The 52,500-nt window shown below is 42.5% G+C and carries 55 protein-coding genes, 2 tRNA genes and 1 pseudogene (2 of these 58 cut by a window edge); 34 read left to right on the top strand and 24 right to left on the bottom strand.

Annotated features, from left to right (window positions below; all coding sequences use genetic code 11):
* Positions 1-703 carry the 5' portion of a HesA/MoeB/ThiF family protein gene (locus tag CIT02_RS06370; RefSeq protein WP_292610719.1) on the bottom strand. 50 nt of this gene lie to the left of the window's left edge, so 703 of the gene's 753 nt are visible here — the first part of the coding sequence; its start codon is at positions 701-703; the stop codon falls past the left edge of the window.
* A gap of 259 nt (positions 704-962) precedes the next feature.
* Here CIT02_RS06370 and CIT02_RS06365 point away from each other — a divergent pair, with 259 nt between their 5' ends.
* Both CIT02_RS06365 and CIT02_RS06360 read left to right on the top strand, forming a co-directional pair.
* The gene (locus tag CIT02_RS06365; protein WP_292610717.1) at positions 963-1,163 is read left to right on the top strand and encodes a hypothetical protein; all 201 of its coding nucleotides are present in this window, start codon (positions 963-965) and stop codon (positions 1,161-1,163) included.
* Between the two features lie 53 nt (positions 1,164-1,216).
* Positions 1,217-1,510, top strand: a complete 294-nt coding sequence (locus CIT02_RS06360) for a DUF2769 domain-containing protein (RefSeq protein ID WP_292610715.1) — start codon at positions 1,217-1,219, stop codon at positions 1,508-1,510.
* 125 nt (positions 1,511-1,635) lie between these two features.
* On the opposite strand, the gene CIT02_RS06355 is transcribed toward CIT02_RS06360, so the two are convergent.
* Positions 1,636-1,745: transfer RNA gene (locus tag CIT02_RS06355), tRNA-Met, on the bottom strand.
* Between the two features lie 248 nt (positions 1,746-1,993).
* Here CIT02_RS06355 and CIT02_RS06350 point away from each other — a divergent pair.
* Positions 1,994-2,824: a methanogenesis marker 8 protein gene (locus CIT02_RS06350; protein WP_292610713.1), complete on the top strand. Its 831-nt coding sequence runs from the start codon at positions 1,994-1,996 to the stop codon at positions 2,822-2,824.
* A gap of 53 nt (positions 2,825-2,877) precedes the next feature.
* Here the strand turns inward: CIT02_RS06350 and CIT02_RS06345 are convergent, their stop codons facing one another.
* Positions 2,878-3,261, bottom strand: coding sequence for an HPP family protein (locus CIT02_RS06345; protein WP_292610711.1), 384 nt, complete (start codon positions 3,259-3,261; stop codon positions 2,878-2,880).
* A 50-nt stretch (positions 3,262-3,311) separates the two neighbouring features.
* Here CIT02_RS06345 and thiC point away from each other — a divergent pair, with 50 nt between their 5' ends.
* The 8 genes from thiC to CIT02_RS06305 all read left to right on the top strand — a co-directional run bounded on the left by thiC (position 3,312) and on the right by CIT02_RS06305 (position 10,953).
* A complete protein-coding gene (gene thiC, locus CIT02_RS06340; protein ID WP_292610709.1) occupies positions 3,312-4,586 on the top strand; it encodes a phosphomethylpyrimidine synthase in 1,275 nt (424 codons plus the stop codon).
* 154 nt (positions 4,587-4,740) lie between these two features.
* Entirely contained in the window at positions 4,741-5,019 is a 279-nt protein-coding gene (locus tag CIT02_RS06335) for a glutaredoxin family protein (protein WP_292610707.1), read from the top strand.
* A complete protein-coding gene (locus CIT02_RS06330) occupies positions 5,016-5,525 on the top strand; it encodes a ferredoxin-thioredoxin reductase catalytic domain-containing protein (protein WP_292610705.1) in 510 nt (169 codons plus the stop codon). The genes CIT02_RS06335 and CIT02_RS06330 overlap by 4 nt, the downstream gene beginning before the upstream one ends.
* 270 nt (positions 5,526-5,795) lie before the next feature.
* A complete protein-coding gene (locus CIT02_RS06325; protein ID WP_292610703.1) occupies positions 5,796-6,647 on the top strand; it encodes a winged helix-turn-helix domain-containing protein in 852 nt (283 codons plus the stop codon).
* A gap of 281 nt (positions 6,648-6,928) precedes the next feature.
* Positions 6,929-8,347, top strand: coding sequence for a PAS domain S-box protein (locus CIT02_RS06320; RefSeq protein ID WP_292610701.1), 1,419 nt, complete (start codon positions 6,929-6,931; stop codon positions 8,345-8,347).
* Positions 8,348-8,592: 245 nt separating this feature from the next.
* Positions 8,593-10,266 (top strand): ATP-dependent DNA ligase, encoded by a 1,674-nt coding sequence (locus CIT02_RS06315; protein ID WP_292610699.1) that lies wholly within the window; start codon positions 8,593-8,595, stop codon positions 10,264-10,266.
* Between the two features lie 86 nt (positions 10,267-10,352).
* Complete coding sequence (locus CIT02_RS06310; protein ID WP_292610697.1) at positions 10,353-10,754, top strand: OB-fold nucleic acid binding domain-containing protein; 402 nt, start codon at positions 10,353-10,355, stop codon at positions 10,752-10,754.
* Positions 10,755-10,879: 125 nt separating this feature from the next.
* Positions 10,880-10,953: transfer RNA gene (locus CIT02_RS06305), tRNA-Gly, on the top strand.
* A gap of 1 nt (position 10,954) precedes the next feature.
* On the opposite strand, the gene CIT02_RS06300 is transcribed toward CIT02_RS06305, so the two are convergent.
* Positions 10,955-11,959 (bottom strand): UPF0104 family protein, encoded by a 1,005-nt coding sequence (locus CIT02_RS06300; RefSeq protein ID WP_292610694.1) that lies wholly within the window; start codon positions 11,957-11,959, stop codon positions 10,955-10,957.
* Positions 11,960-11,961: 2 nt separating this feature from the next.
* Positions 11,962-12,639 carry a glycosyltransferase family 2 protein gene (locus tag CIT02_RS06295; protein ID WP_292610692.1) on the bottom strand — a complete coding sequence of 226 codons (678 nt, stop codon included), beginning with the start codon at positions 12,637-12,639 and terminating at the stop codon, positions 11,962-11,964.
* A 319-nt stretch (positions 12,640-12,958) separates the two neighbouring features.
* On the opposite strand from CIT02_RS06295, the gene CIT02_RS06290 reads away from it, so the two are divergent.
* The 3 genes from CIT02_RS06290 (at position 12,959) to afpA (ending at position 17,026) form a co-directional block, all read left to right on the top strand.
* A complete protein-coding gene (locus CIT02_RS06290; RefSeq protein WP_292610690.1) occupies positions 12,959-14,425 on the top strand; it encodes a glycosyltransferase family 39 protein in 1,467 nt (488 codons plus the stop codon).
* 97 nt (positions 14,426-14,522) lie between these two features.
* Positions 14,523-15,872, top strand: a complete 1,350-nt coding sequence (gene glmM / locus CIT02_RS06285) for a phosphoglucosamine mutase (RefSeq protein ID WP_292610688.1) — start codon at positions 14,523-14,525, stop codon at positions 15,870-15,872.
* A 584-nt stretch (positions 15,873-16,456) separates the two neighbouring features.
* Entirely contained in the window at positions 16,457-17,026 is a 570-nt protein-coding gene (gene afpA, locus CIT02_RS06280) for an archaeoflavoprotein AfpA (RefSeq protein WP_292610686.1), read from the top strand.
* A gap of 138 nt (positions 17,027-17,164) precedes the next feature.
* Here afpA and CIT02_RS06275 read toward each other — a convergent pair whose 3' ends face one another.
* Positions 17,165-17,488: a hypothetical protein gene (locus CIT02_RS06275; RefSeq protein WP_292610684.1), complete on the bottom strand. Its 324-nt coding sequence runs from the start codon at positions 17,486-17,488 to the stop codon at positions 17,165-17,167.
* Between the two features lie 209 nt (positions 17,489-17,697).
* The gene (locus CIT02_RS06270) at positions 17,698-18,186 is read right to left on the bottom strand and encodes an adenosine-specific kinase (protein ID WP_292610682.1); all 489 of its coding nucleotides are present in this window, start codon (positions 18,184-18,186) and stop codon (positions 17,698-17,700) included.
* A gap of 334 nt (positions 18,187-18,520) precedes the next feature.
* On the opposite strand from CIT02_RS06270, the gene CIT02_RS06265 reads away from it, so the two are divergent.
* From CIT02_RS06265 to CIT02_RS06200, 14 genes are all read left to right on the top strand, one after another.
* The gene (locus tag CIT02_RS06265; protein ID WP_292610680.1) at positions 18,521-19,075 is read left to right on the top strand and encodes a helix-turn-helix domain-containing protein; all 555 of its coding nucleotides are present in this window, start codon (positions 18,521-18,523) and stop codon (positions 19,073-19,075) included.
* Between the two features lie 123 nt (positions 19,076-19,198).
* On the top strand, positions 19,199-20,869 hold the full coding sequence (locus CIT02_RS06260) for an AMP-binding protein (protein WP_292610678.1): 1,671 nt from the start codon (positions 19,199-19,201) through the stop codon (positions 20,867-20,869).
* 145 nt (positions 20,870-21,014) lie between these two features.
* Positions 21,015-21,284, top strand: a complete 270-nt coding sequence (locus CIT02_RS06255) for a 4Fe-4S dicluster domain-containing protein (RefSeq protein ID WP_292610676.1) — start codon at positions 21,015-21,017, stop codon at positions 21,282-21,284.
* A 3-nt stretch (positions 21,285-21,287) separates the two neighbouring features.
* Positions 21,288-22,349: a 3-methyl-2-oxobutanoate dehydrogenase subunit VorB gene (locus CIT02_RS06250; protein ID WP_292610674.1), complete on the top strand. Its 1,062-nt coding sequence runs from the start codon at positions 21,288-21,290 to the stop codon at positions 22,347-22,349.
* Positions 22,346-23,818 (top strand): 2-oxoacid:acceptor oxidoreductase family protein, encoded by a 1,473-nt coding sequence (locus CIT02_RS06245; RefSeq protein ID WP_292610672.1) that lies wholly within the window; start codon positions 22,346-22,348, stop codon positions 23,816-23,818. The genes CIT02_RS06250 and CIT02_RS06245 overlap by 4 nt, the downstream gene beginning before the upstream one ends.
* A 322-nt stretch (positions 23,819-24,140) precedes the next feature.
* Positions 24,141-25,958: a 2-oxoacid:acceptor oxidoreductase subunit alpha gene (locus CIT02_RS06240; protein WP_292610669.1), complete on the top strand. Its 1,818-nt coding sequence runs from the start codon at positions 24,141-24,143 to the stop codon at positions 25,956-25,958.
* A complete protein-coding gene (locus CIT02_RS06235) occupies positions 25,959-26,819 on the top strand; it encodes a thiamine pyrophosphate-dependent enzyme (RefSeq protein WP_292610667.1) in 861 nt (286 codons plus the stop codon). It abuts the gene before it with no gap.
* 145 nt (positions 26,820-26,964) lie between these two features.
* Positions 26,965-27,741, top strand: a complete 777-nt coding sequence (locus CIT02_RS06230) for an exodeoxyribonuclease III (protein WP_292610665.1) — start codon at positions 26,965-26,967, stop codon at positions 27,739-27,741.
* A 52-nt stretch (positions 27,742-27,793) separates the two neighbouring features.
* Entirely contained in the window at positions 27,794-28,090 is a 297-nt protein-coding gene (locus CIT02_RS06225; RefSeq protein ID WP_292610663.1) for a DUF2769 domain-containing protein, read from the top strand.
* Between the two features lie 345 nt (positions 28,091-28,435).
* Complete coding sequence (gene gatD, locus CIT02_RS06220; protein ID WP_292610661.1) at positions 28,436-29,761, top strand: Glu-tRNA(Gln) amidotransferase subunit GatD; 1,326 nt, start codon at positions 28,436-28,438, stop codon at positions 29,759-29,761.
* A gap of 33 nt (positions 29,762-29,794) precedes the next feature.
* Complete coding sequence (gatE, locus tag CIT02_RS06215) at positions 29,795-31,669, top strand: Glu-tRNA(Gln) amidotransferase subunit GatE (protein ID WP_292614921.1); 1,875 nt, start codon at positions 29,795-29,797, stop codon at positions 31,667-31,669.
* Between the two features lie 12 nt (positions 31,670-31,681).
* On the top strand, positions 31,682-32,608 hold the full coding sequence (gene trxB, locus CIT02_RS06210; protein WP_292610659.1) for a thioredoxin-disulfide reductase: 927 nt from the start codon (positions 31,682-31,684) through the stop codon (positions 32,606-32,608).
* 45 nt (positions 32,609-32,653) lie between these two features.
* The gene (locus CIT02_RS06205) at positions 32,654-33,517 is read left to right on the top strand and encodes a TIM barrel protein (RefSeq protein ID WP_292610657.1); all 864 of its coding nucleotides are present in this window, start codon (positions 32,654-32,656) and stop codon (positions 33,515-33,517) included.
* Between the two features lie 269 nt (positions 33,518-33,786).
* A complete protein-coding gene (locus CIT02_RS06200) occupies positions 33,787-34,002 on the top strand; it encodes a hypothetical protein (RefSeq protein ID WP_292610655.1) in 216 nt (71 codons plus the stop codon).
* Positions 34,003-34,101: 99 nt separating this feature from the next.
* Here the strand turns inward: CIT02_RS06200 and CIT02_RS06195 are convergent, their stop codons facing one another.
* The 4 genes from CIT02_RS06195 to hcp all read right to left on the bottom strand — a co-directional run bounded on the left by CIT02_RS06195 (position 34,102) and on the right by hcp (position 37,102).
* Complete coding sequence (locus tag CIT02_RS06195) at positions 34,102-34,875, bottom strand: V4R domain-containing protein (protein WP_292610653.1); 774 nt, start codon at positions 34,873-34,875, stop codon at positions 34,102-34,104.
* 182 nt (positions 34,876-35,057) lie between these two features.
* Positions 35,058-35,255: a hypothetical protein gene (locus CIT02_RS06190; protein WP_048073036.1), complete on the bottom strand. Its 198-nt coding sequence runs from the start codon at positions 35,253-35,255 to the stop codon at positions 35,058-35,060.
* A gap of 42 nt (positions 35,256-35,297) precedes the next feature.
* Positions 35,298-35,636, bottom strand: coding sequence for a cupin domain-containing protein (locus CIT02_RS06185; protein ID WP_292610649.1), 339 nt, complete (start codon positions 35,634-35,636; stop codon positions 35,298-35,300).
* A 152-nt stretch (positions 35,637-35,788) separates the two neighbouring features.
* Positions 35,789-37,102 (bottom strand): hydroxylamine reductase, encoded by a 1,314-nt coding sequence (gene hcp, locus CIT02_RS06180; RefSeq protein WP_292610646.1) that lies wholly within the window; start codon positions 37,100-37,102, stop codon positions 35,789-35,791.
* 309 nt (positions 37,103-37,411) lie between these two features.
* On the opposite strand from hcp, the gene CIT02_RS06175 reads away from it, so the two are divergent.
* The 6 genes and pseudogenes from CIT02_RS06175 to CIT02_RS06150 all read left to right on the top strand — a co-directional run bounded on the left by CIT02_RS06175 (position 37,412) and on the right by CIT02_RS06150 (position 41,667).
* Positions 37,412-37,591: a hypothetical protein gene (locus tag CIT02_RS06175; protein ID WP_292610644.1), complete on the top strand. Its 180-nt coding sequence runs from the start codon at positions 37,412-37,414 to the stop codon at positions 37,589-37,591.
* Positions 37,592-37,789: 198 nt separating this feature from the next.
* The gene (locus CIT02_RS06170) at positions 37,790-38,362 is read left to right on the top strand and encodes a PAS domain S-box protein (RefSeq protein ID WP_292610642.1); all 573 of its coding nucleotides are present in this window, start codon (positions 37,790-37,792) and stop codon (positions 38,360-38,362) included.
* A 14-nt stretch (positions 38,363-38,376) separates the two neighbouring features.
* Positions 38,377-38,994, top strand: a pseudogene (locus CIT02_RS06165) (histidine kinase dimerization/phosphoacceptor domain -containing protein); the annotation flags it as partial.
* A gap of 48 nt (positions 38,995-39,042) precedes the next feature.
* Positions 39,043-39,375: a sensor histidine kinase gene (locus CIT02_RS06160; protein ID WP_363124162.1), complete on the top strand. Its 333-nt coding sequence runs from the start codon at positions 39,043-39,045 to the stop codon at positions 39,373-39,375.
* Between the two features lie 211 nt (positions 39,376-39,586).
* Positions 39,587-40,708: an AAA family ATPase gene (locus CIT02_RS06155; protein WP_292610640.1), complete on the top strand. Its 1,122-nt coding sequence runs from the start codon at positions 39,587-39,589 to the stop codon at positions 40,706-40,708.
* 191 nt (positions 40,709-40,899) lie between these two features.
* Complete coding sequence (locus CIT02_RS06150) at positions 40,900-41,667, top strand: DUF4013 domain-containing protein (protein WP_394340413.1); 768 nt, start codon at positions 40,900-40,902, stop codon at positions 41,665-41,667.
* A gap of 151 nt (positions 41,668-41,818) precedes the next feature.
* Here the strand turns inward: CIT02_RS06150 and hemA are convergent, their stop codons facing one another.
* From hemA to rnhB, 13 genes are all read right to left on the bottom strand, one after another.
* The gene (hemA, locus tag CIT02_RS06145) at positions 41,819-43,012 is read right to left on the bottom strand and encodes a glutamyl-tRNA reductase (RefSeq protein WP_292610636.1); all 1,194 of its coding nucleotides are present in this window, start codon (positions 43,010-43,012) and stop codon (positions 41,819-41,821) included.
* A 128-nt stretch (positions 43,013-43,140) separates the two neighbouring features.
* Positions 43,141-43,770, bottom strand: coding sequence for a bifunctional precorrin-2 dehydrogenase/sirohydrochlorin ferrochelatase (locus CIT02_RS06140; protein WP_292610634.1), 630 nt, complete (start codon positions 43,768-43,770; stop codon positions 43,141-43,143).
* Positions 43,771-43,784: 14 nt separating this feature from the next.
* Positions 43,785-44,261 carry a methanogenesis marker 9 domain-containing protein gene (locus CIT02_RS06135; RefSeq protein ID WP_292610632.1) on the bottom strand — a complete coding sequence of 159 codons (477 nt, stop codon included), beginning with the start codon at positions 44,259-44,261 and terminating at the stop codon, positions 43,785-43,787.
* A 1-nt stretch (position 44,262) separates the two neighbouring features.
* The gene (atwA, locus tag CIT02_RS06130) at positions 44,263-45,858 is read right to left on the bottom strand and encodes a methyl coenzyme M reductase system, component A2 (protein ID WP_292610630.1); all 1,596 of its coding nucleotides are present in this window, start codon (positions 45,856-45,858) and stop codon (positions 44,263-44,265) included.
* Positions 45,859-45,983: 125 nt separating this feature from the next.
* Positions 45,984-46,700 carry an MJ0144 family RNA dihydrouridine synthase-like protein gene (locus CIT02_RS06125; protein WP_292614917.1) on the bottom strand — a complete coding sequence of 239 codons (717 nt, stop codon included), beginning with the start codon at positions 46,698-46,700 and terminating at the stop codon, positions 45,984-45,986.
* A gap of 172 nt (positions 46,701-46,872) precedes the next feature.
* Entirely contained in the window at positions 46,873-47,628 is a 756-nt protein-coding gene (locus CIT02_RS06120; protein WP_048073046.1) for a GTP cyclohydrolase III, read from the bottom strand.
* A complete protein-coding gene (gene cofD, locus CIT02_RS06115) occupies positions 47,625-48,530 on the bottom strand; it encodes a 2-phospho-L-lactate transferase (protein WP_292610626.1) in 906 nt (301 codons plus the stop codon). Before cofD ends, CIT02_RS06120 begins: the two co-directional genes overlap by 4 nt.
* A gap of 166 nt (positions 48,531-48,696) precedes the next feature.
* Positions 48,697-48,843 (bottom strand): hypothetical protein, encoded by a 147-nt coding sequence (locus CIT02_RS06110; protein ID WP_171824047.1) that lies wholly within the window; start codon positions 48,841-48,843, stop codon positions 48,697-48,699.
* 136 nt (positions 48,844-48,979) lie between these two features.
* Positions 48,980-49,744: a coenzyme F420-0:L-glutamate ligase gene (locus CIT02_RS06105; RefSeq protein WP_292610620.1), complete on the bottom strand. Its 765-nt coding sequence runs from the start codon at positions 49,742-49,744 to the stop codon at positions 48,980-48,982.
* 114 nt (positions 49,745-49,858) lie between these two features.
* A complete protein-coding gene (locus tag CIT02_RS06100) occupies positions 49,859-50,461 on the bottom strand; it encodes an IMP cyclohydrolase (RefSeq protein ID WP_292610618.1) in 603 nt (200 codons plus the stop codon).
* Between the two features lie 153 nt (positions 50,462-50,614).
* Complete coding sequence (locus CIT02_RS06095; RefSeq protein ID WP_292610616.1) at positions 50,615-51,010, bottom strand: biopolymer transporter ExbD; 396 nt, start codon at positions 51,008-51,010, stop codon at positions 50,615-50,617.
* Between the two features lie 38 nt (positions 51,011-51,048).
* Entirely contained in the window at positions 51,049-51,891 is an 843-nt protein-coding gene (locus CIT02_RS06090; protein ID WP_292610614.1) for a MotA/TolQ/ExbB proton channel family protein, read from the bottom strand.
* Positions 51,892-52,043: 152 nt separating this feature from the next.
* Positions 52,044-52,500, bottom strand: partial view of a ribonuclease HII gene (gene rnhB, locus CIT02_RS06085; protein WP_292610611.1) — the 3' portion only. It continues 164 nt past the right edge of the window; the window shows 457 of its 621 coding nt (coding positions 165-621); its start codon lies off the right edge, out of view — the gene reads right to left on this strand; its stop codon occupies positions 52,044-52,046.

The following is a 52,500-nucleotide window of genomic DNA, read 5'->3' as shown; positions in this document are numbered from 1 at the left end:
ACACGCAGGGGGCCATTATAGGGGTACCTTTCCTGGTAATTAGTTTAACGGCTTCCATGGCTTGCAGGCAGCCTACGATGTTGGGAACCGGTCCCAGGACTGGTGGAACCTCTTTACTAAGATTTGAGATCTGGGAAATGATTTTTTCAGTTAATTCTTTCCCTTGTGAAGGTAATTTGAATAATTCTTCGTATGAAGGAGTTGAATTATTAAAAACAGTAATTTGGCCCATAGTTCCGTGTATAGCTCCGTGTATGAATGGTATGTTGAGCGCTTCTGCACTGCGCCCCACGATTATCCGGGTTAAAATATTGTCCAGGGCATCAATCACCACCTGGCTTCCGGTTAAAATTTCTGTGACATTTTTCTCATTTAATTCAGTGTTGAAGGTTTCAACTTCAATGTTTGGATTGATGGATTGGAGTCTTTCTTTAGTTGCCTGTGTTTTGGGTGTACCGATACTTTTCAGGTTGCTCATGAGCTGTCGATTAATGTTAGATATTTCAAAGACATCTTTGTCCACTATTTTGAGTTTTCCAACTCCCATTCGGGCTAGCATCTCGGTTGTGGCCCCTCCTATTCCTCCACAGCCGATAACGGTAACTGAGGAGTTTAAAATATCTAACTGTTCCTCTTTGCCGATGATTCCCTTTTGCCGGTCTAATATTTCCCAATAAATTTTTTCATTGTTGTTTTCAGGCATGGATACACCAAATAAGCCATTCATTAATTATCTAAAGGGTCTGCTATTGTTTGTTTTAATATTTTTGGTGCACTTACCCTTAACCATACCTATATATTCTAGAAAGATATATCAAAAATTTATATATCATAATCAGATATAAACTAGGTTTACCTTTTTAATGGTTCAATCTGCGAATTGTCTTCACACTCTTTAAGTGTGTAAATAGTAGATTTATAAGTTATAATGGTAGTTTTAATGAATTTAGGATGTGAAAAACATGAATCGTGTATTTAAAGGATTGCAATCTTATCTTACTGACTGGAAAAATCTCTTAACCCACAGTCTGGTGGGAGTGGCTATTTTATTAATTGCTCTTTTCGCCCCGGTAAGCCCTTATATTCGAATCGCCTTTGTGGTGGTAGTGATTGCTTTCAATGTTATCCGGATGAAGTACTTCTCCGGAAAGAATGACAAATAATTAAAGAAATCAAAGCCAAAGATCATATGATTTTAGGCTAACAGGTGATTTAGTTGGATAGATTTGAACTAATCATGGAAAAAATGTCAGAAATGTCAGAAGAACAGTTAAACTCATTAATTGACATGCAAAAGAAGAGGATCTGCATATGCCGTAGTTGTCCCACTTATAATCAGTGTATGACGGAAAATAGTGAATCTTTATTTTGTTTTTTAGGTAAAAGCCAATGTGAAGTTGATCCCGCAGAATGTATATGTTCCACCTGCCCGGCTCATGATAACTTCCAGCTTAAACATGAATTGTATTGTTTAAAGGGTTCGGAAGAGGAACAGCGGGGTAAATCTTAGACCATAGGGTCTATTCTTTTTTTAGGATATTTTGGTAGGATGGATTAAAAAACATTAAAAAACAGTTTACAATATGATTTAATGTAATATTCAACGCTATTTTGTTTTATAAAAGTAAAAATGAGTGCCGGGGGCGGGATTCGAACCCGCGACCTCGCGGTATCCCAGGAAAAAGTCAGAGCACTTGCTTAATACCCTATGAGCCGCGCGCTCTAACCAGCTGAGCCACCCCGGCATGGCTTATATGCTGTTCATTCTCATCTCATTTAAAGTTTTCTATAGAAACCGCCCTTTATTAACCTTTTTTACAAATCTATTAATTTATTCACCATAACAAATTGCAGTGGTCTGGCCCGGATTTTATTATTGAATTCACCTGTCCTATTAACTCCACGGGGCATTGATTACTTATTTATGTCCATCTTTTAAGACAAGAATACACTAGGAAACTGGGGTTTGGAAAAAACAAAAAAGGTGTTAAATATGGATGAGCATGTAATGGAGGCTTTGGGAAAGGCAAAAGTAATTATAAGGGATGGTAAGGTAGTGGAAGTGGAAGAACCTCAAGTTGACTACTGTCCCCTGTTCCATAAATACCGGGGAATAGAAAAAATCACTCCCCAAATAATTAAAGAAAACATGGAGTTCCGTATCAATGATTTTGGTATGTGTACCAACCAGAGAGAATTGAAAATGGCAGATTTTCTATCCTTTGGAATATCAGAGATACTGGGTACTTTACTGGATGAGGAAATCATCCAATGTGCGATAATCGTATGCGAAGGTTGTGGCACGGTGATAGTCGAAGATCCAGAACTGGCACAGGGGATAGGGGGCAGAGTTTCTGGAATTATCAGTACTAGCCCCCTAACTGCATTAATCAACAGTGTAGGTCGGGAGAAAGTATTAAATCCAGAAAATGCGGAAATTGATCAGGTAAAGGGTGTTTTAAAAGCTATTGATGAGGGATACACTAAAATCGGCGTGACTATTGCTTCTGCAGATGACGCCAAAAGAATCAGGGAAATTGAAAGCAAGCAGGAAGGCGTGGAGATCTATATTTTTGCAGTCCACACCACGGCTACTTCTTACGAAGATGCGGAGGTTTTGTTTGAGCATGCTGATGTGATCACGGCGTGTGCTTCACTCCAGATAAGAAATCTCGCTGCAGAGAAGAATGCATTTTCAGTGGGGGCTTCAATACCAATTTATGCAGCAAGTAATGAGGGGGAAAAATTCCTTAAACTTAGAATAGAAAAGATAGGGGGAATAAAGGAGAAAAAAGATGCTAAAATACCTGATCCTTTAATTTAAGCACAATTTAAAATAATCTATTTCCTGATTTATAATTACCCCTTTCAAGGAAACTAACTTTCTCCGGAATCAGCCAGTGCACGGATAAGTGAGCTCTGAGTTATCAGTCCCACTAAATTGCCATCCTCCACCACTGGAATTCTTTGAAAACCTTTATCTGCCATTATCCGGGTGATAACCATGACTGGGGTGTCCTTTTCCACAACCTGAAGGTCTTTGCTCATTAAATCACCCACCTTCAAACCCAGAGATTCACCTCCAGCAAGTAAAACGTCTCGATGGGTTATTATCCCTACCAGATGTTGTTCTTCAACTACGGGCAGGCCCCCCACATTGCAGCGCATCATCTTCAGTTTGGCAGCAGCAACCAGGTCCGTGGGGGAGGTAACATGCACCTCTTGGATCATGATATCCTTAGCATGCAGTTTTTCTATCATAATAATTAATTTAAGACCTACTTCCTAATATATGAAACGAGGGATGAAAAGTGACTCAGTTGTATCAGGCTGGCCAGGGCCAGCCCACAGATGAAATACGAAAAGTAGCAGAATACGAAGGCATAGACGTTCAAAAACTCACCAGAAGAGTTGCTAAAGGTCATGTGGTGATTCCCAGCAACAAGAACCGGAACACCAAACCCTGTGGTGTGGGTAAGGGACTCCGTACCAAGATAAACGCCAACCTGGGTTCTTCCCCGGAACTGGAGAATGTGCAGTTAGAAGTTAAAAAGGCTAAAATTGCCGCTGAATACGGTGCAGATGCATTGATGGACCTCTCCACTGGACCTAAATTTCGCCAGGTGCGGCAGGCGATAATGGAAGCCACGGACATTCCTCTGGGGACAGTACCCATATACCAGGCCGGGATCACAGCTTCTGATGCGAAAAAAGCAGTGGTGAACATGGATGAAGATGACATGTTCCGGGCTATAGAAGAACAGGCCCGGGAGGGCGTGGATTTCATGACAGTGCACAGTGGCATCACTCTGGACACTGTGGAAAAAGTTAAAAATTCAGAAAGGATCATGGGTGTGGTGAGCCGTGGGGGAGCTTTCCTGACTGCCTGGATACTCCACAACCAGGAAGAAAACCCTTTATACAAAAATTATGATTACCTCTTAGAGATTGCCCGGGAACACGATGTCACCCTCTCCCTGGGTGATGGGCTCCGGCCCGGTTGTCTGGCCGATGCCTCCGACATACCCCAGATGGGGGAACTCCTCATACTGGGAGACCTGGTTAAACGTGCCCGGGAAGCAGATGTGCAGGTTATGGTGGAAGGACCCGGACACGTACCCCTGAATCAGGTGGAAGCCAACATGCAGATACAGAAAACAGTCTGTAAAGGGGCCCCATTCTATGTTTTGGGTCCAATAGTAACTGATCTGGCTCCAGGCTATGATCACATAACTTCCGCTATTGGGGGAGCACTGGCAGCTCGTTCCGGGGCGGATTTCCTGTGTTACGTCACCCCTGCAGAACACCTGTCTATACCAGGATTACAGGACGTTAAAGAGGGCGTAGTGGCTTCTAAAATAGCTGCACAGGCTGCAGATGTTGCCAATGGTCTTAAAAGTGCTTGGGATAAAGAAATGGAAATGGCCCATGCCCGGAAAGATTTCCAGTGGGAAAAACAGTACCAGCTAGCATTTGACCCGGAAAAAGCAAGAAAATGTCGTGAAAGGAGGCCTACGGCTGAAAGTGATATGTGTACCATGTGTGGTGAGTTCTGCGCTTTGAGAATGGTACGGGATAATATCTAACAACGGTAAAGGTATCAGCCTTTCCTTTCTTTGATTGCAGTGCCAGTTTATTAATAGAAAGTTGAACATAAAAAAAAGAATAAGATGTGGATATTTACATGATTTATTTCTCTATTAAACAAACTGTAAAATGTGTGGTTAAGGAGGAAACCTAATGTTAATGGAACACGTTGATGGTGAAAACAAAGGTAAAACAGTCCTTTTTGCCTTAAGTACTTGCGGTTGGTGCAAAAAGACACGAATGCTCCTGGAAGATTTAGGAGTGGAATATGATTATATTTACGTGGACCTACTGCACGGTGATGAAAGAAAAGAAGCAATTGAGAACGTGGAAAAATGGAATCCCAAACTTTCATTCCCTACTCTGGTGATAAATGATGAAGAAACCATTGTGGGATTTAATGAAGATAAAGTAAGGGAGATATTGGGATGAATTCAACTGATATCACTGTTGAAGACGTAAATGCTTTTTATAAAAAGTTAAAAGAAGAAACTGAGCCTAAGGGATATCATTTAAACCCTGATGAGATGTTCACCAAGGAACTCCTGGAAAGCATCCTCATTAACCAGTCACGTTATGGTTATGGGGCCTGTCCCTGTCGCCTGGCGTCTGGAATCAAAGAAGAAGACTTGGACATAATTTGTCCCTGTGATTACCGTGATCCAGACCTGAACGAGTTTGGCGCATGTTACTGTGGACTTTATATCTCCAAAGAAATTCTTAATGGTGAAAAAAAACTAAGTTCCATACCTGAAAGAAGACCCGGACCTCTAGAACGCCGATCCCTGGAAAAATATACAGAAAAAGAAGATTTAAGTTCTTTGTCTTTTCCAGTGTGGAGATGTAGAGTTTGTGGATATTTATGTGCTCGTGAGGAGCCTCCTGAGACATGTCCCATATGTAATGTGGGAAAAGAGAGATTTGAAAGGTTTATTTAATCTAAATTTTTATTTATAAACCTTTAACTATTTATTATTTTGAATAAATCTGTGATTATTGGCAAATATGGTGATATGGTTACTAATAATCAATTTTACTACTTCTAATCTATCTTTATATAACACTTACAAGGCCAATATTTATTAATCTTTACTATCCATATGATATAGCAACTAAAATTAAGTTCACCTAAATCAATAATGAAAGTCTTAACCTAAACTCATACATTATTATTAAAATCCCCTTACCAAAAAAAAGGTGGAATTGAAATGGATTATATGTTTGAACTATACGAGCAAGTAAAGGATGATATGAAATTTTTCATAGCCTCGGACGTCCGGGCAAAGATATTAATCAGTTTAAGGAGCGGATCCAAGAATCTGGCAGATCTACGTAAGGAGATCCATCTAAGTTCCTCTACTATTCTGCACGGAATGAACCAGCTGGAGCAGAAAAATTTCATCTTCCGAGAATCAGGAAACTACTCCCTGTCCCAGACTGGAGAAGTGGTAGCCAACAAGTTAATTGATGTAATGAGGTCTTTCTACTCCTTGAACCTGTGTGAAGGCCTATTCCTTAACCATGACATCAGTTGCATCCCCCCAGAACTCTTCAAGGACATAGGTTGCCTGGAAAAATCATTCATTGTGAAATCAACTAGCACCAATATAATGAGGCCACAGGAAGTCTTTTCAGAGTTTTTATCCAAAAGCCGGAACTTTAAACAACTCACTTCAGTGTACAACCCCTCCAGTATCCAAACATTCCTGGAAACACTGGAGAAAAACGGAAATGTTCAGCTTATCATGACCGAAGGAATTCTGGATAAACTGGTGGAAAATGTGGGGGAAGATAAACTGGGAAAATGGATAAAGGATGGTAATCTGCAGTTGATGAAAATTGATGAAGATGTAAAAATCTCACTAACCACCGGAGACAATTTCATTGCAATGGGATTATTCTCAACTGACGGAACCTACGATCTCAACATAGCTCTGATCAGCAAGGGTGAAGAAGCCATTTCCTGGGGTAACCGGTTATTTGATCATTATATGCAAAAAGCAACCCCAGTGAAGATTGGCTCCGAGGAAATACAGGACGAGATTATGGTCATGGAGTAAATCTAACTGATCCCGATATTAACATATAACTCCGGGAATTTATTATTCCCTTCCTCTAATTTTTTATATTCTCTTTTTAAGTGTTTAAAATAGCTTTAAATTATTTAAAACGGTTTTTAACCAATATGCCTTGTTTTAACCATGGATGATTAGCTATATAATATTTTCATGTTTCCTATCAGATAATGGGGGTCTCGTGAAAAATGAAAATAACTATAAATGTGTGGGGTGCATACCAATAACATCTGAAAATCTTAATTAATTGTACTCTGTGGGATGTTATGGCGGAAGAAATAAGAGTTCTAATATTAGAGGATGTGCCACTGGACGCTGAACTAATAGAAACTCAGCTCAAACGTGAGGGACTTCAATTCACATCCAGAATCGTGGAGAAAGAAGAGGATTACCGGAGAGAATTGGCAGAATTCCAGCCGAGTATCATCCTGGCCGATCATTCACTGCCCCAATTTGATGGTATCACGGCCATGAACCTGGCCCGGGAAATCACCCCTAACACGCCTTTTATCTTTGTAAGTGGCAAGATAGGCGAGGATTTTGCAGTTGAAATGCTCAAAGAAGGAGCAACGGATTATGTCCTAAAAAATAACCTCACAAAACTTCCTCACTCCGTTAAAAGAGCTTTAAAAGAGGCTAAGGAGAAACTGGAGAAGTTTAAAGCCCAGGAAGCTATCAAAGAACGGGAAGAAAAATACAGAACTCTATTCGAATATTTCCCGAACTATGTGGTTGTTTTGGGGTTAGATGGTAAAATAATTGACCTTAACCATGCTGCGGCAAAATTCAGTCCCCTTTCACGTGAAGACACCATTGGCATGAACTTCAATGATCTACAATCCATCACTGGTGAGGATTCTGTGTATTACCAGGAGTTATTTTCCAGATACCTCAACGGAGAAGAGGTCGGGCCATTCGAGTCCCGTTTAATTTCCAGAGACGGGGAGATACGTTTAATGGAAGTTTATCCCGCACCTTTACTTAAGAACGGGGAATTATTCGCGGTTCAGGTGATAGCCCAGGATATTACCGATCGTAAAAAGGCGGAAACCGAGATAAACGCGTCTTTAAAAGAAAAGGAAATGCTCTTAGGAGAGATAAATGGCCGGGTTAGAAACTACATGAACATAATATCCAGCCTCCTGGAACTCCAGTCAGTGTACATGAAAAATGAAGAGAACCGGGAAGTCCTGAAAGATAACAAAAACCGGGTCAAATCAATGTTACTGATACACGATGGATTTTCCCAGTCAGAAGATTTCGCTCTCATCGACTTTTCCCAGTACATTAAAAAACTCATAGAACTCATTGTCAGTTCCTATCATGTAGACACAGATAGAATTAAGATGAAAACCCATACTGATGGGCTGATGCTGGATATCGATGCAGCAATTCCCTGTGGACTCATCATCAATGAACTTTTAACCAATGCCGTGAAACACGCCTTCCCAGGAACCATGGAAGGAGAGATATGTGTTGAATTTGGATTGGACAACCATGATAACAATGTTCTCCTGGTTAAAGACAATGGAGTGGGACTCTCTTCCGATATTCAATTTAAAGACAGTGGAACCATGGGCTTCCAACTGGTCAACACCCTGGTAAACCAACTAGAGGGCAGCATAATCCTTTCCAAAAATAAAGGAACCACTTTCCAGATTCTATGGTCTCGATCCGAATATTAGGCATAAATCGGAATTTTAAGGGGATTTTTCAGGATAGTTAGCGTCTATTAACATTATGAGGATATAAACAATCCTCTCCAACCTATTTCGAGTCCCAGACATGATTATTTTCTATCTATTTTTTTAAACAATGAGGAAAGTTTAAAATTTAAATAACAGTGTTCTTATATTTTTAACGTGAAAAAGCTTAAGCATGTTTGAATAATTTTTTAATGGTTGTAAATCAGTTTAACGGTGATATTCTAATGTTATATGAAGATTTAGTGGAGGTCTACCAGGATCTGGACTCTACCACCAAACGTCTGGAGAAAACAGATATCTTGGCCAATTTTCTGGCTAAAGTGGGAGAAGAAGAACCAGAACTCATCCCCATGGTAACTTTACTGTCCCTGGGCAGAATTTTCCCAACCTGGAGTGAGGAAGAACTGGGGATAGGGTCGAAACTTCTGATGAAGGCCATTTCTCAGGCAGTTGGTGTTTCTCCCGGTGAGGTGGAAAATCAGATGCGTGATGCCGGGGATATTGGTCTGGCAGCTGAGGAGCTATACCAGAAGAAAAGTCAGGTGACCCTCTTCAGCCGACCGCTGACCATAAAGAAGGTGCACCGTAATCTGGTGAAAATGGCGGAAGTTTCTGGAAACAGGGCCCAGTTTAAAAAGATAGACCTTTTAATGGAATTATTATCATCGGCATCACCTTCAGAGGCCAAGTACCTCACCCGCACAGTGCTGGAGGAACTACGGGTAGGTGTGGGGGAGGGAACCATCCGTGATGCTATTTCTCAAGCCTTTAACATCCCTACTGAAGTAGCCGAAAGGGCGCACATGTTAACCAATGACATGGGCTTGGTGGCTTCTGTGGCCTGGAAAGAAGGGGAGGAAGGACTGAAAAAATTAACCTTAAAACCTGGAAAACCAGTTAAACCCATGCTGGCCCAGTTATCCTCCGGTATAAAGGAAAGTGTGGCGGAAATGGGGTGGGCGCTCTGTGAGACCAAATATGATGGTATAAGGGTTCAAATCCACAGACACGGTGATAAGATCGACATCTTCACCAGAAGACTGGAAAATATCAGCCTGGCCCTTCCAGAAATCACACAATACATTGAAAAATCCCTTCCCCACGAAGATTTTATTGTTGAGGGAGAAATTATTGCCAGTAGGGATGGAAAACCAATATCATTCCAGTACATGCTTCAGAGGGTACGAAGGAAATATGAAATCGATAAAATGGTCTCCAAAATCCCGTTAACCATCTACCTGTTTGATGTACTCTACTATCACCGGCCAACCCTGGATGAACCTCTTCAGGAGAGGAGAAATATACTTGAATCACTGGTTAAAGTTGAAAAAGACAGGGTAGAGCTTTCGGCCCAGGTTAAAGTCCGTCCTGAAGAGATTCACCTGGCCCAGGATCTCTTTGAACTTTCCATTAAACAGGGTCACGAGGGTATCATGATCAAGGACCCCCAAGCACCCTACATGCCAGGTATACGGGGTAAGAAGATGCTTAAATTAAAAGCCGAACCAGAAACCTTGGATCTGGTGGTGATTGGTGGCACTTACGGTAAGGGTAAACGTGCCCATTTAATTGGCTCCTACTTGATGGCGATTCGGGATGAAAATGACAACCTCAAACCTCTGGCCTATGCTGCCACGGGACTGGATGATAAAACCTTACTGGAACTTTCAGAAATGGTAGAACCACTCATTGAAAGCAAAGATGGTAGACAGGTGAAGATAGTTCCCTCTATAATCATGGAGATTGCCTTTAGTGAGATAGTGGAAAGTCCGGAATCTGAGGTTGGATACTCTCTACGTTTCCCGGTGGTTAAAAGGATCCGTAATGATATTGGTCTGGATGAAATTGACACCCTGGAGAGAATTAAATCAATCTTCAAAAACTCAGAGAAAAGTTAATCCATTTTTTTTATATCCCCTCAATCCCCACTTTTTTTAAATTTTACTACCACAAATTTATTAATAACAATAGATAAAGTAATACTATGGTGGGTATCGATGATAAGAAAATCTTTAAAGTGGCCCTGTTTACTGCAATTTGTGGACTAGTGGGCATGATAGCCTCTGCTAATTCTATAACTCCGCAAACAGTTCAAATTAAAGACATGGATCGGGGAATGCTGGATAAGGAGGTTTCAGTTGAGGGGATGGTCACCGGGGTCAGCCAGTCCCAGAAGGGAGAAACCTATTTTCTGGAGATTATGGATGGAACTGGAAGGATCAAAGTGGTGGTATTTGAAAGTGCAGCAACAGAAATCCAGAAGACCAGTGTTAACCTGGAGAGCCTCACACAGAGACGTATAAAAATTGTGGGCAAGGTCACCGAATACAAAGGTAGTCTGGAATTGGTTCTCAAGGATGCCAGTTCTCTTAAAATAATGGCCTAATCACGGTTAAATCTTTATAGAAAATTAAAAGTTGGTTTATAAGCTTAAATAAAAACCAGGTAGTTAAGGGGTTGTTTATATTCCGACCATAAAAATTTAAATTAGAAAAATAAAATCAATGATGAGCGACGTTGGTCCAGCCTGGTTAAGACTTGGGCTTCCCAAGCCTACAACCCGGGTTCAAATCCCGGACGTCGCATCTAACCCTTTTTCTTTTTCAAACCCAGGGTGTACCCCTTGATCTCATCCAGTATATCCCTGGCGTAATAAGCTGAAAATACAATTCCCAGGGCAGAAACCACCCAGAATGAAGCTAAACGATCCACCATAGCTATACTTCCACCAACTGTACTGGGAACTCCGAAAAGCACGAACAATCCTGTAAGGGACAGTTCAATGGAACCAATACCTCCCGGAAGGGCAGATACTATTCCAATTATATTGGCCAGTAGGAAGATGATGATAATGGCTACAAAGTTGATTTCAACATTGAAGGCCATGAAAACTACGTACAGGCGCACACATTCCAGAATCCAGGAGGTACCGGTTAACAGGAATACCACCATTAGATTTTGGAAACTGCTGAAGCTTTTGGTGTATTCAATCATGCTGCGTAAACCCTCGGTGAACTTATGGTAGAAGGTCTCCACCACTTCTTCAGAGATGGGTAGAAAACGCATTACGGAATGGATACGATTGTAAATCCAGATGCTGGTATCTTCCCTCCAATTGATGAGGTAAATGACTATTAAAAGTCCTAAAGAGGCTAATCCTCCCATAATAGCCAACACTCTTATTTTTGGGAGTAAAAAAGCACAGATCAATAATAAAATAGCCCCTATGGCTCCGTCGAAGAATCTTTCAGTTAAACCGGCAGACAGACCCTCAGAGAGTGTTATTTTGTTGATCTTTTTACCGGCAACTGCATTTAACACTTCCCCTGCACTGCGCATGGGGCTGAAGTTACCGGCAAAAAGCCCTATGGTTTTGACAATGAAGTTCTTCTTAAATTCCCGGGGCTGGTTAATAATATAACCCCAACGTAACGAGCGTATCCAAACCACAAAGAGGTGTATGAAAATGGCCAACAGTATAAGCCAAGGATTGGCAGTTTTTATAATTTCCCACATCTGTTGGGGACCAATCCAGATTACCAGGAGGGCCAGAAGGAGAATACTTATCAAGAATACATAGTATTTTTTCAAGATCAGATCCTCCGCAGCAATTTACGCACCAGGAGTCGCAGGGTGAACATGAGGTAGTGCACCACATGCCGGGCACGCACATAGGATTTTTCCGTACCATAAACGCACTTTATGGGTCTTTCAGCCACCACCAAATCGTTTTCTGAGGCTTTACACAGGACTTCTGACTCGTAAACATAGTCATTGTAGGATATTCCAGTGAAGAGAGGGGCTGCCTTTTTGGATATCACCCTAAATCCACACTGACTATCAGTTATATGGTACCCGGTTATGAATCTAATGAGCCGGGTGGTAATGCCATTGGAAAACCGACGATGAAGGGGCATGTTTTGTGGGGCCATATCCAGGAAACGGGAGCCAATTAACAGATCAACACCATCCATTCCATCTAAAAGGAGAGGTATGCATTGGGGGTCGTGTTGTCCGTCTCCGTCCACAAGAACCATAATATCATAATCCTTTTCAATGGCATATTTAAGTCCAGTTTTAATAGCTGCACCTTTCCCCCTATTTTTGGTATGTTTTAAAACTTTAGCACCCGCATTTTTTGCCAGGGTTGCGGTTTCATCCAGGGATCCATCATCTACAACCAGTACGTAGGTGTGTCTCTTAACACCATCAACCACATTGGTTATGGCTTTTTCCTCGTTGTAAGCAGGAACAATAGTTATAATCCTCATTTATATTCCTTTAATCAATTATTAGATTATCAATAACATTCTTTATTATGAATTTAAGTACTTTTATTTAATATTTAAATTGGTGTGTGGGTGTCTAATTTTTGGGCTATCTTTCCCCCTCAGCACACCTCTCATCTCTCTATCATTTTAGACAGGCCGGGATTATTAGTGGATTTTAATGGTTAAAAACGTTTGATTTTGAACTGTGCGATACCTATACTCGTATTAGTAAAATTTGTTTAAATTAATGAACTGGGTACTTATTTAAATCATCAAGGTAAATAATAACTATTTAATCTTAACTTCAATAGGTGTGTTTATGGAATACTCCAGTTTAACTCGTAATAAATCATTTTTGCTATTGATCCCGGCAATATTAGCATTATTTCTATCTTTTATCCCTACCTTAAATTATCAAGGGCCCTTAAGCTGGGATATTTATTACCATGTTCATCTGGCCAAGCTTTACATGGCCCAGGGGTTCACATTATGGGATCCTTTAACCTACGCCCCCTTTGGACGACCAATTTTCTATCCCCCACTTTTCCATTATCTCCTCGCTTCCCTGGCTATGCTGTTTAAAGTGGATCCCTTTCAAGTATCCCGATGGATACAGCCCATTTTTGCATTTTCCCTGGTTTTATCATTCACTTACGTGGTGGAAAAATTATACAACCTACGGGTGGCGTTAACTGCCGGGTTCTTTTTGTTTTTCACTTTGGTCTTTCACCGGGCCATGTTACCCCTACCAGAAACCATGGCCTTAATTCTCTTTCCCCTGGCAATTTACCTTTACTATCGTGCACTGCAAGGTGATGGTTTAAAATTTGCGGTTCTAGGTGGTATTCTCAGTGGGTTGATGATGTTAACCCATGATCTGACTGGCCTGATAATGCTGGGTGTGGTCCTGCTTTTCACACTGACCCTCAAGTTAAGAAGGGATAACGTGGAATACCGGTCATTATGGGTGTTTTTGGGATTCACTCTCCTGGTAGCGGTTTTGTGGTGGTTGCCCCTACTGATGGCATATGGCTTCACCTTTCACAACCCCCAACAGGGGGTACCCGGCTTTTTGGATTATATTAATATTCTGGTTAAGACCATGGGATTACCTACACTGATATTTGCCATTTTGTGGATAGTTACCGGGTTTAAAGAATTAGAAAAGGACAGTACTGGAAAATGGTATAAAAAACTATCCCCTAAGAATATTCTAATTGTGGTGTGGGTCCTTTTCCTGTTAATAGTAAGCAATGCTTATCTACTTGGATTTTCCATCCTCATTGATAGGATACTGAATTTCGCTGTCTTCCCCGTGGTCATTATGGCTTCTCTGGGAATGGAATACATTTACTCGGCCAAATCCAAAAAATCAGTTTACCATAATATGTATAAAATATTGATAGTTCTTTTAATTGTATCTTCACTTTGTTCCGCGTTATTCTGCGCTTTATCGGTTAAACCAATGGTTCATGATTCTCAAAGGGATGTGGCCCAATGGTTTGCAGCCCATGGTGATGGGAGGGGAGTGGTGATGTCCCTCACTGAAGGCCTGGATCCGGTGATTGTTTCCATATCACGACAACCAGTTTCCACTGGGGGTTACCAGCCGGGCATGGTTAAGAGCCTTGATCGGAACCTTTACTACAGTGGAACTTACTCCCTGGAAGATGTTAAGAGGGATAACATTGAATACTTTGTGGAACAGTCTCCCATACCTCATCCCAGTTATTTAACTATGGTTTACCAGAACAAAGATTATAAAGTCTGGCGGGTAGATATCTAACCTATAAATTGCCATACTCATAGATAGATTCTGATTATGTCTGTACATTGGAACATAAGTTAATTCATAATTGAAGATTCACAGGAAGTGTTATTAAATGAAAAAGTTATTTGGAACATTTGGGGTTAGAAGAATTGCCAATCAAGTGTTAACACCAGAATTCGCATCCAAACTGGCCGCCGCATACGGTACACTGGTCAAGGGATGGGTAGCAGTAGGTGGAGATCCCCGAACATCCACTCCCCTCATAAAACATGCCGTTATTTCCGGGCTCCTTTCATCGGGATGTCAGGTAGTTGATCTGGGAATATTACCCACACCGGCAGTTCAGTACGCCGTACGAAACTACTACGATGGTGGAGTGATAATCACCGCCTCCCACAACCCACCACAGTACAATGGAATCAAATTCGTGGATGAGGATGGAATAGGCATAGCCCTGGACATGGAACTTAAAATAGAAGACATGTACTTCAATGAAAACCCGGACCGGGTGGAATGGGATGAAATAGGCGAGGTAACCACCAATCCTGGCCTGGTTGACGAGTACATCGACGAAGTTATACAGAGGGTGGACTACGATGCCATTAAAAAGGCCAGGTTAAAGGTGATAGTGGACTGTGGTAGTGGAGCAGCCTGTTTCACCACACCCTACATCCTGCGCAAACTGGGATGTGAGGTAACCACCCTCAACTGCCAGCCCGATGGTTCCTTCCCGGGTAGAAACCCGGAACCAACTGAGGACAACCTGCAGGAACTCATCAAGACGGTGAAAGCAACTGGTGCCGACCTGGGAATCGCCCATGATGGTGATGCCGACCGCACCATCTGTATCGATGAGAAGGGAAACTTTGTAATGGGGGATAAAACCTTTGCCCTGGTGGAAAAACAGTTACTCCAGGAAAACCAGGGAGGACTCATAGTAACCACTGTGGCTACTTCCACGGCTATTTACGACATAGCCGAACAATACGGGGGAACAGTAAAGGCCACTCGTGTTGGTGACCTTCTGGTAGCCCGAGAACTTAAAGAAAGCGATGGATTATTTGGTGGTGAAGAAAACGGAGGACTTATATTCCCAGACTTCGTTTTAGGAAGAGATGCTGCGTTATCCACTGCTAAAATTGTGGAAATCATGGCCACCTCCCAGAAACCACTTTCTCAGTTAGTTTCAGAGTTACCTGCTTACCAATCAGTTAAAATGAAAGTAGAATGTCCTGATGACCGTAAACAGGAAATAATGGATAAAATAGCCGAAGACACCCAGGAATATAAGGTGGACACCACTGATGGAGTGAAGATATTCCGGGAAGAAGGATGGCTCATCATTCGGCCTTCGGGAACTGAACCCATCTTCCGATGCTTTGCCGAAGCTAAAGATATTGATGATGCCACTAAAATGGCAGAATGGGGCATATCCCTGGTTAATAAGCATTTAGGAAATTAATAAGAAATAAGCAATGGTTTTAATATTATTTCCTAACTCTTTTTAAACCCTAAACTCTTTTTTTAATTCTATTTTTCCCTTCTTTTTTGTCCAGGATCATCGAAGTAAAAGCCGTAAAATTCAGCACAATAGGCGCACAGGGGGAATTTACCGTAACGGTAACGACTACCATCATCCTTATTCATATCAAACTTTTTACCACAAGTATAGCAGGTTTCGATCTTTTCTGCTTGTTCTTTACTTGGGGAATCAGAATTTTCCGGGGATTTTCCGGGGGTAAGAGAGTTCTCTTTGATGATTTTTTTATCAGTTATTTTAACACCACCAATATTATTTTATCACAGGAAATAGTCTTTGATCACTGATTAAATGGATTTATATTTATGATTACTGTTTTATCCCTTGAGGATTAAGTTTTTTTAGGGTTAGATGATTTTAATTTAGTTTATTCTTGATGATTTTAATATTTATGCCTTGGGGGTTGTAATTGAAGGAGGTTGTAATTGAATTGATTTTTACCATAGCTGTTTTCTACCGGGGGTAAATAGAAAAATAAATTATGAATTTCTAACAAAAATATGTTCATGAACAAAAAAAGAAAAATTGCTTGGGGGATTACCGGGAGCGGTGAAAAACTGGTGGAAACTGTGGAGATCATGCAGCAGATGCGTGATGAATACCACCGACAATTTGACATTCGGGTCTTCATTTCCAAGGCAGGAGACCAGGTTTTAAAGTACTACAACCTTTCCAACACTCTGGAAACTAAATTTGACAAAACATGGACGGAAATTAATTCTAATGCCCCCTTTTTGGCTGGACAAATTCAGCTGGGAAGATATGCCTTTCTCTTGGTGGCCCCGGCCACATCCAACACTGTAGCCAAGATTTCGTTGCGTATTGCTGACACCTTACTCACCAATGCTGCCATAATGGGTCAAAAAACAAACACCCCTCTTTACATCATGCCCACTGACTTCCGGGAGGGTATTGTCACCACTAAACTCCCCAATGGTAAGGATCTGGAGCTAACCATAACCAAAGAAGATGCAGAACACGTGGAAAACCTGTCAAAAATGAACAGCACCAATGTATTCGAAGATCCGGAAGAAATTCCTGCCATATTCCAGAAACATGCGGAAATGCTTAAATGAGCCTTAACGCGGATTGTTGTTCAGTAGGATTGTTGTTCCTTATTGCCCTAAACTCTTGAATTCAGGTAAGGTTGGTGTTGTCTGGGAATTTGAAAAAAGGGAATTAATAAAAAAAAAGATTGGAGGAAGATGGGGTATCTAAAGTAATTCCCGGCGCAATTGTAGAGTTACATCGAAGGTTTTTATGGGAAGGCCTTCATCGGTTTCATCGCTGAGGGGTGAAATTCCCCTAAAATAATATTCTACTGGTCCGGTGCTATCAATATCCACAGGTACGGATTCAGCATCATCCAGTGCCTGGAAAAAATCATGTATTTCCATTAAATCATCTTCAGGACCTCTGAACTTAACAATTAAAGCCCCTTCTCTCCTGTTCTGGAGTCCTATGTACTTATCATCCACTTCAATTAATTTATCTTTCTTTTTACTACCACTAACCCGATAAAAAGCGATTTTTGCCATGTTTTTGAAACCCCCTAACTGGTTTATGCTATATTATAGTTGTTTTTAGCAGGATATAAAATTTAAAGATCATACTGGGAATACTGCTGTTACCAGAATAGGGGGTTTCCCCTCAATTTATCCTGGAAAAATTAAAATCAAGCTGGGGAATTTTTATTAGGGGTAGATGATCATATGATTAACAAAATTATGGAATTGGAGGTGGTTTTTTATAATTTGTAACCAATATCCCGAAGGAACTTCCTCCTCCAGGCCACATCATCTTCAGTTTCTATACTTGTAGGCTTGAAACCATCTACAACTCCAACAATTCCCCTTCCCTGTTCAGTCTCCACCACCAGTACTTCTACGGGATTGGCAGTGGCGCAGAAAAGATTAACCACCTCGGGTACACTCTTGATTCTTTGGGTGAGATTTAGGGGGAAGGCCTTGGCCAGGAGTATCAGAAAACTATGTCCGCAACCCAGTTCCAGCATTTTTTCCCCTGCCAGATTTTCTAGACCTTCATTGTTCCCGGCAGTTCTCACCAGGCAATCCCCGGATGCTTCCCCAAAGGCAAGACCAAACTCTGCCTGGGGCACGGTGTTCACCACGGCTTCGTAAAGATCATCCACGGTTTTAATGAAATGACTCTGCCCTAAAATTAGATTACAATCTTCTGGTGCTTCCAATTTAACAATTTCCAGGTTAAGTTCCATATTCATCCCCCTAGATCCTATTTTCTCTTTGTATTTTAGGTAACGTAGAGATTAATTCCCTTACCTGTTAATAATTAGGTTTCATGCCATGTTAATTTAACCGGTTCCAGTGGAATCGAAAGATCCCCCGGGCACCCAGTAATTTATATATACTAGCACAATTAAAATTGTCATTAACAATCATTATAAAATGAGTGTAAATGTTTATACTGGTTTAGGGTAAATATATCTTTAATAGAATGAATTAGAATAAATCCCCTATTAGTTTTAATACCATTGGCAACCAGCCAAAGGCTTCATTTAAAAGCTTACCCAACCTAGTGAGGTTTTAATTATGAACGAGAATATGAAAGAAATTGGCCTGAGAATTAAAGAACTTAGGGAGCTCTCAGACATCAGTGCTCAGGGAATGGCGGATCACCTGAAAATTCCCCTGGAAACCTACCAGGAATATGAAGATGGGAAAAAAGATATCCCGGCCAGCATTCTCTTCGAAATCTCCCAGAAAATGGAAGTAGACATGGGCCTGTTATTGACTGGGGAAGAAACCAGGATGCACATTTTCAGCGTTACCCGAAAAGGAAAAGGAGTAGAAGTAGGTCGCAGAAAACAGTACCAGTACGAAAATCTGGCAGAAAAATTCATACACAAAAAAGCAGAACCCTTCATTGTTACCGTGGAGCCCAAAGGAGAAGGATACAAACCATCAACCAACAGCCACCCTGGACAGGAATTTAACTACATGTTAGAGGGTGTCCTGAAAATTTACATACACGATAACGAGATAATTCTACACGAAGGAGATTCCATATTCTTCGATTCCTCTTATGAACACGCCATGGAAGCCCTGGAAAACAAAACAGCCAAATTCCTGGCTATTGTAATGTAAATATTGTTAAATTGTAGGAGAGAATGGTTTCTAACTGCAAAACACACCTTTAATTCTTGAAAATAACACCCCAGACTTAAAAAATTCAGAAAATTGATAAATGAGATATAACTGGTGATAAAAATGTCATCTTTACTTGAAAAATTCGTTTCACAGGTTGATTTTGAATCTTATCCAGATTTTAAGGATAATTTCCGGATAAAGACCCCGGAAAACTTCAACTTCGCCTACGATGTGGTGGATGAATACGCTCGCCTCTACCCGGAAAAAGTGGCCATGGTATGGTGCAATGATGATACCGATAAAATATTCACCTTCCAGGACTTGAAGGAATATTCTGACCGTACTGCTAATTTTTTCGCCCAACAGGGTATAAAAAAAGGAGACCGGGTAATGCTCACCCTTAAAAGCCGTTACCAGTTCTGGTTCTGCATCCTGGCTCTGCACAAATTAGGGGCCATAACCATCCCCGCCACCCATATGCTCAAAGCCAAGGACATTGTGTACCGGATCAAAAACGCAGGCATCAAAATGATAGTATGTATAGGTGAAGATGGAGTGCCGGAATGCTTTGATGAAGCCCACCAGAAACTGGGAGATACTCCTCTTTTAAAGGCATTGGTAGGGGAAGAAGATAGGGAAGGATGGTTTAATTTCTCCCAAGAAATTCTAAAGGCATCTCCCGAGTTCCCGCGCCCCACCGGTGAAGAGGCCACGAAAAATGACGATATAGCACTCATCTACTTCTCATCCGGAACCACCGGCATGCCCAAAATGATCATGCACGACCATACCTATCCACTGGGCCATATAATAACTGCCAAGTACTGGCAAAATGTCATCGAAGATGGATTGCACTATACAGTGGCTGACACTGGTTGGGCCAAGGCCATGTGGGGACAAATATACGGGCAGTGGATTTCAGGTTCAGCAATCTTTGTATATGACTACCAGAGATTTGACGCGGCTAAAATGCTGGATAATGCATCTCACCATGGTGTAACTACTTTCTGTGCACCACCTACCATCTACCGCTTCCTCATCAAGGAAGACCTCTCTAAGTATGACTTTTCAACCCTCCAATACGCAGTTACTGCCGGAGAACCCCTTAACCCTGAGGTTTATAATAAATTCTATGAATTCACCGGGTTAAGATTGCGAGAAGGATTTGGACAGACAGAATGTGTGGTTTGTATAGCCAACTTCCCCTGGATAGAACCTCGACCCGGTTCCATGGGAAAACCCGCACCAGAGTATGAAATCCAGATCATGGATAACCAGGGTAACCAGTGTGACGTTGGTGAAGAGGGGGAAATAGTAATAAAAACCGCAGATGGCAAACCTCCAGGCCTTTTCTGTGGATATTACCAGGAAGATAATAAAACTGAAGCTGCCTGGTATGACGGATACTACCATACTGGGGACACGGCCTGGAAAGACGAAGATGGCTACCTTTGGTTCGTGGGACGTAACGATGACATGATTAAAAGTTCAGGATACCGTATAGGTCCCTTCGAAGTTGAAAGCGCTGTTATATCTCATCCATCAGTCTTGGAATGTGCTATAACTGGAGTACCTCACCCTGTCCGGGGGCAGGTGGTAAAGGCCACCATAGTGTTGACTGGTGATTATAAATCATCCCCCGAACTGGAAAAAGAAATCCAGAACCATGTTAAAAAGGTAACCGCACCCTACAAGTATCCACGGGTTATTGAATTTGTGGATGAACTGCCCAAGACCATCAGTGGAAAAATCCGCCGGGTCGAAATCAGGGCTAAGGATGAAAAACAGTAATTAATAAAGGGCAAGGTTACTAAAAATGGCTTGATAATGCCATTTTTTAAAATCACGATTTGTAGTTTTTTTATTTCACCTACTACTTAGATTATCGTTTAAAAAGATAAAAATACTATTCAAGATTAATGGGATGATATGAATCATGAGAAGCCATAAAAAAGAACCATATCCAGTATTCAATGAACTGGAATGTAAAGCATGTGAACGTTGCATTCTCGCCTGCCGCGCTGGTGTCCTCAAGATGAGTGAAGACATTAACGAGCGTGGTTACCATTATGCCGAGTATACTGGAAAGGGATGCACTGGTTGTGGGGACTGTTATTACACCTGCCCTGAACCACTGGCCGTGGAAGTTCACATACCTCGGAGAAAGAGAATCAAAAAACAGAGCAAAGGGGATGAGGAGGAATAGAAAATGACCATTCAGCTAATCAAAGGCAACACCGCCGTTATTATTGGGGCCATGTACGCTGGTTGTGATGGTTTCTTTGGATACCCCATCACTCCTGCCTCGGAAATACTGCACGAAGCCTCCCTGTATTTCCCTAAAGTGGGACGGAAATTCGTTCAGGCAGAATCAGAAGAAGCTTCCATAAACATGGTTTATGGGGCAGCTGCAGCGGGCCACCGAGTTATAACTGCATCTTCAGGGCCCGGAATCAGCCTCATGCAAGAAGGAATGTCTTTCCTGGCAGGAGCAGAACTCCCCTGTGTCATAGTGGATATCATGCGTGCCGGACCCGGCCTGGGAAACATCGGGCCGGAACAGGGTGACTACAACCAGATAGTTAAAGGTGGAGGCCATGGTAATTACCATAACATTGTCTTGGCCCCCAATTCAGTTCAGGAAATGTGCGATTTCACCATCAAGGCTTTTGAACTGGCAGAAAAGTACCGAAACCCGGTGGTGGTGCTGGCCGATGGAGTACTGGGGCAGATGGTGGAAAGACTCCAGTTCCCTGAGGAAGCCATTGAACCAACCTATGATGAGACATGGGCTGTCCGCGGAAACCAGGAAACAATGGGAAACCTGGTGACCAGTATATTCCTGGATTTTAACCAGCTGGAAGACTTCAACTACCGTATACAGGAAAAATACCAGACCATACGTGAAAACGAGGTGGACTACGAGGAGTACCTATTGGATGATGCCCAGATAATCCTGGTGGCCTACGGAATAAGCAGCCGTGTGGCTCGTTCGGCAGTGGACATGGTCCGGGCCGAAGGCATAAAAGCAGGATTATTCCGCCTAAAAACATTGTTCCCCTTCCCAGAAAAACCATTAAGACAACTATCCACCAGTAAGGATTGCCAGTTCTTAGCAGTGGAGATGAGTAACGGACAGATGAAGCAAGATATTACCCTGGCCATTGGCTGCCAGCGTCCAGTGGAACTGGTCAACCGTATGGGTGGAAACATCATCGATCAAAAGAGCATCGTAGACAAGATCCATGAAATGGCAGGTGATAACTTATGAACGCTGATAAGAAACTGGTTCAAGAGGAGGTTACAGAGATGGAGGAAAAGATCCTCAAAAAACCAGAATCCATGCTGGATGAATTCCCCCGTAAAGGAGGAAGCGCACCTACCGCCACCCACTACTGCCCCGGTTGTGGTCATGGAATACTGCACAAACTCATAGGAGAATCCCTGGACGAACTGGGTATACAGGACCGGGCAGTAATGACCAGTCCAGTGGGCTGTGCAGTTTTCGCCTACTACTACTTTGACTGCGGACATGTACAGGTAGCCCACGGCCGAGCACCAGCAGTGGGAACCGGACTATCCCGGGTAGAAGAGAATGCCGTGGTAATGCTCTACCAGGGAGATGGAGACCTGGCCTCCATAGGATTAAACGAAACCATCCAGGCTGCCAATCGTGGGGAAAAAATGGCGGTTTTCTTTGTCAACAACACGGTCTACGGAATGACCGGTGGACAGATGGCCCCCACCACCCTGGTGGGAGAAGTCACCGTTACCTGCCCCACCGGACGTGACCCCCGTTACATGGGTTATCCCATGCACATGGCCGAATTATTGGACAACCTGGATGCTCCGGTGTTCATTGAACGTGTTTCGGTTTCCGACCCTCGAAACATACGCCGAGCCAAAAGAGCGGTGAAAAAGGCCCTGGAAGTCCAGAGAGATGGTAAAGGATACGCCTTTGTGGAGGTGCTCTCACCCTGCCCCACCAATCTCCGGATGGATGCCCAGGCCACCGAAGATTTCATCAATGATGAAATGGCCAAAGAATTCCCCCTTAAAAACTTCCGGGACCGAAGAAACGAAGTAGAACCCCTGTGCCGGGCACAGAGTGACTTTTCACAAGGTTCACTGGAAGAAATATTCGAAGTTCAAAAGGATACTTCCTGGGAAGCTCGCGACGATCCATCTTTCCCCCGGAAAGTGGTTCGAATAGCGGGATTTGGAGGTCAGGGCGTTTTAAGCATGGGCTTAACCCTGGCCCAGGCAGCCTGTAATGACCAGAGACACGTCTCCTGGTACCCTTCCTACGGGCCAGAACAGAGGGGTGGAACCTCGGACTGTACGGTGATCGTATCGGGAGAACCCATTGGGTCCCCGGTTATGCAAACTTCCGATGGTCTGGTGGCCCTGAACCAGCCTTCACTGGAAAAATTTGCATCCAAAGTAAGGGAAGGTGGACTCATCATCTACGAAAGCAGTATCGGTGAATTTGAATCTCCTGAAGGACTCCGAACCCTGGCCATACCTGCCCGGAAAATAGCCAAGGACCATGGAGTTAAAAGAGCGGCTAACACGGCCATGTTGGGAGTCATAATGGAACTGGGATTAACCGGACTTCCCCCACACGTTTTTGCCGAAGCAGTGGAGCATACTTTCCGTCGGAAACCCAAACTGATACCCGCCAATCTGGAAATACTGGAAGCAGGTGCCCAATGGGCACGGGGTAACCTTAAAAAATAACCATAAAAACTAGGGGAACAATGTCATTCCCCATTCTATCTATTTTTTACAGAGCATATGGTTTTTTAATTCATTTTAATTTATTTTAATTCATTTTACAGGATTTTAAGATATATTTTATTAATTAATCTCCTTAACTCATTTATTTATTATTTTCCCGAAGTAAAGAAATTCATTGATTACTCAAATTTTAAGTAAATTGCTGAACATAAAATTAAAATAAATAAAACCAGCAGTTTAATTATATAAATAAAACCGTAGATTAGTGTAATTTAAGTAGATAAATAGGGTAATATCGGGATAATTTTCAAGGGGGTAAATAATGCCTGTTTTTTTAAAAGAAGAAGATATTTCCATTGTTCTCTGTGGTGAAGCAGGCCAGGGAATCCAGACAGTTGAGGTCATACTAGCCCAGGCAGTTAAACAGACGGGATACCATATCTTTTCCACCAAAGAATACATGTCACGGGTCAGGGGAGGTGAAAACTCCACCCAAATAAGAATCTCATCAGACAGGGTTGCCTCTTATGTGGACCGGATAGATATCTTACTGGCACTGAGTTACGGAGCTATAGATCATCTGAAGGATAGAATTTCTCCAAACACGGTTATTATAGGGGATCCAGAACATATTAAGTCTGCACGAGAATCTGAAAATATTTCATCTGGATTAAATGCTAATTTTATTGAGATTCCACTTATGCAAACTGCTGAAGATATTGGCGGGATCATATACGCTAATGTCATTGTTGCCGGAGCACTATCCTGCCTGTTGGATATTCCTAAGGAGATTTTTGATGGATTGATCAGTGACATGTTTGCCCGTAAAGGTCCAGAAATACTCCAGAACGATTTAAAAGCAGGAGAGGCAGGATACACCCTCGGTAAAGGTTTGATGGAATCTGAAGAAAACCAGGTTAGGCTTTCGCTGGAGGCTCATTCCACGGTACGTGATGAACTCCTTTTAAGTGGTACTGATGCTGCAGGAATGGGTTGTTTGGCCGGGGGATGCAGATTTATGTCATCCTATCCCATGACTCCGTCCACCCCGCTTCAGGCCTTCCTGGCAGGTAATGCCCACGACTTTGAACTGGTATACGAACAGGCTGAGGATGAAATAGCCGCCATCAATATGGCACTGGGTGCATCCTATGCCGGAGCACGGAGCATGGTGGCCACCTCGGGAAGTGGATTTGCCCTGATGGAAGAGGGAGTAGGACTGGCTGGAATGACCGAAACACCGGTGGTCATCTATCTCGGTCAAAGACCCGGCCCCGCAGTGGGATTACCCACCAGGACCAGCCAGGAAGACCTGAATCTGGCCCTTTACTCTGGGACAGGTGAATTTCCTCGGATCATATTTGCCCCGGGGAAGCTGGAAGATGCCTTTACCTTATCTCAGCAGGCCTTCAACCTGGCAGATAAATATCAAATACCCGTATTTATCCTGTCTGATCAGTATTTTGCCGATTGTTACTATAACATACCCTCACTGCCACTGGAAGAGGTGGGAAACGAAGATTATCTCATTAAAACCACTCCGGACTATAGAAGATACCTGATCACCCATGACGGGGTCACACCCCGGGGAATACCCGGATATGGGGAGGGCATGGTGATAGTAGATTCAGATGAACATGATGAAGAGGGCCACATCACGGAAAACCTTGAAATAAGGACACATATGGTAGATAAAAGGCTTAAAAAGATGGATCATATTAGAAAAGATGCTCTGGCCCCTGAACTGGTGGGATCTGACGACTATGCGAACCTGGTACTGGGATGGGGTTCTACCTACTGGCCCATAAGGGAGGCACTGGAAAATATCAACAAAAAAGGTTTAAACCCTGATTCCAGGAAGACCAGTTTTCTTCATTTAAAACAGGTTTATCCTCTGCACAGTAGTGTTACAGACTATCTGGAGAAGGCAGAAGATGTAATTATCCTGGAGAACAATGCCCAGGGCCAGATGGCTAACATCATCCAACTGGAAACTGGCTTGGAAATACAGGAAAAATTCTTAAAATACAATGGAATGCCCTTCTCTGTGGAGGAAGTGGAAAAAAGACTCCTGCAGTTCATGGGAATCGAAGATAGTGGTCCAGATGGTCATGATAAGCCCTCGGGGGAGGTGTTATAGATGAAACCAAGGGATTTTGATTTGCCAGATGCGGATGTAGCCTGGTGTCCGGGTTGTGGTAATCTATCCATACTACGCAGCCTCAAAGCCACCCTGGCTGAACTGGAAATACAACCAGAAAACCTGGTTTTCGTATCGGGTATTGGGCAGGCTGGCAAACTTCCTCATTACATTAAAGGAAATGTATTTAATGGACTTCATGGTCGGTCACTATCTCCGGCAACCGCTATAAAGGCAGCTAATCCGGATTTAATAGTTATTGATGTCAGTGGTGATGGTTGCATGTACGGGGAGGGGGGAAACCACTTCATGCACACCATAAGACGTAACCCGGACATCACCAACCTGGTGCACAACAACATGGTCTACGGCCTCACCAAGGGACAGGCATCACCCACCAGCCAGAGGGATTTCAACACACCCTTACAGGTAGATGGGGTATTTCTGGAACCATTCAATCCTCTGGCAGTGGCCATAGCTCTTGATGCTTCATTTGTAGCCAGAGCGTTTAGTGGAGACCGTAAACAATCCATTGAAATCTTCAAAGCCGCCATAAATCATAAAGGATATGCTCTAGTGGATATATTCCAACCATGTGTCTCATTTAACAAGGTTAACACCCGGGACTGGTTCCGGGAACACACCTATTACTTGGAAGATGACCATGACCCCCAAGACAGAAATCTGGCCTTCCAGAGGGCCACGGAAACCGGAGAGTACCCACTGGGAATCTTCTACCAGAACCCCGATAAGAGTACCTTTGAAGAAAACCTTACGGTTTACCGGGATGAAAAAACACCCCTCTACCAGAGAAAACTGGACAAGGATAAACTACGGGCCCTGGTGGAAAGTAAAAGATGATGTAAATCATAGAATGTTAGTTGTAGAATTTTAATAGAGGGAAATATCAAAGGAAGATGATAATCACGGGAATAGTTTATAAAAAAATAATAAAAATTCAAACTCCAAATTATTGAATACTTGTCTTTAGGTAGAGGTGGAAATTTTGCGGAAAATCAGAATACTTTCATGGAATGTTAATGGAATCCGGGCTGTGCATCGTAAAGGATTTAAAGACTGGCTTATGGAGAGTAAACCCGACATACTGTGTATCCAGGAAACTAAAGCCACTTATAAACAGTTCCCGGCAAATATCCGGAATGTGGAAGGATATGATCTCTATACCTCTGAAGCAGAACGCAAGGGATACAGTGGTGTGGCCACCTACACTGCCCTGAAACCGGAAAAAGTACAAAAAGGCCTGGGTATCCCCAAGTTTGACAGTGAAGGCCGCACACTCATAACTGACTACGGGGATTTCGTTCTCTTCAACATCTACTTCCCCAACGGAAAGATGTCCCCGGAAAGGCTCCAGTATAAAATGGACTTTTACGACTCCTTCCTGGATTACGCCGATGCTCTTAAGGAAGAAGGACGTAACATCGTAGTCTGCGGGGATGTGAACACCGCCCACAAAGAAATAGATTTGGCCCGCCCTAAAGAAAACGAAAAAATATCCGGATTCCTGCCCATTGAACGGGAATGGATTGACCGATTCCTCAGCCATGGTTACGTGGATACTTTCCGTGAATTCAACCAGGACGCTGATAACTACACCTGGTGGAGTTACCGAACCCGTGCCCGGGACCGCAACGTTGGATGGAGATTGGATTACTTCTTTGTGAACCAGGAATTCATGGATAACATTGAATCTTCCTTCATACTCTCTGAAGTAATGGGTTCAGACCACTGCCCAGTGGGAATAGATATAAAGTTAGATTGATGGGAAATTTACCCGGGAGTATCTCAATTAATAATATTTGGAGGATTATTAAATGGACAAATTCGATGAAAAAATGGGAAAATTAGCTTCTGAAGGCCTGTCTGATGAGGAAATAGGGAAAAAACTTTTAGATGAAATGGGTGATCTCTGCATCTGCCCGGACTGCCCCATGTACAACCAGTGCGCCGAGAAAAATTACGAAGGACTGTACTGTATCCTAGGACTATCAAAGTGTAAACTGGAGGAAGATGATTGTATTTGCCCGGAATGTGAAGTAGCAGAGGAACTAGAACTTAAAAATGATCTATTCTGTATCAATGGTCCGGAAAAGGAATTAAGGAGGCTTTAATAGTCTCAAAATTTCGAAATAAATGCGTTTTAAATCCAGAAATACTTCAAAATTCCTTTTTTCCAGTTATACCTTTTTATATTAATTAATCTCAAATAAACCTTAAAATTATCCTTCAATTACCTTTACTTTTTTTATCTATTACTCCGCTCCTATGATCAGACACAGATGGAGTGAATTGGTGTTAATGGTGGATAATTTATGAAGGAAGGGAGATAGATTGAATTAACCCTAAGTCATATACAAGGTGTATGACTTAATTTAATTTGTCAAATTACATTTATTTGTCAAATTTTTCTAAATTTATACTGGGAATTAGATTATACTGAGAATTAGAGGGATGCTATGAGCTATCGTGGAAGAGCTAAACAGTTTTTAGAGTCACAAAATATTTCCATTGGAGACATTATCTCTGTAAAAAAGGATGATGTAGAATACAGGGGCATGCTTCTGGATCGGGCTGAAGATGCTGACGAACTACACGTTGTACTTAAAATGGACAGCGGATACAATGTGGGCATCGCCATTGACCAGGCAGAAGTAGAACTCCTGGAAAGGGGAGAAAAACCGGAAATAAATCTACCCCCCCTGGAAATCGAGAAGGACCCGGAAAAAATGGATGTATCCATTATATCCACCGGAGGAACAGTGGCCTCCATCATTGACTACAAAACCGGGGCCGTACACCCGGCATTCACCGCTGATGACCTCCTGAGGGCCACTCCAGAGTTACTAAATGAGGCTAACATCAGTGGAAAGGCCATAATGAACATCCTCAGTGAAAACATGAAACCAGGGTTCTGGGTTCAGGCCGCACGCTCGGTGGCGGATGAAATAAATCAGGGAGCTGATGGAGTAGTGGTGGCCCACGGAACAGACACCATGCACTACACTGCTGCCGCCTTAAGTTTCATCCTGGAAACACCGGTGCCCATAGTAATCACCGGTGCCCAGAGAAGTTCGGACAGACCCTCATCTGATGCATTCTTAAATCTGATGAGCTCAGTGGCCATGGCCAAATCAGACATAGCCGAGGTCACAGTCTGCATGCACGCCACAGAAAACGATAATAAGGCCCACATCCACCGGGGAACCCGGGTGCGTAAAATGCACACCAGCCGTAGGGACACCTTCAACAGCATTAACAGCCCACCACTGGCCAAAGTAAAGGAGGGGAAGGTGAAAATCATTGATAAACAATTCTCCTACCGCAAGAGAGGAGAATGTCCGCTGGAAATCAACGACAAACTGGAAGAGAAGGTGGGCTTTATAAAAAGCTATCCGGGAATAGCCGCTGAACTACTGGACTACCATATCGATAAAGGCTACAAAGGTATCTTAATGGAAGGAACCGGTCTGGGGCACTGTCCCGATCACATGATACCCTCATTACAGAGGGCAGCTGATGAAAACATTCCGGTGGTCATGACTTCCCAGTGCCTCTACGGCCGCACCAACCTCAATGTTTACAGTACCGGTCGCAAACTCCTATCTTCTGGTGTTATACCTGTGGGGGACATGCTGCCCGAAACTGCCTACGTTAAACTGGTATGGGCCTTAGGACAGACCAGCCAATATCAAGAGGTTAAACAGATCATGGAAACTAACCTGAAGGGGGAAATGGATGAAAAATCTTCCTCAAAATACTTTTTAAGGGACTATGGGGAATAGGATGGAGTCATGGTGATTTAAATGGATAAAAATATTGATTACGAAGAACTGGGCCTTATGATGGGTTTGGAAATACACCAGCAACTTAACACAGCTCAAAAACTGTTCTGCCCCTGTGAATGTGAACTCACCGATAAAAAACCAGAATACAGGGTTTTAAGATATTTACGGCCCACCCAGAGTGAACTGGGTAAAATCGATCGGGCAGCCTTTGAAGAGTCACGCCGTGAGCTTACCTTCCTCTATGATGCTTATCCTTACCATACCTGTCTGGTGGAGACTGATGATGAACCACCGCATCCACTGAACCAGGAAGCGCTGGAGATAGGACTTATAATTGCAACCCTCCTCAACATGCAGGTGGTGGATGAATTCCACACCATGCGAAAACAGGTAATTGACGGCAGTAACACAGGAGGATTCCAAAGAACAGGGTTACTGGCAATTCAGGGACATATGGACACTCCCTATGGTCGGGTGGTAATTGAAAACCTTTGTCTGGAAGAAGATGCTGCCCGGAGAATGGGCCAAAGGAAGGGGAAAGTGGAATTTCGTCTGGACCGGTTGGGAATACCTCTTTTAGAGATAACCACCGATCCATCCATGAACCACCCCCAACAGGTAAGGGAGGTGGCCTACCAGATCGGCCAGGTACTGCGCAGTACCCGGGTGAAAAGGGGTCTGGGAACAATACGTCAGGATCTCAACATATCCATCCGGGAAGGTGCCCGGGTTGAAGTGAAAGGAGTTCAGGACCTGGATTCCATGGAACAACTGGTGGAAAATGAAGTCATGCGACAGCTCCGTCTCCTGGAAATCAGGGATGAACTGGTGAAAAGGGAAGCTACAGTTGAAGAAGAAATACATGACCTAAATAAGCTATTAAATGATACAGAATCAAAAATCATTGCTAAGGCCATTAAAAAGGGTGGAAAAGTTTTAGCCATTAAATTAAATGGTTATAAAGGATTGATTGGCAAAGAATTACAGCCCGGTAGAAGATTCGGAACAGAACTGGCTGGTTATGCCAAAAAAATGGGGGTGGCAGGTATATTCCACACGGATGAACTTCCGGCCTATGGAATAACCTCCCAGGAAGTGGAAAACATAAACACCTCTTTACAGATTGGTCCCGACGATGCCTTTATACTGGTGGCTGATGAAGCAGAGAAGGCGCAAAATGCCCTGGAAGAGGTTCAAAGAAGGGCTCGCATGGCTGTTGATGGTGTTCCCGAGGAGACCCGGAAGGCCCTGGATGATGCTAACACCGAGTATTTAAGGCCACTGCCTACGGCCAGCAGGATGTACGTGGAAACAGATATCCCCACTCAATTGGTGTCCTCCGAGCTTCTGGAACATGTTAAGAACAATTTACCCGAACTTCCCAAAGAAAAGGAAACCCGCATAATAGCCGAACACAACTTGAGCGAAGATTTAGCACACCAGCTCGTGCGCCAGGATCGGGTGGAACAGTTCGAGGAAATAGTGGCTGAATGTGGGGTTGAACCCACAACGGTAGCTTCATTACTGGCTTACACCCTTAAAGAACTCAGAAGAGAAGGTTTGGATGTGGATAACCTCCCGGGCAGCCATTTGAAGGGAACATTCCAGTTACTGAAACAGGACAAAATATCCAAGGATGCGGTTTCCGAGGTACTGGTTGGAGTTTTAAAGGAAGACTGGACTCCCGAAGAATCTGCCAGTAATTTAAACCTTTTAATGCTTTCTGAAGAAAATGTCAGGGACATAATCGTGGAATTAGTATCTTCCCATGAAAACCTGATTGAGGAACGGAAAATGGGTGCTATGGGCTCCCTGATGGGGATGGCCATGAAACAGCTCAAGGGAAAAGCCGATGGTAAATTAGTGAACAAATTATTGAAGGAAGAGATACAGAAATATCTGTAGGGGTGTTTTCAAATGGAAGAATACGATCTGGTTATCATTGGTGGAGGACCGGCGGGCTTAACTGCAGGAATATACGCTGGAAGGCAGGGAATGAATGCAGTAATTCTGGAAAGGATGACTGGAGCAGGTTCTGGTTATATGGTGCCCTTGATGGAGAATTATCCTGGTTTTGAGGTGACATCAGGGAAAGAACTCCTGGAAAAGATGAGAAAACAGGTGGAAAAACACATCCCCATAAAGAACATGGAAGAAGTTAAGGAAATTAGGGAAAATAGTCCGGGCGATATTTCCCTCACCACCTCTCAGGGAGAATACCGGACCAAGTCAGTAATAATATCCACAGGAAGTCATCACAGACGGCTGAATGTGCCGGGCGAGTATGAATTCCTGGGCCGAGGAGTCTCTTATTGTGCCACCTGTGATGGACCCCTGTTCAAAGAAAAAAGTGTAGTGGTGGTGGGTGGAGGAAATGCTGCAGTTCAGGAAGCAATTTATTTAAAGGACTTAGATTGCGATGTAACCATCATACACCGAAGAGACGAGCTGCGGGCTGAAAAATACCTTCAGAACAAATTAAAAGAACATGAAATCCCGGTGGTATGGGATTCGGTGGTGGAAGGGATAAATGGTGAAGTGGTAGTCAATAGTGTATCCCTCCTAAACCGTAAAACCCAGGAAAAGAAGGATTTACCAACCGATGGAGTATTCATTGCCGTGGGAGAAGAGCCCCTCAATAAAGTAGCCCAGAGTGCCGGTGTGGAACTTGACAAAGAAGGTTACATTGTAACTGACAAGCACCAGCGAACTAACCTTCCCGGAATATACGCTGCAGGGGATATAACCGGAGGAATCAAACAATGGGTGGTGGCCTGTTCTGAAGGAGCTGTGGCAGCATTAATTGCCTTTGTAGAGGTCATGGAGGAGTCTGAAATAAAATAAAAGCCCATAATTTTTTTTAAAAATTTTACTATTCTAAAGGATACCATGAAAAACAGGATAAATTTCGGCCCGGCAGGTAATCCCCTGGGATTTAACGGTCAAACCGTAGATGTCTGTGATTACATCCGTGGCCTGGGCTTAGATGCCTATGAATATCAGGCCACCTACGGGGTGAAGATTCAGAAACAATCCGGTCTTAAACTGGGTGAAAATGCCCGAAATAACCGTGTGAAGATTTCCATGCACGGCCCCTACTACATCAACCTATCGGCACAAAAGGAAGATGTTCTGGAAAGATCCATTGAACGGTTGATTCAGTCAGCCCGGGCAGCAGAGTGGATGGATGCCTATCGTATTGTTTTCCATCCTGGATTTTACACAAAATACACGTCCCAGGAGGCATTGCAGCGATGCAAGGGAGCCATTAATGATCTTTTGGAGAAACTGGATTCCCTGGGAATAAAAAAATTCACCTTCGCACCGGAAACCACTGGAAAAAGGTCTCAACTGGGTAGTCTGGATGAAATCATTGAAATTTGCCGGTCCTTCCCCCACTTTGCTCCCACCATAGACTTTGCCCATGTACATGCCCGGGGAAGGGGTTGTGTGAAGGGAGCTGATGAATATCATCAGATATTGAGTAAATTAGAGGATGAACTGGGTGAAATGGTAAAAAACCCGGAAACACTCCACTGTCACTTCACCCGGATTGAATACACCGATGCTGGTGAAAGAAAACACCATGTTCTCCAGGAAATGGAATACGGTCCTCCATTAGAGCCATTACTGGAAGTTCTGGTGGATGGAGGATGGAACGCCACCATCATATGTGAAACTCCCTTTTTGGAAAAAGACGCACTTTTGATGAAGGCCGTCCATGAGAAAATCCTGAAAAAGAAGGGTGTTTAAAAAATAAGGAAATTTAACTACTTATTTAATTTTTGAATTCCCATAATCTCTCTAAATATTCATATTTCTTCCCTAACAATGGCTTTTGTTTAGTTAACTTGAATTAAGTGAATTTTAGAATGTTTTAATGTTATTGGACAGTTTGAAAGTAGAATTAATGGGAAATTTGCCTTGAACTATTTAAACTATAGTTTGACAGGGTTGTATCTAAAATTGATAAAATATATATGGGTTAATAGATAATAATACCAGAATTATCTCCTGGTGGTATGATGGAAGAAGAGATCCTGGTTAAAAACTTCAGTGACAGTAGTTACATCAAGGAAGAGGAGCTACTGAAGATTATCCATGATTTCATTGAAGAAAGTGTACTGCAGGGAATTATCAATGAATTTGTCAAGGATGACGTGGAGTATTTAAGGCTTAAAGATCGCCAGATCAGATGGCTGGCGGCTAAAACAAGGTTCAGGGGTTCTTTAGAGTAAGTTGTTAGTTTTTTTATATTGAGATAAGCCTCTAGATCAACAAATTAGGGGTTTCTCCACCAATCTTCCAAACTATAATTAATTTTTTAATCCCCCTGGTTATTGAATTTCGAAACGACAATAGTTATCTCCCAGGGCGTAACATTTTGTTTCTTTAACCCTGGTTGATTCATTTTTATACAAACTGAATAATGATTCAAGAATACCACTATCAAATGCGCAGGCTGGTCTGCCAAGGTAGGGCAGGCCACTGCATTCAAAACAATCCTGTACCTTGATGGTGAGGGGGTCCAGGCTTTTAACTTCCACTGTACCTAGGCTATGGGTCTGCCAGAACCGGGCAATATTTCCCAGGAAATTATCCAGTTCTGGGTCTTTAACTTTCTCATACAATGCAGTTCCCACCTTTAAACCGGCTTCGTGGAGTATGGGGTCTATGTCCACTCCCTGGGTGAGCATGGAAATTCGGATAGTGTGAAATATCAGTCGGAAGAACTCAAAGGGATCATTTTCACTGTAAATGTACCTCTGGATATAGGCGGAAATATCTTCCTGGAGCTGCTGGTGCTGTATTTTGCCAATGTATTCTGATTGCAGGAAGAAAATCTTCTTTCTAGCATCAAAGGGATCTACCCGCGAGTCAATTATTCCTTCCCGGGACAGAGATTTGAGGTGGCTGGACACGGTTGATTTAGCCCGGCCAGAGAATTTAACCAGTTCATCAAAGCTGAGATCACCTTCACGTAGCATGGATAGAATTTTCACCCTCACCGGGCTTTTAATGGCCTTCACCCCCTGGGTGGTGGCAAAAAGTTCGATGGACAGGTTTTCATTTTCCGGGTTAGCACGGTGAGTTACATTATTTTTAACCATTGTTCATCCTGAATTGTTTTTTAGAATTATTCTGTAGGAATTTATCTGTAGTGGGAGTATTCTTTTTGAAATTATTTTCCCCTATATTTTTTCTATTAAATTGTTTTTCAATGGATTGTTTTTCAAATTTTTAAGATATTAGGATCTCAAATTTCAAGCAATACCTCCACTATGATTTTATTTTACTGTCCTCTCTCACAGCGGATACACATATCAGTGTCACGGTCGGTCTTGAAGGTCCGGCCACACTTTTTACAGGTAACATCGTGTAGAGATGATTTTTTATCGACAATGTCCAGTGAGCAGGAACATTTCCAGCCCATTTTGCCCTTTAGTGCCTGTTCGAAAGCTTTGTCTTCATCAATTTCTTTTTTAGGCATCTTGAGTCCTCCTTTAATTTTTAGTAGGTCTGTTTTGGGTGTTTACAGTAACTTGGTTTCTGTAGTGGGTCGGGGAACTTTTACCACCAGAAAACGCAGCACATCATCGCTCTCATTGTACCAGCAGTGGGGAATACGGGCGGGGCTGTCAATTAAAGTATCCTTTCCCACTTCCTTTTTTTCATCCCCTATTTCCACTATGCCGGTACCTTCCAGAACATAGAAGAAAACATCAACGGGTGTGATGTGTTTTTTAAGTGATTCTCCAGGTTGGAGGGTTATATGCACAGTCATGGCGTTTTCTGTGTCATACAACTTGCGGACATCAACTTTATGGGGAGTGTCAGCTACCGGGGTATTTTCCATTTGAACTATATTCATTCTAAACCCTCTTAAATCTTCATTTAATCTTCAGTGTTTACCATTGATTGTATTTATTTAACTTAAAGGATTTTATTAACTTCAGATATCTACGGTTACCAATGTTAGTGATTTATTAAGGTTCTACCTTGAAAATAGAAAAATGGGAGGTTTTATTCTCCCATTATAGCTTTGATATCTTCTTCTGGATCTCCAATTGGTTTAAGATCGTAGTTCTCAACAAGGACGTTGATTATTTCCTCGTTAGCCCACCCGGGTAATATTGGCCCTATGTACATTCCTTTCATGTCTAGGGCCAATAGGCTCCAGAGGATAGCGGCGGCTTTTTGTTCCATCCAGCTTAACACTATGGTTAATGGTAGTTCATTCAGTTCCACACCAAATAGTTCGGTTAAAGCCAGGGCAATGTCCACGGCAACTATGGCATCGTTACACTGTCCCAGATCTATCAGGCGAGGCACCCCTTCAATGTCTCCCAGGTTCAGGTCATTGAACCGGTATTTACCACAGGCTAAGGTTAGCACTACAACATCCTGGGGGAGTTTCTCCACGAATTCACGGTAGTATTTGGCTTGGGGTTTGGGGGAGTCACATCCGCCAACCAGGATGAATCTTTTAATTTTGCCGGTCTCTACCAGTTCTTTGATCTTTGGTGCCAGGGACAGGACGGTGGATGCTCCGAATCCAGTTGTAAGTACTGTGTCTTTTGGTTCATCTTCTAGTTCTGGTAGTTCCAGTGCTTTTTCAATAACCGGGGTGAAGTCGTTGTCTTCAATGTGTTTCACTCCAGGTAATTGGGCTACCCCACTGGTGAACATTCTTTCTTTGTATTCATCTTTAGGGAGCAACACGCAGTTTGAGGTTCCCAAGATAGCCACCGGGTATTTGGAGAAGGTTGCCCTCTGGTCGAACCAGGGCCCTCCCAGCTGTCCCACCAAGTGTTTGTATTTTTTAAGTCCAGGGTACCCGTGGGCCGGTAGCATTTCCGAGTGGGTGTAAACGTTTATTCCCTTCCCTTCGGTCTGTTTTAAAAGTTCTTCCAGGTTTTGGAGGCTGTGGCCGGTGACTAAGATACCGGGGCCTTTAACTGATCCCACTGGTACTTCGGTGGGCACTGGTTCCCCGTAATTATCAATGTGGGCCTTTTTAAGTAGTTGCATGGTTTTGATGTTCATCTGACCAGCTTCCAGAGCTAATTTTACAAATTCCTGGGGGTCGAAGTTGACATTGGTCAGGGTGGAAAAGAATCCCTTTTCCAGGAAGGCATCCACCTCGTCATCAGTATAACCCAGTTCACGGGCATGGTACAAGTAGGCGGTTATTCCCTTTATGGCGAATAACAGGTTGTCCTGCAGACGGGCTACGGTGGGCTGTTTTCCACATACTCCAACAACGGTACAACCAGTTTCACGGGCAGTTTGCGAACACTGGTAACAGAACATATCTAATGCTTCTCCTTTTTCCATTTTATTTTCCTCCTTATTTTACTCTTATTTTTTTCAATTAACCACAAAATTTCACAAATTTTCTATTTAAAGGCCTTATTGGGCCTTTTTATACACACTGAATTGTTCTATCTACATCGAATGTTCTATATGTATAGAACAAAAACTATATATAATTTTTGTCTTGATTTCTTCAAGAGACAGAAACAGTTGAAAATAATCCGGAAGTACATCCTGAAAAAAATAAATAAACTGTATGTAACAAATATATAAATGGCAGCTGTTATCCAGCACGGTTTAAAACTGAATTTATCCGAGGGGGATTAAGTATTGGATGAAAACAGGTCTAATAAGGAACTTAGGGAGGAATTTATTGAATTAAGAAAGATTTTAAACTTTAAAGAAGAATCCCTAAAAAAATTCATCCATAATCAGAAAATTTTGTCCCAAACTGCCTTACCTGGAAGAAATGGAAAATTAAATGATTACATGGGTAGGGAGGTCATTTAATTGCGGGAAAATCTGGATGAATCAAGCTCTTCATTTCGAATTTTCATTATATCAGTTCTAATAATCATTTCATGTCTGTTAACCTATTATTTTCACTTTGTTCTAGGAAAAGGAATAGTATTTTCTCAGTTTTACTATATTCCCATTATACTTGCGGCTTTTTGGTGGAAAAAAAAGGGAATATGGGTGGCATTGTTTTTGGCATCACTCTTACTCATTACTGAGTTGATTACTCCCGTGGATTCCTTTGTTCAGGAAATTTTAAGGGCCATTATTCTGGTTTCAGTCAGTGTGATAACAGTGTTCATTAGTGAAAAAATAGAGAAAACACAGATTAAACTAGTGATCAGTGAAGAAAAATACCGTAACATAGTAGAAACCACACACGAGGGCATAGTAGTTGGAGATACCCAGGGAACCATCCTTTATGTTAATCAGAGAATGTGTGAACTGTTGGGGTATGAAAGAGAGGAACTGGAAAATCATAATATTTTTGAATTTACACCGGAAGATAAACGAGATCTACTGGTTGAAACCAGAAAAAAAGTAGTGGAAGGCGAAAAAATTGCTTTTTACCCGGAATTCCACAGAAAGGATGGTTCTAAATTATGGACATTGGCCCAGGCCTCTCCCTTATATGATGATCAGGGCCAGTACATGGCCAATCTTTACATGCACAGTGACATCACTGAACTTAAAAAAGCCAGAAAGGCACTGGAAGTGTCCTATGCTCAGTTGGAGAAAAAGGTGGAGGAACTACCCGGGAATTAAATGAAAGTGAAGAAAAATACCGAAAGCTTTTTGAAAAAAACCCTGATTATAGCATACTTTTCGATAAGAATGGCGTAATTATGGAAGTTAATGAAGCCACAGTTAAGATGATGGGTTTGTCAAAGGAGGAAATAGTGGGTAAAAAATTCACAGAATTAGAATCCATACCTCCCGAAAATGTGTCCTCTATTTTAGAGGAGTTATTCAGCATATTAGGGGGAAAAGAGATTAAACCATTTGAATCCAAATTTATAGATGGTAATGGCGATATCCATTATATTATAATCCACGCCATACCTTTTCTGGAGAAGGGGAAGGTTGACCGTATATTGGGAATAGGTGCAGATATCACCCAGCTAAAAAAAGCACAAAAAAGGATAATATCCTCTTTAAATGAAAGGGAAGCATTGTTAAGGGAAATTCACCATCGGGTGAATAACAATATGCAGATCATTTCCAGTTTGCTCAACCTCCAGACCCTCTACGTCCGTGAAGATGAAACTAAGGAAGTTCTTCGGGACAGTCAAAGACGGGTTAAATCCATGGCCATGGTACACGAAAATCTGTACTTGGCTGGTGATCTTAGTCACATCAAATTTAAAGAATACACCGAGAAGCTTGTTTCGGATATTTTCAGTACTTACAACCGTAAAACTGATGATATAAAGTTTATTTTAAATATGGTGGGAATTGAACTGAACATGGAGACGGCCATACCCTTAGGTCTCATAATTAATGAACTGGTGACCAACAGCCTTAAATTTGCCTTTCCAGAGAATGAAGGTTCAATAAGCATTGAACTTGAAAACAATAATGGAAAATTCGTTTTATCTGTCGCTGATGATGGAATAGGTTTACCCCCAGATTTTGATTTGAACAAAACATACTCTCTTGGCCTGCGATTAGTTAAAAATTTAGTAATCCAGCTGGATGGTGAAATAACCCTGGATTCCAGTCAGGGAGCAGAATATAAGATTACTTTCCATGAATTGGATTATAGTGAAAGGTTGTAATTGTCTTTTTCAGGTTTAAGATGTAGTGGATGGGATTTTTTTGTCATGTGCCTTTGATTATCTTACATATACTTACTTATCAAGTATTATGGTCTCTTACTTCTCAAGCAGGATAGCTGAAGATTTAGAAATTAGGGGAAATGTATTTAAAAAATGTTAATTAAGTGGTAGGTACATATCATTTTACAAACTAATTTGAGGTAAACCCATATTGAAACTTAACAACATAACTCCTGATCCAATTGTATCGGAAAAAAAGACCTGCACTGGTCCAGAAGACACTGGAAAGGAAACCAAAATGGTAGTACTCCAATCCATTGGTTATCCCTTCCTGTGCAACCTGGTGGAGAACCCTAAAATTGAGATATTCGACACTGAACTTTTCGAACTCTATGCCCTGGAGCAGTGGGCAGGTTATACAGTGAAAGAAGGTTCATTCCTTTTCGACCAGAAATTACTGCCTGATTTTGCATTTAAGGTGATAAAGGCCCATCCCGATGACTCACGCATAACCCAGAACACTTCCATACTTCTCATGGAGGTGGAAGAGGTTCGTGAGGTCAAGAAGGTGGAAAGTAACTTTAAAATGAGTGATGTTATTGGTCAGGATCGGGCCAAGACCAAGTGTAAAATCATTACCAAGTACCTCCAGGAACCAGAAACATTCCAGGGATGGGCACCCCGTAACGTCCTTTTCCACGGAACTCCGGGTACGGGTAAGACCATGCTGGCCAAATCATTATCCCATGAAATGCAGGTCCCTCTCTTCCTGGTTAAGGCTACCAGTCTTATTGGGGAACATGTGGGTGATGGGGCACGTCAGATACACGATCTTTTTGAAGCAGCATCAGCCTGTGCACCAGCCGTGATTTTCATAGATGAAATAGATGCCATTGGTCTGGACCGTAAGTACCAGTCCTTACGGGGTGATGTTTCCGAAGTGGTCAATGCCCTTTTAACTGAACTGGATGGAATCAACCCCCACCTGGGTGTGGTAACCATTGGAGCTACTAACAATCCTCAATTACTTGATTACGCACTTAGGAGTCGTTTTGAAGAGGAAATTGAGTTTGTTCTTCCGGATGAAGGTGAAAGGAAAAGGATACTGGAAATGTACATTGAATCCATGCCTTTACCAGTTGATGTTAACGTGAAAAAACTGGCCAGCCTATCCAAGGGCATGTCTGGTAGGGATATAAAGGACCGACTGCTTAAAGTGGCGTTACATAAGGCTATATCCGAAGACCAGGAAAATGTTACCTGGGAAAACTTTCAGTACGCATTGAAACATCATGAAAAAGAGAAAAACGAACCCAAAGGCATGTTTGCCTAATTCTCTTTTTTTAAATTAACTAATTTCTAACTATTTTTTCCCATTTTTTTTATCTTTAGTACCCAGATTAACATTAAGTGGGGAAACAGTTTTATCCTGAAAATCATCATACTGTAAATCTAGTATAAGTCATTACTCCGGTTATTAGGGAAATAGTAAATTATGGGATGTTGTGGACAATAATTTAATGGATGGGGAAAGTCTTGGTTGCCAATAGAAACTTAAAAATTATTTTAAAGGATGCCGCAGGTTATGCACTTTCGGACTGGCGCAATTTTTTGATACTGGGGTTAATACTGCTTTTAGCGGACCATGTTATGGATCTGTATTCGGCTTCCACTGGTAACAGTGTACTGGATATTTTAATACTGGCATCCATTGTGGGAGTTGTCATCTTATTGTCTTTTATTGAAATAGGATATGGGTTCCGTATAGTGGAGGAAACAGTTGAAGGATCAACCCGCCCGCCTAGTTTCCATCATCCCTTAAATCTTTTTGTCCATGGAATAAAAGAGAGTCTGATTCTCATTGTTTATTTTATTTTACCTTTCTTATTAGTGGTTCTTGGGCTTTCTGAATTAGGAGACCTTTTAGATTTTGATTCACAGTGGGGAATGGCCCTGCTGATTCTGGGCATGCTGGGTTTCTTAGTCTGTTTCAACATCGTGATGCAGGGGGCGATTTTGACCATGGCTCATCATCGTGGAAGCCTCCGCTGGGGATTTAACATGCCCCAGGTATTTAAAAAGATAAGAATGGTCGGTCTGAGGAACATGTTCATGGTTACGATTATTACGGGGATAGTGCTTTACATTATCCGCCAGATACTTTTTGATGCACTCCATGAAATACCTTACTTGGGTTCTACTGTGGGAGAGTTAATAGCTACAGTTTTAATAGCTCCCTTCCTCCTGATAGTTACCACCCGTTTACTGGGATTAATTGATGTACAGGGGTAAATAATAATGACTCCCTTTAAAATTATTGTTAGGTAGAGTAGTGAGGAACTTGGATTGGATTTTAAGTTCCTTGATAAAATAAATGAATTGTAAAATAAATCTAGGGGGATGTATTAATCTACGAGGATGTATTATAAAATAAGATAGTGTATCAGTTTTTATTCTTGAAAATATACTTGGCCGTGTTTAGAACATCTTTATTATTATTTTCCGCGGCTTCTTTTAGGTTATGAATGATGTCTAAAAACACACGATCTACCACCACCTTGGTAAGGTCATCAACCACCTTTTCCTTACCATTCATATCTCCCAGCTTGCGGAAGGCCTTCTGGGTTTCCCGCGTTCTTATGGTCTCGGCCTGAGCCCTTATCTGAGCGATAACTGGTTCCACTTCCAGGTGTCGCAGTGATTTTTCCAGGAGTTCTAATTCATTGGCAATGATTTTTTCGGCTTCCTTTGCTTCGGTTTCCCTTATTTTTTTGTTTTTATCGGCTATACCTCTTAAATCATCAATGTTATATAGTTTAACCCCTAACTGGGCAACTTCCTCTTCAATATCCCGAGGATTGGCAATGTCAATCATCACCATGGTCTGGAGATGTTCAGGGGGTACAGCCTCACTCACCTTCTCCTGGGTGAGAATATTGTGTGGTGCTCCGGTGGCACTGATAACCACGTCGGCATCGGACATTGCTTGGGATAAACTGTCAAAATGAATGGCACTCCCCCCCAGCTCCTTGGCCAGGCAGACTGCCCGGTCGTAGGTGCGGTTGGCTACTACAATCGCCTGGAGATGTTTCTCCACCAGTGCTTTGGCCACCAGTGTTCCCATTTTACCGGCCCCAATAACCAGCACTTTCTTACATTTAAGGTTTCCGAGAACAGATTCTGCCAAATTCACTGCAGCAGAGCCTATTGAAACTGAACCCTGATTTATTCGTGTTTTTTTACGTACAGATTGTCCTACGTGTATGGCTTTGGTAAAAACAGTACTCAGTACCTGACCACAGCAACCAGTTTTAACACTAACTTTGTAAGCATCCTTTAACTGGCCTAATATTTGGTCTTCGCCAATGATCATGGATTCCAATCCGCATGAAAGTTTTAAAACATGTTCAAGGGCTTTTTCATCCTTTTCAACTACCAGCCCGTTCCAGTGATAGTCCAGGGGAGATTCATCCATGACCAAATAGATTTCTGCGCGGTTGCAGGTTTTCAACTGGATAAATTCCTGCACTTGATGTTCTTTCTGTATTTTCGCGAATATGTCCTCCATGGTACTGGTGGACTCTTCAATTTTATTGATATCCGCGGTTTTGTGGTCAATTCGGATGTTAAGAATCACTTTAACCCTCCTGAATACTGGAAGATGTATTTGTATTACCTTTTTTCAAATTACCCTGGTGGTTTTTACTAGGCTTAGTATAAACTAATAATTAGGTAATGGATTTATGCACTGTTTTTAGTTATTTATTAATTTAGGTCACGAGGGGCCTGGATAAAATGGACAATGTAATTTTTGGCCTCTTCCAGTTTTCCTCTATCTAAAAATTCATTAACCTTTTTATCATTTAAGATTTGGTATAAATAATCACGACGCTTCTTTTGATCTGGTACCTTTTCCTTCAATAACTCACGGGTGAAATGCTGTAATTCCAGTTGAAGGATATCTTCTTCACTCACCACGGCCTGGATGCGCTTTCGCAGTTCTTTGGCCATAAGCGGGCTTTTACCCTGGGTGAAAATGGAAAACTGTACATCTTTAATAAAAAATGAGGAGGGAACAATGATATTTCCCTTTTCCGGGTAGTCAGCACGATTTACAAGTTTATTTTCAGCTAACCGGGCCACTTTTTGGTTCAATTGGTGATCTCCACTGGCTACTACTACTAAATCTGCCCAATCTATCCACTGTGGAAGTTCAGCACGAGGTTTGGGGTTAGCTCCTAATTTTATCAGTTGGGAAGGAACTTTACCTCCACTTATCACTACATTAGCCCCGGCATCCAGAAAACGAAGCGCTCTTCGCTGGCCGACTTCCCCGGCTCCAACCACCAGGACATTTTTATCCGGCATCTTTAGGTAGAGGGGAGTCCATCCCATCTTCACACTTCCGCTCAGATTTCCAAATTTTTCATCCGGAGAACCTTAATTGCAGTTTTCAGGTCGTTACCACATTCCGAGAGAACCTGTGAAGCCTCCTCTAGGGAGACATTGAATGTGTCGGCCAGTGCTTTAATGCTCTCCTCGTTGTCGGTAGGTTCATGACCTACCAGTTCCTGTGATAACTGGTGTTTTAAATCCATGTACTCTTCACTGCTCATATCAATTCTGCGCAGGACCATATCCCTTAGGGGGCATGGTTTGGATGGTTTGCAGCACCACACCAGGGATCCAAAACAGGTTCCTTCGCCCTCACCCAGACGAGTTTTTTCTCCAAATTTCTCTTTAATCTCTACATACTCTTGAGGAGTCATTCCTGCCTCTTCAAGAGCGAATACAATAGGACAAGGTTTAACAGGTGGACAACAAAAAGTCAAAGCTCTTTTATCTCCCCCTCGGCATACATGTGATGGTGAATCTTCCCAAGCCATCTTATTCCTCCTTTAACATTTTTTTCTTCTCTGAAGGGGTTAAATCTTCCACAATATCAGCGGGTAAACCGGTTTTAAGGATTTTTCCTCCTCTCATGAGGGCGGCCCGGTCACAGACATCCAGTACAAAGTCCATGTCGTGGCTTATAATAACAAAGGTTTGTTTCAATTCATCTCGGGCCTTCCGGATGGAATCAGTAACCTGCACCCGGGTCATGGGGTCCATGGTACCGGTTGGTTCGTCAAGGATGACGATGTTAGGTTCTTTAATGAGAACCTGGGCCAGTGCCACCCGGTGTCTTTCTCCCCCACTCAGTTCATCCGGATATTTGGTGATTATTTTTTCAGCATATTCTTCATCAAATCCCACAGCGTTCAGCACATAAAGTGCTTTCATTTTAGCAAATTCTGCAGGTAATTCCAGGCTTATTGCTTCAGTTAAATTTCCCAAAACATTTCTGTGGGGATAAAGGCTGTATTCCTGGTGTAATATTCCCAGGTAGGGTTTAACCCGGCCCCTGCCGAATATGCCCTTTTCAGTCATATCTATCCAGTTATCCCCTAATTTAACCATGATCTGCCCACCACTGGGGTCGGTGAGACCATAGAGAATACGGGAAAGGGTGGTTTTACCGGCTCCGGAGAGTCCAACCACTCCGAATATTTCTCCTTCATCAATAACCAGGTCTATGCCATCTACGGCCTTAACCACTCCTCGATCAATGGAATAGTAATGTTTTTTCACGCCTTCCATTTTTATGATGGGGCCACCGGTTTTAAATTCAGTTTTCTTCTCTGGTAGGGGAACCTGGTCCAGGAAGCTCTGCACTACAGTTTCGGGGTTCCCTTCTTCCACAATTTCTCCCTTCTCCAGCCAGATAACATGGTCCGATAACTGGCGCATAACTTCTGGCCAGTGAGAGGTGATGACCATGGTGGTTCCCTTTTCTTTCACACCTTCAATCAGGGCTTGGTGGATTAATTCCGCAGTTTGAGGGTCAAGTGTACCGGTTGGTTCGTCTGCTAAGAAGAGCATTGGTTCTTTAGCAATTTGTCTAGCCAGAACAACTCTCTGTTTTTCCCCACCAGAGAGATCACGTGCTATATGAGTGATCCGATGGGTCATCTGAGCCATGTCCAGAAGATCTATGGCCATGTAGGTACTCTCTTCTTCATCACGCCCGGTGATTGATTTTATAACGTTATCAATCACCGTGTCATCTTCGTAAAGAGCAAATGTCCTTTGTAGCATAATGGAGATACGGCGTTTGATTGCAGCGAAATGTTTACGGTCAGTGTTCCAGAAATCGATTTCATGGGCTTCAAAGGCAATTCCGCACTGGCAAAGGTTCCCAACCATGGAAGGAGGTTCTACTCTTAGACACTGTGGGCAAACAGCTACATTGTAAATGATTCGACCTGTGGTAGGGCGATAGTCCTTCATCCCCCTTAACATATTGATAAGGACGGATTTTCCAGAACCGCTTCTTCCCAGAATACCCAGAACTGCACCTTCTTCTATGGTTATGTTCAGGTTTTTCAGGATTTCCACACCATCAAAAGTTTTGGTGACGTTTTCCAATCGTATAAAAGACATTTAACCACCTTTTTTATAACAATCAAATTGAATGAGTAATCCCTCTCAAGCTTTTTTTGATCATTAGTTGTTTATCTATATGATTTCCTATTAAAAATTTTATTATATTAAAAAAATATCCTCTGCTATATTTGGGACAGATCAAAGGATAGTGTTCCCTTAATGGCAGCCCGGGCAATTGATATTCCATCGGCACCTGAAGCCAACATTTTCCGGGCAGATTCAATATCCCTAATGGAATTGTTACCAATAACGAACAAATTAGTTTCCTGACAAATAGATTGGACTGTATCATAATCAGCAGTGTCCAAACCAGGATACATCGCATCTACATGGAGAAAATTTGCCCCAGCACGGTCAATGACCCGTGAAACTTCGAGGATATCCACACCAGGTACATTAGCCCGTATCTTAACCGATACTTTACTTTTTGACTTTTGTACCACTTCTCTGGTGAATTTTTCTAGGTAGGGAATGTTTTCCATAAGTGCCTGGCCACATCCCAGGTTGGTTATCTCCGGCTGCCGACAGTGGGCATTGATCTCCACCACATCCACATTTTTAAGTTGGGAAACTGCAATAATGGGTTCGGGAGTAGTAGCACGAAGATTAACCGAGAGCATACCGTTCCACCTGTCCTGATCCTTAACCATCCGGGATTGTTTTTCCAGATGAGGTATTAATTCGCCGGGTTTCAGGTCAAACTCTGGCCTTCCACGAGATAATATACTTTGGCCTGCACTAATGGTGGCTGAATCTGCATTATAACCTCCCAGGGTTACCATGTCAAATCCAAGGGTTGTCATATGCCGGCAAAAAGCACCATCTGTGATACCGGCCATGGGGGCTAGGACTTTAATAAATTCAACTCCAAATAGGTTTTTAGACAAATCTGTTGTTAGCTCAAAATCTAATACCAATATGGTTCCAAAGCCTTAATTTCTAATTGATAGGTAAGATAACAACCGATAGATTAAAAAGATTTGGGAAAATTAATATTTTTTTAACTTAAACTTATTCCTTCATAACGTGAACTAGATTGTAGGTACAACCGCCTCTGATTTCTTCCAGGGCCAGATCAGCAAGGTTAGCTGCTTTTTCTGCGTTAGGCCCCTTTCCAACACCGGCTTTAAGGGCGATATTAGTTTCTTCTTCTATTTCTTCGATAATGGTAAGTAGTCCTTCTGGGTTCATACCATTACAGGGAGACATGAAGTTATCTCCACCAATGAAAAACAGTAAAGAACCTTTCTCAATTAATTTTTTCATTAAGAAATGTTGCACCCGGTTAACTATAAAAGAAGTGTCGTATGCAGGAATAATATCCGTAAGCGAATCAGTGATTCCGTTTATATCAATATGGGCAATCTGCACAAAGCTGTCATCTGGTTTTACCAGGCCTTCAATGGCCAGTATTTCGCTCCGTTCCTCGGATTGTGCTCCTCCATATTTTTGAAGTGCACTGGTAGCGCTTCGCTGTGCTTCATAGGGAGTTTCAGCAGTTCCCACGCCCATACTCACGGTTATAGGGTAACGGTTGTTGATGGACTTCTGTATACGCAGGTGGTGGTCCATATCCACGCCGTTGGTGACCGCCAGCATGTTATCAAAGCGGGTGAAGAAGACCAATCCCCCTTTGACTGCGAATTGCCTTTGAAGGTCGGCGTATAACTCTGCCTGCAGGATCTGCAGGTCTGCTTCGGCCCGTGGTGTGGGGGTAACTGTCCAGGGTCCGTAGTTGTCAATTTGAATTAAAGTCATTTGTATCATACATTTTCACCCAAAGTACATCTGGCTAAATTAATCTTATCTTCCATATTGGTCATGATGGTCTGTGTTATCATAACATCTAATATTAGTTTTTCTATTTCTTCCTGGTGATTGGCATCCACCTGGTCAATAATGATCCTATCCATAAAATCTTGATACATGCTGGCCACTCCCCGGACGGAAACTTCATGACCTTTGGCCTGCATGAACTTGGCTGCCGGTCCGCTAACTGGTTTATCACCCACTATGGGGGATACACCCACAACATAAGTTTTTTTAAGTGCCTTTTTAACTCCTTTAGCAGAAATTATCGGCCCAATGGAGGTTATGGGGTTTGATGGTCCAATAACCACCATATCTGAGTCTTCAATGGATTCAATTAAACCAGGGGCAGGATCCACCTTTTGGCAACTCACATCAAGTACCTTGGCTTTTCCCTGATTTTCCACCAGGAACTGGTGAAATCCCATTGATCCCTGGTCAGTAGTTATGGTGATCTGAGATTGCTGGTTACTCATGGGAATTACCGGTGATTTAATTCCCAGTTCCTTTCTCTGAATATCCACCGCCTCAGAGAGGGGGTGTTCTTTCATTAACAGGGTTTTTTGGATCTTCATGGCCCGGTCACGATCCCCGATGCGGAGGGTTTCCGGACACCCGATCTCCTTTAACCGATCATGGGTTATAAAACTATCATCCTTCACCCCGTACCAGGTGTCCTCATTGATGATCCCCGCCAGGGTGTAGAGTACGGTATCCACATCCGGGGCCACGTAAACTCCGGAAAAATAGTCATTTTCCAGGGTATTAACGATTACCGTGATATCTTCGGGGTTCACCATTTTTACCATCCCCTGCAGGAGTTTGGGGGTGCCGGTTCCACCAGAAAGGACGCTTATCATTTTATTATCACTCTAGATTATTTGTTGTATTAGATGTTGTAGATAACGATAGCCAAAAGCACGGCTCTAAAATTCCTAAGATCTAAATCCCCTTACCTATATGCACTATCTGTATTATTTGACCAACTGAAGTTTGACTTTATATTCAAATAAAATCCTATGGACATTAATGAACATTGAGTTCCTTTAAAAGCCGGCTTCTTTCCTTTTTTAATTCTTCCAGCACCTTGGGGTCACAGGATTCACTTTTTTCCAGGTGGGCTATGGTGATGGTTATTGCTTCTAGCTGGGTTTCGATCTGATTTACAGACATATTATCAACTCATTACCTGATCATGGATTTAAATCATTTTTTAAAAATTCCCCTTTGAAAAATGATTCACATGTTTTTTAAAGCTTTTTTGAAAGTTGTATGATCATTATTGATAAATATTTCCCAAAGTTCCTGTTCATTTTCTGAAAACATCGTATTTCTTTGGCCTTATTAAAGATTTGATGGTGGCAGATTCACTTCGGAGCTTCTGGAAGTAACTAACACCCCGTAAGATAACAACGGGTATTCCCTCATCGGCCTGACCCATTACCAGAGAAGCTGCAGAGGATAATTCATCAGCCACAGCTATACTGGTGGTTTTAAGTTTTCGTCCGTATAAGTCCAGCTCACCTGCACGGTCCCAAACTGGTCGTATGCCTGAAATCCCGATGGACGTTCCAATGGCACCTTCACGGAAGGCTCGCCCCTGTGTATCGGAGATTATCACTGCAATATTCTTCCCAGTTTCATCCTCCAGGGTTTTCCTTATTTTACGGGCACTGGAATCTGGATCTGTGGGTATCGGTTTGGCCAGCCCTTGATCCACATTTGATTCATCAATACCGGCATTGGCGCACACAAAACCGTGTTTGGTTTCAGTGATAATGAAGTCCGGTCCAACCTCCACCACCTCTACCGATTCCTGGAGTATGGCCTCCACCAGGTCTGCGTCTTTGCCTGTAGTATTAGCCATGTTTAAGGCCTTTATACTGGGCTTGATATCCTTTAGGTTTATTACATTACCTTCTGATTTGGCAATGGCAGTTTCGGCAATAATAAGGATATCCCCTTCAAAAAATTGAATGTCCTGTTTTTCCATGGCCTTTAAAATGAGTTGGGAGAGATCATCTCCCTTTTTAATGAGGGGAATACCTTCGAGTCCTATAATTTTAATCTCCATGTCCATGCACCGAATTGGATTTGATAGTAGATGTGGTTGTAAATCTAGGGATGTTACGGATTTTTCCTGGTTCCTTTGATTGATTTAAGATAATGGAGTTCCGGATGGTGTTAATTAAATTGATTCCAGTTTCCAGTTTTCCTTACCAAAAGCAGCAGCAGAAGTGACGGGATTGGTGAAATCTTTGAATTTACCCTGGTCCATTATATACTGAGCAGCTTCCGCCACGTTACCTGCAGTAAATTCCACTTCATGGGGTTCGATGTGTTCGTAAGTGGATATGTAACTTGCTTCACCTGCAGGAACCTTTTCCACCTGTACCTTTTCGTGGGTAACAATACCGATGTATGCTTCTCCGTCCATGGTGACTGCACCGGCAATACGGGGGGTGTTGAAGTCATCCTTCTCGTAGTCCATGGTCATAAGGGAAAGGGCCAGAGAATCCCGGATACTCATACCAGATGCGATTTTCTCGGCAATGACATCAGTGTGGGAACCATTGGAAACCACAGCCACATCATCCACCAGACGTATGCAATTGTAGGCTATGTAGGGGCTTACAAAGACATCTTTCTCATGGCCTTCCTTGGGAACCACTGCCACCCTGTCCGGAAAAGTTCGGGTGATCCGGTTGGGAAAAGAACGGCTGGACACCCTGTAGGCTACAAAGTTACCGGTTTCATTACTTCCAACTGCTAATATTCTTCCTAGATACATTTATTTCACCTTTCAAACATTCATTTCAATTCCAAGTGTGGTTATGCAATGAAGAGATTGTATACATTCTATTACTGGAAAACTAGTAATAAGTTTTCAAAGTTGCAGTAAACTATGTATTGAATTTAGTAGTAAGTAACGGTCCAAGTCAGGTCAAGTCTGGGGAATACTGACTGCCTTTTCTGGACTCATACCTGGTGGTGCGGTAATGACAATGGACCCATCTTTGGGTTTGATTATGATTTCCCCTTCGTCTATTACTTGGGTATGGATGGCAATGGAGCTGTCACGGATGTAACTGGACATATCCACTCCATTGACAGTGACGGTTTTAAGACCAGTTACGGGGAAGAGGTAGTACTCGGAATTTCCGCTACTTTGACTTACCTGGGGTTTACCCGAAGAACTGGAATCAGCAGCTACGTGGAAGCTGCTGGTAACCATTAGAAATATGAGAATGGTGAAAATAACATCAATGAGGGGAACCAGGTTTACCCGGGCCTGTTTGCTGCGCAATTTTCTGCGGTAACTTGTGGTATCAATGGCCATTTTATAAAATCCCCTTATATTTTTATTAAGTGCACTGCTTATTGTTTTAGTTTACTTTCCACAACCCGGGCGTCGGTGTTGCATTTTTCCCGGATCACATTACCAATACTTTTTTCCAGCATGTGGGGGTTCATGGAAATCCAGATGTTAGCATCCTTATCCTGGTGCAACTCTTTAACTTCTATTACACCATCAGATTCCTTTAAAGCAGTAATCACGTTTTCAATATCTGAATCAACTTTTATACGCATCTCTGCGGATCGCCAGTTGGTCATCTTTTTGGCGATTTCTATTTTATCCAGTTCATCCTCTATTTTACTGTTAATATGGGTGTAGAGGGGTAGGATTATTATGGCCACTGCTAGACCCATTATGGTGGTGATGAGGGCCACGTAAATACCTTCGGCCATTCCGGTGGCACTGGCATTTACTCCCATGGCCTTGAAAGTATACCACATTCCCAGAACAGTTCCTATCAGCCCTAAAAGAGGTGCTATTTCGATTATAGTTCTGATTGTGTCCATTCCTTTGGTCATACGTCCCATTTCTACGATGAACACCCTTTCCATAGCATCTTCCACTTCTCTGTTGCTACGAAAACCTATCTTCAAAGCTTCGGCAACGATCTTAGAAATAGGGTTCTGATAACGTCCAATAGAACGTAATGCTTCTAGAGAACCACCACGGTCCATGGCTTTGTTTACTTCGCTCATGATCTGGGGTAGTCCTACCTGTGATATTTTGCGCAGGTAATAGATTTTCTCGGCAGAATAGAATATACCATAAATTCCGATTATGGTGATGATATAAGTGATGACTCCCCCACTTTTGAACATCTCCAGTATGGTGTTGAAGGAGCCGGCAAAAAATTCGTATATCATTGGTTATCCTCGCATTAAATTTATACTAGGCTCAATTAATTTGCCTTTGTTTTGTTTGTATAAAAAGATTGTTTTTTAGAAATCGGTTTCTTAAGAATTATGGTATTGTTAAGAAGTTTTTCCAATTCCACCCTACTGTTCCCCCTTAGGATTTATCCCTGCATTTTTTCTACAGTGGCCCATGATCGGCGTATAAAGTCCGGGAGTTCCTCAGGGGACTCTTTGGTAATTATTTTTAGAAATTCAATGGTACGGGGGTCGCTGGGATAACCAGATCCTACATTTTCGTAGGTCTTTTTGATGATCTGAATGGCCCGGTCACGTTCTACCTTGGCGACTATGGATGCTGCAGAAACAATGGGGTAACGGTCATCTGCTTTATGCTCCGCCACAACCCTCAGTGGGGGGTGTATGGTTTCCAATTCATGGGTAAGTCTTTCTGGTTTAACATCCATGGAGTCAATGAAACAGGTGTCCGGGGTCGACTCAGAGATGATACGGTTGATGGCCAGTTTTTCAATTTCATTCAAGTTAACATTCCGGGCTCGCAGATTATCAATATCCTGGGCAGTGATATGCACGGTATGGCACTGGGCAATTCTTTTTATT

The organism is Methanobacterium sp. BAmetb5, from assembly GCF_003491305.1.
In the GTDB taxonomy this organism is placed as follows: domain Archaea; phylum Methanobacteriota; class Methanobacteria; order Methanobacteriales; family Methanobacteriaceae; genus Methanobacterium.
Note: the sequence above shows the minus strand (reverse complement) of the source record. Positions and strands in the feature narration are given on the sequence as shown.

What these genes read in the sequence shown, in the direction of transcription:
- CIT02_RS06365 (WP_292610717.1), top strand. Translation starts at nt 963, where the DNA reads ATGAATCGTGTATTTAAAGGATTGCAATCTTATCTTACTGACTGGAAA.
- CIT02_RS06350 (WP_292610713.1), top strand. Translation starts at nt 1,994, where the DNA reads ATGGATGAGCATGTAATGGAGGCTTTGGGAAAGGCAAAAGTAATTATA.
- CIT02_RS06345 (WP_292610711.1), bottom strand. Translation starts at nt 3,261, where the DNA reads ATGATAGAAAAACTGCATGCTAAGGATATCATGATCCAAGAGGTGCAT.
- CIT02_RS06335 (WP_292610707.1), top strand. Translation starts at nt 4,741, where the DNA reads ATGTTAATGGAACACGTTGATGGTGAAAACAAAGGTAAAACAGTCCTT.
- CIT02_RS06330 (WP_292610705.1), top strand. Translation starts at nt 5,016, where the DNA reads ATGAATTCAACTGATATCACTGTTGAAGACGTAAATGCTTTTTATAAA.
- CIT02_RS06325 (WP_292610703.1), top strand. Translation starts at nt 5,796, where the DNA reads ATGGATTATATGTTTGAACTATACGAGCAAGTAAAGGATGATATGAAA.
- CIT02_RS06320 (WP_292610701.1), top strand. Translation starts at nt 6,929, where the DNA reads ATGGCGGAAGAAATAAGAGTTCTAATATTAGAGGATGTGCCACTGGAC.
- CIT02_RS06315 (WP_292610699.1), top strand. Translation starts at nt 8,593, where the DNA reads ATGTTATATGAAGATTTAGTGGAGGTCTACCAGGATCTGGACTCTACC.
- CIT02_RS06310 (WP_292610697.1), top strand. Translation starts at nt 10,353, where the DNA reads ATGGTGGGTATCGATGATAAGAAAATCTTTAAAGTGGCCCTGTTTACT.
- CIT02_RS06295 (WP_292610692.1), bottom strand. Translation starts at nt 12,639, where the DNA reads ATGAGGATTATAACTATTGTTCCTGCTTACAACGAGGAAAAAGCCATA.
- CIT02_RS06290 (WP_292610690.1), top strand. Translation starts at nt 12,959, where the DNA reads ATGGAATACTCCAGTTTAACTCGTAATAAATCATTTTTGCTATTGATC.
- glmM (WP_292610688.1), top strand. Translation starts at nt 14,523, where the DNA reads ATGAAAAAGTTATTTGGAACATTTGGGGTTAGAAGAATTGCCAATCAA.
- afpA (WP_292610686.1), top strand. Translation starts at nt 16,457, where the DNA reads ATGAACAAAAAAAGAAAAATTGCTTGGGGGATTACCGGGAGCGGTGAA.
- CIT02_RS06275 (WP_292610684.1), bottom strand. Translation starts at nt 17,488, where the DNA reads ATGGCAAAAATCGCTTTTTATCGGGTTAGTGGTAGTAAAAAGAAAGAT.
- CIT02_RS06270 (WP_292610682.1), bottom strand. Translation starts at nt 18,186, where the DNA reads ATGGAACTTAACCTGGAAATTGTTAAATTGGAAGCACCAGAAGATTGT.
- CIT02_RS06265 (WP_292610680.1), top strand. Translation starts at nt 18,521, where the DNA reads ATGAACGAGAATATGAAAGAAATTGGCCTGAGAATTAAAGAACTTAGG.
- CIT02_RS06260 (WP_292610678.1), top strand. Translation starts at nt 19,199, where the DNA reads ATGTCATCTTTACTTGAAAAATTCGTTTCACAGGTTGATTTTGAATCT.
- CIT02_RS06255 (WP_292610676.1), top strand. Translation starts at nt 21,015, where the DNA reads ATGAGAAGCCATAAAAAAGAACCATATCCAGTATTCAATGAACTGGAA.
- CIT02_RS06250 (WP_292610674.1), top strand. Translation starts at nt 21,288, where the DNA reads ATGACCATTCAGCTAATCAAAGGCAACACCGCCGTTATTATTGGGGCC.
- CIT02_RS06245 (WP_292610672.1), top strand. Translation starts at nt 22,346, where the DNA reads ATGAACGCTGATAAGAAACTGGTTCAAGAGGAGGTTACAGAGATGGAG.
- CIT02_RS06240 (WP_292610669.1), top strand. Translation starts at nt 24,141, where the DNA reads ATGCCTGTTTTTTTAAAAGAAGAAGATATTTCCATTGTTCTCTGTGGT.
- CIT02_RS06235 (WP_292610667.1), top strand. Translation starts at nt 25,959, where the DNA reads ATGAAACCAAGGGATTTTGATTTGCCAGATGCGGATGTAGCCTGGTGT.
- CIT02_RS06225 (WP_292610663.1), top strand. Translation starts at nt 27,794, where the DNA reads ATGGACAAATTCGATGAAAAAATGGGAAAATTAGCTTCTGAAGGCCTG.
- gatD (WP_292610661.1), top strand. Translation starts at nt 28,436, where the DNA reads ATGAGCTATCGTGGAAGAGCTAAACAGTTTTTAGAGTCACAAAATATT.
- trxB (WP_292610659.1), top strand. Translation starts at nt 31,682, where the DNA reads ATGGAAGAATACGATCTGGTTATCATTGGTGGAGGACCGGCGGGCTTA.
- CIT02_RS06205 (WP_292610657.1), top strand. Translation starts at nt 32,654, where the DNA reads ATGAAAAACAGGATAAATTTCGGCCCGGCAGGTAATCCCCTGGGATTT.
- CIT02_RS06200 (WP_292610655.1), top strand. Translation starts at nt 33,787, where the DNA reads ATGATGGAAGAAGAGATCCTGGTTAAAAACTTCAGTGACAGTAGTTAC.
- CIT02_RS06195 (WP_292610653.1), bottom strand. Translation starts at nt 34,875, where the DNA reads ATGGTTAAAAATAATGTAACTCACCGTGCTAACCCGGAAAATGAAAAC.
- CIT02_RS06190 (WP_048073036.1), bottom strand. Translation starts at nt 35,255, where the DNA reads ATGCCTAAAAAAGAAATTGATGAAGACAAAGCTTTCGAACAGGCACTA.
- CIT02_RS06185 (WP_292610649.1), bottom strand. Translation starts at nt 35,636, where the DNA reads ATGAATATAGTTCAAATGGAAAATACCCCGGTAGCTGACACTCCCCAT.
- hcp (WP_292610646.1), bottom strand. Translation starts at nt 37,102, where the DNA reads ATGGAAAAAGGAGAAGCATTAGATATGTTCTGTTACCAGTGTTCGCAA.
- CIT02_RS06160 (WP_363124162.1), top strand. Translation starts at nt 39,043, where the DNA reads ATGGTGGGAATTGAACTGAACATGGAGACGGCCATACCCTTAGGTCTC.
- CIT02_RS06150 (WP_394340413.1), top strand. Translation starts at nt 40,900, where the DNA reads ATGGGGAAAGTCTTGGTTGCCAATAGAAACTTAAAAATTATTTTAAAG.
- CIT02_RS06140 (WP_292610634.1), bottom strand. Translation starts at nt 43,770, where the DNA reads ATGGGATGGACTCCCCTCTACCTAAAGATGCCGGATAAAAATGTCCTG.
- CIT02_RS06135 (WP_292610632.1), bottom strand. Translation starts at nt 44,261, where the DNA reads ATGGCTTGGGAAGATTCACCATCACATGTATGCCGAGGGGGAGATAAA.
- atwA (WP_292610630.1), bottom strand. Translation starts at nt 45,858, where the DNA reads ATGTCTTTTATACGATTGGAAAACGTCACCAAAACTTTTGATGGTGTG.
- CIT02_RS06125 (WP_292614917.1), bottom strand. Translation starts at nt 46,700, where the DNA reads ATGGCCGGTATCACAGATGGTGCTTTTTGCCGGCATATGACAACCCTT.
- CIT02_RS06120 (WP_048073046.1), bottom strand. Translation starts at nt 47,628, where the DNA reads ATGATACAAATGACTTTAATTCAAATTGACAACTACGGACCCTGGACA.
- cofD (WP_292610626.1), bottom strand. Translation starts at nt 48,530, where the DNA reads ATGATAAGCGTCCTTTCTGGTGGAACCGGCACCCCCAAACTCCTGCAG.
- CIT02_RS06110 (WP_171824047.1), bottom strand. Translation starts at nt 48,843, where the DNA reads ATGTCTGTAAATCAGATCGAAACCCAGCTAGAAGCAATAACCATCACC.
- CIT02_RS06105 (WP_292610620.1), bottom strand. Translation starts at nt 49,744, where the DNA reads ATGGAGATTAAAATTATAGGACTCGAAGGTATTCCCCTCATTAAAAAG.
- CIT02_RS06100 (WP_292610618.1), bottom strand. Translation starts at nt 50,461, where the DNA reads ATGTATCTAGGAAGAATATTAGCAGTTGGAAGTAATGAAACCGGTAAC.
- CIT02_RS06095 (WP_292610616.1), bottom strand. Translation starts at nt 51,010, where the DNA reads ATGGCCATTGATACCACAAGTTACCGCAGAAAATTGCGCAGCAAACAG.
- CIT02_RS06090 (WP_292610614.1), bottom strand. Translation starts at nt 51,891, where the DNA reads ATGATATACGAATTTTTTGCCGGCTCCTTCAACACCATACTGGAGATG.